Genomic DNA, 55,350 nt, shown 5'->3' with positions numbered 1-55,350 from the left:
TGCTGGCCGCGTTTGCCGCGGGCACCGTGTTCGGCGTGCTGGCGATGACCCCCAGCTGGTGGAAGCACCGCCGCCTGGCCCGCAAGCATGCGCCGGACGCCGGCCTGACCCAACCGCCCCCGACGCCCGCCGAGGCCACGCGCGAACCGCAGCAACCCGTGATCCCCGATGGAGTTTGACCTGCTGTATTGGTGGCTGCTGGCCTTGCCGGCGGCCTTTGCGGTGGGTTGGCTGGCATCGCGGCTGGACCTGCGCCAGCTCAAGCGCGAGAACCGCGAATCGCCCAAGGCCTACTTCAAGGGCCTGAACCTGCTGCTCAACGAACAGCAGGACAAGGCGATCGACGCCTTCATCGAGGCCGTGCAGCACGACCCCGACACCAGCGAGCTGCACTTCGCGCTCGGCAACCTGTTTCGCCGCCGCGGCGAATTCGAGCGCGCGGTGCGCGTGCACCAGCACCTGCTGGGCCGCTCCGACCTCGCCGTGAGCGAACGCGACCGTGCGCAGCATGCGCTGGCGCAAGACTTCATGAAAGCCGGCCTGTTCGACCGCGCCGAGCAGGCCTACCGCGCACTCAAGGGCACCGCCTTCGACACCGAGGCTCAGTTGGCGCTGCTGAACCTGTACGAGCGGTCGCGCGACTGGTCGGCCGCCGCCGAGACCGCCGCCGCGCTGGAGCGCAGCGGCACCGGCTCGTTCGGCATCCGCATCGCCCACCACTGGTGCGAGCTGGCGCTTGAGGCCGATGCCAAGGGCCTGCACGAAGCGGCCGACGCCGCCCTCGCCAAGGCCCGCGCCGCAGCCCCGCACGCACCGCGCCCCTTGCTGCTGGCCGGCCAGCGCCTGGCCAAGGCCGGCCGCCATGCCGAGGCCATCACCGCCTGGGACGACCTGCGCCTGCGCGACCTCGCCAGCTTCGTGCTGGTGGCCGGCGACTACGCCGACAGCGCATTGGCTTGCGGCCAGGCCGCCGCGGCCCGCCAGCGCCTGCAGGCGGCCTATGAACTGGCGCCGGGGCTCGACCTGCTGCGCGCCCGCGCCCGCGTCGAAGGCCACACGCTGAACGACGACGCCACGCTGCTGCCGCATCTGCGCCAGCAGCCCACCCTCAGCGCTGCCCAGGCCGTCCTGGCCCGCCCGGTCGAGCAGTGGAACGCCGAAGCCGCCCAGGCCGTCGGCGAGGCGGTGGCACGCGCCGCCAAACCCCAGCAGCGCTACCGTTGCGCCGCCTGCGGCTTCGAGGCCCAGCGCTATTTCTGGCAATGCCCCGGCTGCCTGACCTGGGACAGCTTCCCGCCGCGCCGGGTGGAGGAACTCTGACCATGACGTCGCTCTACCTGGCCAACCTGGCCGAGCACCAACGCACGTTCGAGAAGCTGGCCGCGCTCGACGCCGATGTGGCCCGCGCCGGCTCGTTGATCGCGCAGTGCCTGGCCAAGGGCGGCAAGCTGCTGTCGTGCGGCAACGGCGGCTCGGCCGCCGATTCGCAGCACATCGCGTCAGAGCTGACCGGCCGCTTCATCAAGGAGCGCAAGCCGCTGGCCGCCATCTCGCTGACGACCGACAGCTCGGCGCTCACCTGCATCGGCAACGACTACTCGTTCGACGAGGTCTTCGCCCGCCAGGTGCGTGCGCTGGGCCGCGCGGGTGACGTGCTGATCGCGATCTCGACCTCGGGCAACTCGGCCAACGTGCGCCGCGCCGTCGACGACGCGCGCGCGCTGGGCATGCCCGTCATCGGGCTGCTCGGCCGCGACGGTGGCGCGATCAAGCCGCTGTCGGACGTGGCCATCGTCGTGCCCAGCGATGCCACCGCGCGCATCCAGGAAGCGCACATCCTGATCATCCACACGCTGTGCGGGCTGATCGAGCAGGAACTGAAGCTGGTATGAACGCCTGGGCTGCGCTGCCCTCGCGCCATCAGCTGGCCACCAGCCGCGTGCTGGTGGTCGGCGACGTGATGCTGGACCGTTACTGGTTCGGCGCGGTCGACCGCATCTCGCCCGAAGCGCCAGTGCCGGTCGTGCGCGTCACCAGGGAAGAAGATCGCCTCGGCGGCGCTGCCAACGTCGCCGTCAACGTGCAGTCGCTCGGCGCGCAAGCCACTTTGCTCACCGTCGTTGGTGAGGACGAGGCCGCGAGCCGGTTGGAGAAATTGCTCGCCGAGCGCGGCATCCGCACTGCACTCGGCCGTGACCCGCAGCTGAAGACCATCGTCAAGCTGCGCGTGATCGGCCGCTCGCAGCAGCTGATCCGTGTCGATTTCGAGAACACGCCGGACCACGAGGTGCTGGCGCAGATGCTGGCGGCCTTCGACACCGAACTCGCACAGCACGAGGCGGTGATCTTCTCCGACTACGGCAAGGGCGGCCTCGCCCACATCCCGCAGATGATCGAGCGCGCCCGCGCCGCCGGCAAGCCGGTGCTGATCGACCCCAAGGGCCACGACTATGCACGTTATGCCGGCGCCACGCTGCTGACGCCCAACCGCGGCGAGCTGGCCCAGATCACCGGCCCCTGGCGCGACGAGGCCCACCTGGCCGAGCTGGCCCAGGCGATGCGCACGCAGCTGCAGCTGCAGGCCCTGCTGCTGACACGCTCGGAAGACGGCATGACGCTGTTCGACGCCGCCGGCGCACGCCACGTGCCAGCGGAGGCCCGCGAGGTGTTTGACGTCACCGGCGCCGGCGACACCGTGATCGCCGCGCTGGCCGCGCTGGCCGGCGCCGGCATGCCGCTGCGCGACGCGGTGCCCTGGGCCAACCATGCCGCGAGCATCGTGGTCGGCAAGTTCGGCACCGCGAGCGTCAGCTACGACGAGTGGGCCCAGTGACAGCACCGCGCCCGGCCGCCTTCCTGGACCGCGATGGCGTGATCAACGTCGAGCGCGACTACGTCTACCGTGTCGAAGATTTCGAACTGCAGCCTGGCGTGGTCGAAGCCCTTGCAGCCTTGCAGCGCGCCGGCTACGCGCTGGTGGTGGTGACGAACCAGGGCGGCATCGCGCTGGGCCTGTACGGCGAAGCCGAGATGCAGCACCTTCACACGCACTTGCGTGGGCTGCTCGCTGAAGCGGGTGTGCAGCTGGACGGCATCTACCACTGCCCTCACCACCCGCGCAGCCCAAACCCCGCGATGCGGGGGCCCTGCGCCTGCCGCAAGCCGGCGCCCGGCATGCTGCTTCAGGCCGCCCGCGAGCTGCAGTTGGACCTGACGCGCTCGCTGCTGGTGGGCGACAAGGCCGGCGACGTCGCCGCGGGACGCGCCGCCGGTGTCGGCCAGAACTTTCTGGTGCGCAGCGGGCATGTCTTGAGCGATACCGACGTGGCCCAGGCCGACGCGGTCTACGACGACTTGCTCGAGCTGGTTCAACGCCGGCTGGGGCCTGCGTTGCGGGCCTGAGAAGCCGCCCCTTTCCCGCCCCTCAACCGACACTGACGACGACGATGCAAGTCGATGCCTCTCACTACCAGTTCGAGCGTTATGTCGACATCCGGCGTTGGTGCAGCTATTGGCACCAGCTGCGCGAGGTGCTGGCGCTGAACCCGAAGTCAGTGCTCGAAGTCGGTGTTGGCACCGGCATCAACAGCTTGCTGCTGCGCCAGCTCGGCTGTGAAACCTCGACGATGGACATCGACCCGGCGCTGAAGCCGACGCACGTGGGCAGCGTCACCGCGATGCCTTTGGCAGACGCCAGCTACGACGTGGTCGCGGCCTTCCAGGTGCTCGAGCACCTGCCGTATGAAGACTTCCGCACCGCAGTGTCCGAGCTGCGCCGCGTGGCCACCAGCCACGTCGTGCTGTCGTTGCCGGACGCGCACAAGATGCTGACCTTCGTGCTGCCGCTGCCATTCGGCGGCGAGCGCCGCTTCCAGATCCCGAAACCGCGCTGGCGCGCCCGCGTGCACCGCATCACCGGCGAGCACCAGTGGGAGATCAACAAGCGCGGCTACCCGGTATCGCGCATCGTCGGGGATCTCGAAGCCTCAGGGCTGACCGTGTTGCGCACCTTCCGCGCGCCCGAGAACCCGTATCACCGCTTCTTCATCTGCCGCAAATAGACGGCCAGGTTGCCCTCGACCATCGCGTCGATCGAAAACTGCTTTTCCACCCACTGGCGCCCGGCCACCCCCATGCGCTTGCGGCGCTCGCCCGAATCGAGCAGCTCGTTCAGCGCGTGGGCCAACCCGGCCACGTCGCCGGGCTCGATCAACTCGCCATTGAGGCCCGGCTGCACGATCTCGGGGATGCCGCCGGCGCGACCGGCGACGATGGGCACGCCGCAGGCCGAAGCCTGCAACAAGGCCACGCCCAGGCCCTCCATGTAGGCCGGGTGCGCCAGCACGTCCAGGCAGGGCAGCACACGGTCGAGGTCGCCCCGGAAACCCGGCAGCTGCACGCGGGGCGTCAACAGGGGGTCAGCGGCCACGCGTTGCTGTATCGCCTCGACCAAAGGCCCCTGGCCCAGCAGCAGCACGCGCGCCTCGGGGTGGCGGGCCAACACGGCCGGCAACGCGTCAAGCAGCGTCGCATGGCCCTTGCGTTCGATGAACTGGGCCACCATGCCGATCACCAGCGCGTCTTCGGGCAGCTTGAATTCTTCGCGGAACCAGCGCAGCTCTCCGCGCCCCGGCCGGTACTGCGCGGTGTCGACCGCGCTCGGCACGCAGGTGATGCGCTGCTCGGGCACGCCTTCGCGCAGCAGCACCTCGCGAATGCCCTGCGAAATGGTCACCACATGGTGCGGCAGGCGGTATTTCAACGCCGCCCACAGCTTGGACTCGGGGTTGTCGACGCGGCGGCTCAACACCGTCGACACGCCATGCAGACGGCCAGCCAAGGCCCCCCAGGTGTCGCAGCCGCGGCGGCTGTGCAGGTGCAGCACATCGGGCTCCATCTCGCGCATCAGTTGCCGCAAGCGCCCGACCAGTCCGATGTCGGCGTCGCCACCCATGGGGATCTCGTGCACCGGCAGCCCCAAGCCGCGCACCGCCGTGGCGATGGCACTGCCCTGCGGACAAGCGAGCGCTACGTCGACGCCGCGTTGGGCCAGCCCGCGCATCAGGAACACGACCTGCAAGGCGCCGCCGTACAAGTGCCTGCCGGCCTCGACGTGCAAGACCTTCATGCGGTGGCCCCCTGCAGTTGCCGCCGCACCTGGGCCATCACCAACTCGACCGTCCAATGCCGCATGCAGTGGAACGCGCCGCCACAGGTCGGGTGTCGGCGGCAAGGCGAGCAGTCCATCGGTTCATAAAGAATCGCCGTGCGGGGCGAGCCAGTGTCGAGGTACGGCCGGGTCGAGCCGAACAGCCCCACCGTCGGCACGTCTAGCGCAGTGCCCATGTGCGTCAGCCCGGTGTCCACACCGACCAGCAGTGCGCTGTCGGCAATCGCAGCGACGGTCTCGTCCAGTTTCAGCTGGCCAACCAGGTTGACGAGCGTGGGGCAGGCAGCGGCGATGCGCACGGCCGCTTCGCGGTCGGACGGCCCGCCCATCAGCACCGGCACCAGCCCGTCGGCATGCAGCGCGCCGGCCAATGCGGCCCAGCGGTCCTCGAACCAGTGCTTTTGCGGCCGGGTCGTGAACGGGGCCAACACGGCAAATCGGCTGGCCGGCCCCACCGCGACGCCGGCGGCTGCCAAAGTGGCGCGGGCCACATCGCGCGGCCCACTCCCCACCGCCAGGTCGAGCTGGAAACTGCCCGGCGGCGCGCCCAGGTAGTCGGCCAGGTCGCGGTACTCGTGGCTCATGCGCGGGTCATCGCCTTCGCGCGGGCCGACCCGCTCGGTCATCAGCCATTGGCTGCCTTCGCGCGACAGCAGCCCCACACGCCTGGGCGCTCCCGCCAACCAACCCAGGAGGCCGCTTTTCAACAGCCCCTGCGCATCGAGCATCAGGTCGAACTGGCGGGCCCGCAGCTCGGCCCGAAAGCGACGCACGGTGCGCCACAGTTCGCCATAGCGGCGCTCCTTCCACAGCTGTTGCCAGGTGGCCCGCGGCCAGGGGATCACCTCGTGCAGCTGCGGGTTGTGGCGCAGCAAGGGCACGGTCGTCGGTTCGGTCAGCCAGCTGATCTGCGCATCGGGCCAACGCGAGCGCAGCGCCGGGATCAGCCCCGAGGCCATCACCACGTCGCCGATGGCACTCAGGCGCACGATCAGGATGCGCTGGCTCACGCGAAGCGGCAGCGCTCGGGGCAGCGCAGCAAGAACGGGCAAGGCGGCATGCGAAACGACAGAAACATCGGGGGTGTTTGGCGCATCAATCGCCGGGCGAGCGGCATTATCACGGGGGCGAGACTTCCACCGCAGGAATGGCGGTATGGCCCGTGGCAAGGTCTTGTCCAATAGGCGATAATGGTGCGTTGGCGGAGCCAACGCTGTCCGCCACGATGCACTGCCAACGTGGCGCCCTGCCCATACAGCAGGTGCGGCGTGACCTTCGCCGTTTCAAGTTCTGTCAGTCAAAGGAGCTTACCCTGGCCAAGGACGATCCCAAGACCTCCATCGATGCAGGGGGTTTGCGTTACCGCTCGAAAGTGGCGGGTTCTCCGTTTTCCGCGACAGGCGCATTTGGCGCCGCCACGATGTCGTGTTTTCTGTGCGGCAAGCACCGCCCCCGGGCACAGCTGAAGTCGCGCAAGTTGCTGGGCAAAGCCCAAGCGGTCTGTTCACCGTCCTGCCGTGAGCTGGACGCAGCCCAAACCTGACAGGTCCCCGCGGCCGCCTTTTGGCGGCCGCGCTCGTTTTGAGCACGACTTTTGATGTCGATGCCTGACACTGACCCACCCAACGCCTCCGAGGCGATCGATCCCTGGGCCGATTCGGCCGCCCCCGTCGCGCTGAGCCGCCGCGAGCGCGCCGTCGTGCTCGCCCGCATCGAAGCGCTGATGGAGTTCTGGGGCATCACGGTCGACGACCTCCTCGCACCGACGCCGGAGCCAGAGACCCCACCGCCGCCCGCCGGCCCGCTGCCGGTCAAGTACCGCCACCCGGTCACCGGCGACACCTGGGACGGCCAGGGCCCTCACCCCGACTGGCTGCGCCGCGCGCTGCTGCAAGAGGGCTTGCGCGTGGACGAGCTGAAGCCCGTCGAAGCGCTGCCCCCCACCTCGGAAGCCGGCTGATCCCACGCGCTGCAACCCGCAGCGTGCGTTGCACCCACCGATGTGTGGGGCGCCAGGGCCCTAAACCAGAGATTGCACGCACCGGCCTTCGGCGCCCACAATCCGCGGTCTTCACAGCACTTCGCGGAGATCGCCATGGCCATCGACAAAGCCGTGCTCGCGCTGCATTCGGCGCTGCTCGCCAAATACGGCGACGCCGGCTTGGCGCGCATCGGCAAGGCCTTGCGGGGCCTGGTGGCCGCTGACAAGCGCCGTGGCCTGGCAACGGTGGTGATCCACCTCGACGACGGCGCCGAGATGGCGCCCTACGGCGGCCCGATCGCCGCGGTGGCCGACGCGAAAGCCGTGAAAGACGCCATCGACCGCATCGCTGCCGCCGCGCAGCCCCACTACCTGCTGCTGCTCGGTGGGCCGGACGTGATGCCGATGATGCCGCTCACCAACCCCGCATACAGCGGGCCGGAGGGCGACTCCGACCGTCACGTGCCCAGTGACCTGCCCTATGCCTGCGACGCGCCCTACAGCACCAACCCCAACCGATTCCTCGGCCCGACCCGGGTGGTGGGCCGACTGCCGGATCTCATCGGCGCGATCAAGCCGACGCTGCTGACCCAGCTGATCAACGCCGCGGCCCGCGCCAAACCACGCCCGCGGTCGGACTATCAGGCGAGCTTCGGCCTCAGCGCCGAGGCCTGGGCCCAGTCGACCGCGCTGAGCCTGACCAACACCTTCGGCCACGCCGACAACCTGCTGACCAGCCCCCCCAGGGGCCCGCGCTGGACGGCCAACCAGTTGGCCCCGCGGGTGCACTTCATCAACTGCCACGGCGGCGACAGCGTGCCCGAGTACTACGGCCAGCCGCCCGACAAGGACGAGTTCCCGCTGGCCCACCACGCCAAGTACCTGCACGGCAAGGTCAGCGCCGGCACCATCGTGGCCGCCGAGTGCTGCTACGGCGCCCAGCTCTACGACCCCGCCGACGCCGCCGGCGTGAAAGGGATCGCGCTGAGCTACCTCGAAGACGGCGCCTCGGGGGTGTTCGGCAGCACGACGATCGCCTACGGCCCCTGCGAGGGCAACGGCTCGGCCGATCTGATCTGCCAGTTCTTCGTGCAGCAGGTGCTGGGCGGGTCGTCGCTGGGCCGCGCGGCGCTGGAGGCGCGGCAGAAATTCGCCGGCGCGCGCACGCACCTGGACCCCTACGACCTGAAGACCCTGATGCAGTTCTACCTGCTGGGTGATCCATCGGCCCAACCGGTGGCCGTGACTGCCCACTCGTTGACGCGCGGCAAAGCCTTCCGCAAGGCTTTCGCCAGCACCCAGGACCGCACCGTGCGCAACTTGCGCCGCGAGCGGCTGGAACGCGAAGGCAAGCACCTCGGCCAGGTCCTGCCGGCCCTGCGGCCGATCGATCAGGGGCCGGGCGAGAAGGTGGCAGCGGCGTTGAAGGCCATGACGCGCGAGACGGGCCTGGAAGGCGAATTGACGCACCTGAGCTTCGAGATCACGCCGCCCAGGCGTGGCCGCCAGGCCGGCCCACAGCGCCGCGTGCACATCGTGAAAGGCCGGCGGACGGTGCACGAAGCCGGCGCCAGCATCGTGCGGGTCGTGGCGCTGATCGCGACCGAAGAAGACGGACAATTGCTCCATGTGCGCCGCCTCCACTCCCGCTGACGACGGCTCTGCGCCTAACGGCGGCGAGCATCTCGTGCTCGAAGGCCGCGTCGAGCGCCGGCCGCTCGGCCAAGGCACGAAAAGCGCGCACCAGGGTTTCGTGCTGGTCCTTGCCGACGGCAGCTGGCATGCGCTGCGGCGCGCCGGCGGCAACGCCTATGTCGACCCGGCCTTCGAGGCGATGGAGGGCCGGCGCGTGCAACTGCGCGGCAAGCTGCGGCCCAACTTCTTCCTGGTCGACGGCATCGACGAGCCCAACGACTGACGCCCCGCGGCGCCGCCGGCCATCGCCCAGCGGCGATCAGGCGATGCCCACCACCTTGTGGGTCTGGATGCCCAAGCGCCACTGCGGGTGCTGCATGCAATAGGCGATCGCCTCTTGCGTGTTGCGCGCGCGATCGAGGCCGTCCATCGGCTGCAGGATGAAGTGGTCGAAAGCCAGGGCAGCGAAGCGCTCGGGCATCGCCAGCGCCTGCGGAAACACCAGCTTCAACTCGTCGCCCGCGGTCAAGGCCAGCGGCGCATCGGCCTTCGGGCTGACGCAGACCCAGTCCAGGCCCGGCGGCGCCGGCTGGGTACCGTTGGTTTCGACCGCCACGTCGAAGCCGCGTGCGTGCAGGGCATCGACCAACGCCTCGTCCAGTTGCAGCAGCGGCTCGCCGCCGGTGCACACGACCATCGGCTTGCCCCCCGCGCCGCCCATCCACTTGGCGGCCACGGCAGCGGCCAGCGCCTGGGCGGTGTCGAACTTGCCGCCGCCCGAACCGTCGGTGCCAACAAAGTCGGTATCGCAGAAGCGGCAGGTGGCACTGGCCCGGTCGGCCTCGCGGCCCGACCACAGGTTGCAGCCCGCAAAGCGGCAGAAGACCGCGGCGCGCCCGGCCTGGGCCCCCTCGCCTTGCAGCGTGTAGAAGATTTCCTTGACCGAGTACGTCATGCGCACGCACCCAGCGCCGATGCGACGTCGCCCGCGCAGACGATGGCGCCGCAGCCTTCGGTCTCGAACAGATCGACCCGCGACACCTGCGGCAGGCGGGTGCAGGCCTGCGCCAGCACCCAGCGCGCGAGGCTGGCCGTGTCACAGTCCGGCAGGTCGGGGATGTCGTGCAGCGGGTGATGGTCCAAGGCCTTGAACACCGGCTTGAATAGCTCCTTCACGTCGCCGAAATCCACCGCCCATCCGCGCAACTCGTCCAGCTCGGCACTCAGGTGCAGGCGCAGCGTGTAGGTGTGGCCGTGCAGGCCCGCCAGCGGGCTGCCCGCAGGCGCGCGGCGCAGGCGCAGTGCACTGTCCAGGTGAAAGTCTTTCCAGATGCGGTGCGTGGCACCGTCGTACTGCGCACCGCACGAGGCCGTCTCATAGACCCTCACCGACGCGAGCCCCTCGGTGCCAGCGACCAGGCGTTGCCAGATCCAGCGGCTGAGCATTTCGCTGGTCGGGTTCTCGAGGCCGGGCAGTTCGTTGAGGCAGGTGTAGTTCAGCTGGTGGTGCAGCGGCGCCCACAGGCCATCCAGCCGATCGGCGGCGACGTGCGAGGCCTCGCCTTCGGCAAGGCGCACATGCACGACGGCTTCGAAGCCGTGGCCATGCATGCGGCCACACTTGTGGCCCAGCGGCACGTTCGGCAGGCGGTGGGCAGATTGAAAGCGGTAGCGGCGCCATGCGTGGGCCACACCGTGGTCATCGATGTCCACGCCACTGTGGGCCGCGCTTTGCACGCCGACGGCGGGCGCTTGTGGCAGAGCCAATCGCGCTGACACCCAACGGGCGAGCCGGTCGTCGCTCGGCTCGTCGACCTGCTCGTTGAGCAGCCCGTGGTCGAGCGGCGCGGCCACCGCGGCCAGCGTGTCTTGCAGGCGGCTCAGCTCGCCACCCGGAAACGCGGCCCAGCCCTCGTCCAACGCCGCACGCACACGCACCAGAAAGCTGTGCCCATGCAGGCGCGAGGCACGGTGGCCCGCGGGCAGCTTGTGCAGTTGCCGCGCGGCATCGAAGCCGGCTTGGGCGGTGAAGAAATGGCGGCTCGGCATGACGCAAAGACAAACGGGTTAGCAGCGTGTGCTGCTAACCCGTTGTTATTGGTTGGTCGGGGTGGCGGGATTCGAACTCGCGACCCCTTGCACCCCATGCAAGTGCGCTACCAGGCTGCGCTACACCCCGACGAAGCTCGCATTATAGCCTGGCAATTCGAAGCTTCCAGGCCGATATGAAAATGATCGCTGAGCGGCGACGTTTTGTGGCGTCACACCGAGGGCGGACAGACACCCTCCGCCCTCTCGGCAGCCGCTCAGAAGACGAGCAGTTCGCGGATCGCCAGCAGCTCGTCTCGAACCTGCTCGACGCTGGGGTTGGCCGGCAGCACCGGCAGGCGCAATTCGGCGGTCGAGCCATGGCTCAGCGCGGCCATGGCCGGTGCCCCCGCGGCAGCAACCGGCAAGGTGTGCGGCTCTGGCAAGTGGTCGGGCAGGTTGTCGTCGGCGCCTTCCAGCGAAGCAGCTTCGGACAGGCGATTGCGCGCACCACTGATGGTGAAGCCCTGGTCGTACAGCAGGTCGCGGATGCGCCGGATCAGCAGCACCTCGTGGTGCTGGTAGTAGCGCCGGTTGCCCCGGCGCTTCATCGGTTTGAGCTGGGTGAACTCTTGCTCCCAATAGCGAAGCACATACGGCTTCACACCGCACAACTCACTCACCTCACCAATGGTGAAGTAGCGTTTTGCGGGGATGGGTGGCAGGCGAGTGGGCCCAGAATCCATGAATTTCGGCGTGCGAAATCAAAGCGCTTCGGCGAAGTGCTGAGACTTTACTCGAACTCCTCCGCAGGGGGCATGTCACCCTGAACAATCGCCTTCAACTTGTGACTCGCGTGAAAAGTCACCACGTTGCGCGCCTTGATCGGGATCGGCTCGCCGGTGCGGGGGTTGCGGCCGGGCCGCGGCGCCTTGCGACGGATCGCGAAGTTGCCGAAGCCCGAAAGTTTGACGTCGGTACCTTGCACCAGCGCCTCGTTGACGATCTCGAAGAAGGCCTCGACCATGTCCTTCGATTCGCGCTTGTTCAGCCCCAGCCGTTCGAACAACAGCTCGGCCAGCTCGGCCTTGGTCAGCGTGGGCGTTTCGAGCGACGGCAGGATGACGCGGTCCATCGGCGTTGGCGTGTCGGTGGGGTCTGAATTCGAATCGGGCAGCATGCGCGAGAAGCCTTTTTCGGTGCGTGTGGTGTCCAAACTCAACCGCGCTCAGCCGCGCAGATGCGCGCCGTGTGCCGCCTGGGCGCGTGCCACCGCCTGGGCCACCGCCGCGTCGATGCGATCGTCGGTCAAGGTCGCTTCGTCATCCAGCAATTCCAGCCGAACGGCAAGGCTGCGGTGACCAGCGGGAATGTCGGCGCTCGGCGCGGCCGGCTTGTAGATGTCGAACAGCGTTGCGCCGCGCACCAACCCGGCCGGGTCGGCCCGCAGCGTGCCGGTCAACGCCTCGTGGGTCACCTGCTCGGACACCACCAGCGCCAAGTCGCGCACCGCCGCCTGCTGGCGCGGCACCGGCTTGGGCTGAGGCACATCGCGGCGCTGCACCGCCGCCAGGTCCAGCTCGAACAGGACCGGCGCCTGCGGCAGCTCGTAGGCCTGGCGCCAGCGGGGATGCAGTTCGCCGACATGGCCGATGACCGCGCCGTCCAGCTCGACCGCGGCGCAGCGGCCGGGATGAAAGGCCGGGTGCTCGGCGGCGACGAAACGCGCCACGCGCGGCGCCAGCAGCGCCTCGACATCACCCTTCACGTCGAAGAAGTCGACGCCCTTGTCGGGCTGCCCCCATTGCAGCGACGCCGCCGGGCCATAGGCCAGGCCCGCCACGCGCTGCGGCTGGGCGATGCCCTGCACCGTGCTGTCGCCGGCCTGCACGCTGGCATCGCGGCGGAACACGCGGCCCAGCTCGAACACACGCACGCGCGACGCCTTGCGCGAGAGGTTGTAGCGCAGCACGTTGACCAGGCTGCCGACGAGGCTGGAGCGCATCACCGCCAGCGGCGCCGCGATCGGGTTCAACACCTTGATCGGGTCGGCGTTGCCGGCCAGCTCTTGCTCCCAGCGCTCTTCGACGAAGCTGAAGTTGATCGTCTCTTGATAACCGAGCGAGGCCAGCGCGTGGCGCACGTCGTGCGTGCTGCGTTGCGACTCCACCCGCACACGCGCCATCACCGGCGCCAGCGGCGGCGTGGCCGGCAGGCGCTGGTAGCCGATCACGCGGGCGACTTCCTCGATCAGGTCTTCCTCGATCGCGATGTCGAAGCGCCAGCTCGGTGGTGTCACGGTCAGCGTGCCTTCGCCTTCGCTGAACTGAAGGCCCAGGCGGCGCAGCACACCGGCGCACTCATCTTGCGTGACCGGCATGCCGATCACCTTGGCAGCGCGGGCCACGCGCAAGGTCACAGGCTTGGCCTCGGGCAGCTTGCCTTGCCAGTCGGTCATCGGGCCGGCGTCGCCGCCGCAAATGTCTTGCACCAGACGCGTGATGTGCTCGATGTGCTCGACCGTCAGCGCCGGGTCGACACCGCGTTCGAAACGATGGCCAGCATCGGTCGAGAAGGCGTAGCGGCGCGAGCGGCCGGAGACCGCGTTCGGCCACCAGAACGCCGCCTCGATGTAGATGTTCTTCGTGTCGTCGGACACCGCCGTCGAATCACCGCCCATGATGCCGGCGAGCGACTCGACCTGGTGCTCGTCGGCGATCACACCGACCTGCTCATCGAGCTCGATCGTGTTGCCGTTCAGCAGCTTGAGCGTTTCGCCCTTCTTGCCCCAGCGCACGGTCATGCCGCCGTGGATCTTGTCGAGGTCGAAGATGTGCGACGGGCGGCCGAACTCGAACATCACGTAGTTCGAGATGTCGACCAGCGGCGACACGCTGCGCTGGCCGCAACGCGCCAGGCGCTCGACCATCCAGGCGGGCGTCGCGGCCTTCGGGTTCACCCCGCGCACGACACGGCCCGAGAAGCGGCCACACAGGTCGCTCGCCTCCACCTTCACGGGCACACGCTGGTCATTCGCCGGCGCCACCGGCGGGAAGCTCGGCATCTTCAGCGGCGCCCCGGTCAAGGCTGCCACCTCGCGGGCAATGCCGTAGACGCTCAGGCCGTGGGCCAGGTTCGGCGTCAGTTTCAGCGTGAACAGCGTGTCGTCGAGCGACAGGTGCTGGCGGATGTCCTGGCCCAGCGGTGCATCGGCGGCCAGCTCGAGCAGGCCGCCGTGGTCTTCCGACAGCTTCAGCTCGCGCGCCGAGCACAGCATGCCGAAGCTCTCGACACCGCGCAGCTTGCCGACCTTGATCTCGAACGGCTGGCCATCGTCGCCCGGCGGCAGCTTGGCGCCAACCAGCGCCAGCGGCACACGGATGCCCACGCGCGCGTTCGGCGCACCGCAGACGATCTGCAGCGGGCCGTCCTTGCTGTGCGGGCCGGCATCGACACTGCAGACGCGCAGGCGGTCGGCGTTCGGGTGCTGTTCGGCTTCGACGATCTCGGCCACCACGATGCCGGCAAACGGCGGCGCCACCGGCTTCAGCTCTTCGACCTCCATGCCGGACATCGTCAGCAGATCGGCCAATTCGGCGGTGGTCAGGGGCGGGTTGCAGAACTCGCGCAGCCAGGATTCTGGGAATTGCATGGGATCGGTTCAGTCTTCGGTGTTCGGGGTCAACGGCGGTCGTGACAGGTGCGTCACGGGTACTGCGGTCACTGAAACTGGGACAAGAAGCGCAGGTCGCCGTCGAAGAACAGGCGCAGGTCGTTCACACCGTAGCGCAGCATCGTCAGCCGGTCCGGGCCCATGCCGAAGGCGAAGCCGATGTAGCGCTCGGGATCGAGACCGTAGTTGCGCACGACGTTCGGGTGCACCTGACCAGAGCCAGCCACCTCGAGCCAGCGGCCTTTCAGCGGGCCGTGCGCAAAGGCGATGTCGACCTCGGCCGAGGGCTCGGTGAACGGGAAGAACGACGGGCGGAAACGGATCGTCAGGTCGTCCGTCTCGAAGAAGTTGCGGAAGAAGTCGGCGAACACCGCCTTCAGGTCCTTGAAGCTGACGTTCTCGCCGATCCACAGGCCTTCGCACTGGTGGAACATCGGCGAGTGGGTCGCATCGCTGTCGACACGGTAGGTGCGGCCGGGCGCGATCACGCGGATCTCGGGGATCGTGTCGCCGTGTGCCAGCGCTTCGGCGTGGCGCGCCGCGTGGGCGCGCGCGTAGCGCACCTGCATCGGGCTGGTGTGCGGGCGCAGGTTCAGCCAGCGGCCACCGTCGTCTTTCATGTCGACGTAGAAGGTGTCCTGCATCGAACGCGCCGGGTGGTTCTCGGGGTTGTTCAGCGCGGTGAAGCTCATCCAGTCGGTCTCGATCTCGGGGCCGTCGGCGACATCGAAGCCCATCGAGCCGAAGATGGCCTCGATGCGCTCCATCGTGCGCGACACCGGGTGCAGGCCACCGAGGCCACGCTGGCGGCCGGGCAGCGTCACATCGAGCGCCTCGGCCTTGAGTTGTGCCTCCAGCTCGGCATCGGCCAGCGCCTGGCGGCGCGCGTTCAGCGCGGCTTCGATGCGCTGCTTGGTCTGGTTGATCTCGGCGCCGCGGGTCTTCTTTTCGTCCGCGCTCAGCGTGGCCAGGCCCTTCAGCAGCTCGGTGACACGGCCGGCCTTGCCCAAGAAGCGGGCCTTGGCGTTTTCCAGTTCGGCCGGCGTGCCGGCGGCTGCGAAATCGGCCTGTGCGGCGCCCACCAGTTGATCGAGGTCGTTCATGCTTACCAAGCGAAGATCAAAAACAAAATAAAAAAGGCCGCACCAACAGGTGACGGCCTTCGAGTGCCTGTGCGGCCTCCGGTGCCCTGGTTGCCGAGGGCGCCGGAAGAGCCTGCAGCGGTATCAGCTCAGCTGGGCCTTCACCTTGTCGACGATGGCAGCAAAAGCGGCCGGATCGTGGATGGCCATGTCCGACAGCACCTTGCGGTCGAGTTCGATCTGGGCCTTCTTCAGGCCGGCGATGAACTTGCTGTAGGTCAGGCCCAGGCCGCGGGTTGCCGCGTTGATACGGGCAATCCACAGCTGGCGGAACACGCGCTTCTTGGTGCGGCGGTCGCGGTAGGCGTATTGGCCCGCCTTCATCACCGCCTGCTTGGCGATGCGGAAGACGTTCTTGCGACGACCACGGAAGCCCTTGGCCAGGGCCAGGATCTTCTTGTGACGGGCGCGGGCGGTTACACCACGTTTAACGCGAGGCATGTATGGTTCCTTTCAGTCCGTCAGAAGATCAGAGGCCAGCGAAGGGCAGCATCTGCGCCATGTGACCCATGTTGGTCTCATGCACGGTTGCCGTGCCACGCAGGTGGCGCTTGTTCTTCGTGGTCTTCTTGGTCAGGATGTGGCGCTTGAACGCTTGACCGCGCTTGACGGTGCCACCCGGACGGACGCGGAAACGCTTCTTGGCCCCGCTCTTGGTCTTCATTTTGGGCATGACTGCTCCTTGTGAATTGCCTCTGCTGGGCGGCCAGCGCGGATGCGCTGGCACTTGATGGCCTGCAGTGGCTTCTGCATCAACCCGGCAGTGACCAAACCGCCGGGTGAATTCTTCAAAATCTTCTCGCGCCGTTCAGCGCTTCTTCGGTGCCAGCACCATGATCATCTGGCGCCCTTCGAGCTTGGGCATGTGCTCGACAACCGCCACATCCGACAGCTCGTCGCGAATGCGTTCGAGCAGGCGCATGCCGATGTCCTGGTGGGTGATTTCGCGGCCACGGAACCGCAAGGTCACCTTGCCCTTGTCACCGTCTTCGGCGATGAAGCGGCGCAAATTGCGCATCTTGATCGCGTAGTCGCCTTCGTCGGTGCCAGGGCGGAACTTGACTTCCTTGACTTCGATGACCTTCTGCTTGGACTTCGCTTCGGCGGCGCGCTTTTGTTCCTGGTACTTGAACTTGCCGTAGTCCATCAGCCGGCAAACCGGCGGATCTGCAGTAGCGGCAATCTCGACCAGATCCACGTCGGCTTCGGCTGACATCCGCAAGGCGTCCTGAATGCTGACGATGCCCAGGGGCTCGTTGTCGACGCCGTTCAGGCGCACGTTCAGGGCGGTGATCTCACGGTTCAGTCGATGCTTGCGCTCGACGTTAGGCATCCGACGGTCGGCAAAAGTAGCGATGGTTCAAACCCCTCAAACAGGTCCGGAGGCAAGGGCAGGACCCGACGAAAACATTCGGCGAACGAAAACCGAGGCGTACCTCAGACCTTGGCCGCGATGTCGCCTGCGAGCTTCGACTGGAAGTCTGCGAGGGACATCACGCCCAGATCTTGGTTGCCTCGGGCGCGCACCGCGACGGCCCCGCTTGCCTTTTCCTTGTCGCCAACGACCAGGATGTACGGAACCTTTTGCAACGAATGCTCCCGTATTTTAAACGTGATCTTTTGGTTGCGCAAATCGCCCTCTGCCCTAACTCCTTGTTTTTTCAGCGTTTTGACCACGGATTCGACGTAATCCGCCTGGGCTTCGGTGATCGACGAGACCACCACCTGCACCGGCGCCAGCCAGGCCGGCAACGCGCCGGCATGCTGCTCGATCAGGATGCCGATGAAACGCTCCAGGCTGCCGACGATCGCGCGGTGCAGCATCACGGGCGTCAAGCGGTCGCCCGACTCGGCCACGTACTCGGCCCCCAGGCGCTCGGCCATGAAGAAGTCGACCTGCATCGTGCCGCACTGCCACTCGCGGCCCAGCGCGTCTTTCAGCGTGTATTCGATCTTCGGGCCGTAAAAGGCGCCATCTCCGGGTGAAATGACGAAATCACAACCCGACCGGCGCAGGCTTTCCATCAGCGCGTGCTCGGCCTTGTCCCAGCTCTCGTCTGAGCCGATGCGTGCCTCGGGCCGCGTGGCGACCTTGTAGAGAATGTTCGTGAAGCCGAAGTCGGCGTAGACCTTCTGCAGCAGCGCCGTGTAGTCGACGCACTCCTGCAGGATCATTTCTTCGGTGCAGAAGATGTGGCCATCGTCCTGCGTGAAGCCGCGCACCCGCATGATGCCGTGCAGCCCGCCCGTCGGCTCGTTGCGGTGGCACTGGCCGAACTCGCCGTAGCGCAGCGGCAGGTCGCGGTAGCTCTTGATGCCCTGCTTGTAGATCAGGATGTGGCCGGGGCAGTTCATCGGCTTCAGCGCGTAATCGCGCTTCTCCGACTCCGTCGTGAACATGTTCTCGCGGTACTTCTGCCAGTGCCCCGTCTTCTCCCACAGCGACTTGTCCAGGATCTGCGGCCCCTTGACCTCAAGGTAGCCGTTGTCTCGGTAGACCTGCCGCATGTACTGCTCGACACACTGCCACACCGCCCAGCCCTTCGGGTGCCAGAACACCGTGCCAGGGGAATGCTCGTCGAGGTGGAACAGGTCCAGCTCGCGGCCCAGGCGCCGGTGGTCGCGCTTCTCGGCCTCTTCCAGCATCGTCAGGTACTTCTGCAGGTCGTCCTTGCTGGCCCAGGCCGTGCCGTAGATGCGTTGCAGCATCTCGTTGCGGTGGTCGCCACGCCAGTAGGCGCCCGCCACCTTCATCAGCTTGAAGTGCTTGAGCTTGCCCGTGGACGGCACGTGCGGGCCGCGGCACAGGTCTTCGAACTGGCCTTCGCGGTACAGCGACACGTCTTCGCCGGCCGGGATCGAGCCGATGATCTCGGCCTTGTAGTGCTCGCCGAGCGACTTGAAGTAGGCCACCGCCTCGTCGCGCGGCAGCACGCGCCGCTCGACCTTTTCGTCCTTCTTGGCCAGCTCCGTCATCTTGGCCTCGATCGCCGAGAGATCTTCGGGCGTAAACGGGCGCTTGTACGAGAAGTCGTAATAGAAGCCGTTGTCGATGACCGGGCCGATCGTCACCTGCGCCTCGGGGAAGAGCTCCTTCACCGCATAGGCCAGCAGGTGCGCCGTCGAGTGGCGGATCAGCTCCAAGCCGTCGGCGTCCTTGTCCGTCACGATCGCCAGCGCCGTGTCCGCGTCGATCAAGTGGCTTGTGTCGACCAGCTTGGCTTCCGGGCCTTGGCCGATGCGGCCACCGAGCGCCGCCTTGGCCAGGCCGGCACCGATCGACGCGGCCACATCGGCCACCGTCAGCGGGCCCGGGAATTCACGTTGCGAACCATCGGGCAAAGAGATCTTGATCATCTTGAGTTCCTGACAACCCGCGACAGCGGGTTGCGGTGGAGGCTCATGCCGCCAAGCGGCGTGATGCCGAAACCAAACGAAAAAACGCGGCTGAAGGGCCGCGTTTCGTGAGGGAAAGTTAGGACGAGTCCGAACGTGCCGCGGCCGACTAGGAAAATTCTCCGAAGGTCGTAGTTCGCGGTGTCATAACCCGTGCTGCCTTTCCTGCTCTTGCTGGTGTGATGGCGGATTGTAGAACGAGAGCCCCGCCGCCAACAATCACAAGGCCTCGGCCTCGATCGGCGCGCCGGACTCGGTCAAGGCGGCGAATTCGTCGGCCAGGCGCTGCCCTTCGCCCACCGCGCGCCGCCAGGCGGCCTGACGGCCGGCCAGGTCGGTGCCAAAGCGCTGAAAGTCACCTCGATCGGGCAGCCGCCCGCCCGGCAAGGTGGCCAGCCATTCGCGCCGAGGGGCGAGCACCACCAGCCGGTCCAGCGCCGCGGTGGCGCGGTGGCGATGGCGCAAGCCCTTGTCGAGCCAGCCGGGCACGACACTGGGTTGAAAGTGCGGGTACAGCGCGAGGCCGTCTCCCAGGGCGTCGTAGCGCCAATGCAGGTGGTAGTCGGTGATGCCGCCGTCCCAATAGGCGCCCGGCGGGGCGCCCGGCACATCGTGCACGGCCCGCATCCAGAACGGGATCGAGCAGCTGGCCACCACGGCGGGCAGCAGGTTGCCGATCGTCAACGGCACGCGGTGGGAGCGAAAGTCGGTCAATTCGAACGGCAGATCGTCGCGCTGATCGGAGAAGACGACGCGCTCCAGCCAGGCCCCCAGCGCACGGCGCGCCATCACGTTGCTCGCGAACGCGCCCAGAAAGCCCGCGGGCGTGCGCCAGCGGCCTTCGCGCCGCAACAGGTGGCGGCCGCGACTGGCGACCACGTGCAGGCGAAACCTCGGATGCGACAGCAACGTGGCTTCGCGCCCGCCGAAATGCGCCTGCACGGTGGCAGTGAAATCGTCGCTGACAGACTGTGCCGACGGGCGCCGGCCATCGGCACGCGAATAGTCGGCGCGGATGTAGTCGTCGGCCAGCCGCTCGAGGGCCCGGTCGGCATCGGGCAAGCACGCCGCAGCCATGCGCCAGGCGCCCACCGACGCGCCGACCAGGTGAACCACCTGGGTCGACCGCGCCAGCCAGTGCCCGAACAGATAACGGTCCAGCCGGTTCAAGGCCAGCCCCTTGGGCCCGCCCGCGGCACCGGGCACGACACGGACGTCTTGCGGCCGCAGCCCCTGCTGCTGCAGATGGGCGCGCGCCACCGGGCCGGCCAGAACCCGCAAGGCAACGAGAGGAGATTTCACAGGCGACAGGTCTGAGCGATGGGCGGGACGCGAAGGTTGGCCGCGCCCTTGGATGAGGCCGGCCGGCATGTTCGTGCGCGATGCCACCATCCTTGGGGGGCCCCTCCGGGAGGCCGCAACACGACAGCGATAATTGTGGGATGAACGCAAGCACCAATCCGACGACGCATCCTGCGGAGACCCTGAGGCCCCACGCCCCACTGACGGAGTACTACGAAAACCAGGACAAGCACCGCGCATTCGTGCAGCAGATTTTCGACAGCACCGCGGTCGACTACGACCGGATCGAGAGCATTCTCGCTTTCGGCACCGGCCCGTGGTACCGCCGTCAAGCGCTGATGCGCGCCAACCTGCGCGCCGGCGCCCAAGTGCTGGACGTGGGCACCGGCACCGGACTGGTCGCGCGCGAGGCACTCGGCATCGTCGGCCCGACCGGCAGTGTCGTCGGGGTCGACCCCAGCCCCGGCATGATGAGCCAGGCCCACCTGACCGGTGTCGAGCTGCTGACCGGCTTTGCCGAGGCCCTGCCCCGGCCGGACAACAGCACCGACTTCCTCAGCATGGGCTATGCGCTGCGCCACATCAGCGACGTGCGGCCCGCGTTCAGCGAGTTCTACCGCGCACTAAAGCCGGGTGGCCGCCTGCTGATCCTCGAGATCACCCGGCCCAAGACACGCTGGGGCATGCTGCTGCTGAAGACCTACATGCGCTTGTTCGTGCCGACGATCGCCCGCTTCGTCAGCCGTGGCGCCTCGACCTCGCTGCTGTGGCGCTACTACTGGGACACGATCGAGGCCTGCATGGCACCCGAGGCCGTGATGGCCGCGCTGCGCGAGGCCGGCTTCACCGACGTCAAGCGTTACGTCGAGCTGGGCATCTTCTCGGAATTCACCGCGACCAAGCCGCAGGCATGATCTGGCAGCGCCTTTCGCCCTGCAGGAGCCGGGGCGACGAATGAACGCGCCCATGCCATCGCCAGGCGCACCCGAGATCGACGATTGCGACGTGCTCGTGATCGGCGGCGGCCCGGCCGGGTCGACCGCAGCGATGCTGCTCGCCCGCCAGGGCCGGCGCGTCGTGATGGTCGAGAAGGCTCATCACCCGCGTTTTCACATCGGCGAATCGCTGCTGCCGGCCAACGTGGCGCTGTTCGACCGCCTGGGCCTGCGCAGCGAGGTCGAGAAGATCGGCATGCCCAAGTGGGGCATCGAGTTCGTCTCGCCCGACCATGCCCACCAGAGCTATCTCGAGTTCGGTGACGCGTGGGACAAGACCATGCCCTACGCCTGGCAGGTGCGCCGCTCCGAGCTCGACGAGCTGATGTTCCGCCACGCGCGCCTGGCCGGGGCCGAGACGGTTGAAGGCTGCCGCATCCACGGTGTCGACTTCGACCCTGACGGTGCCAGCGTCAGCGGCCGCTGCAGCGACGGCCGTGAGCGCCGCTGGCGCGCCCGTTTCGTGATCGACGCTTCGGGCCGCGACACCCTGCTGGCGAGCCAGATGCGCGCCAAGCAGAAGATGCCCGAGCACAACAGCGCGGCGCTGTTCGGCCACTTCACCGGCGTGCAGCGCCTGCCGGGCAAGAAGGAAGGCAACATCAGCATCTTCTGGTTCCGCCACGGCTGGTTCTGGCTGATTCCATTGGCCGACGGCGTGACGAGCGTCGGCGCCGTTTGCTGGCCGCACTACCTGAAGACGCGTGACAAGCCGCTGCAGGATTTCTTCGCCGACACGATTGCGCTGTGCCCGCAGCTGCAGCAGCGCCTGGCGCAGGCCAGGCTGGTGGACGACGCCGTGCACGCCACCGGCAACTACTCGTACCGCAGCACGCTGTGCACCGGCGACCGGTTCCTGCTGGTCGGCGATGCCTACACCTTCGTCGACCCGGTGTTCTCGTCGGGCGTGTACCTGGCGATGCAGGGCGCGTTCGAAGCCACCGATGTCGTGGCCGCCCGCCTCGATCGGCCCGCCGAGGCCGCCCAGGCTCGCCGCCGCTACGAAGCGACCATGCGCAAGGGCCCGCGCGAGTTCTGCTGGTTCATCTTCCGGGTCACGAACCCGACGATCCGCAACCTCTTCATGTACCCGTCCAACCCGTGGCGGGTCAAGGAAGCCGTGCTGTCGCTCCTGGCGGGCGACATCTTCGGCAAGACCCCCATCTGGGCCTCTTTGCGCATGTTCCAGGCGATCTACTACGGCAACCAGTTGTTGCACCTGCCGCGCACCCTCAAGGCTTGGCGCCAGCGCCGGGCCAACATTCGCGATGTCGGCACCGTGCCGGGCGAAAACGTGCCGGAGGCCCGATGAGCGCGCTGCTGCACGGGTCTTCGCCAGGTGCTCTGCGATCACGCCGCCTGGCGGATGTCGAAACGGGCTGGTCGCTGGCCCGCGAGGCCAAGCTGCTGGGTGGCGTGGCCTATCGGCGCCTGAACGGCTCGGCACCGCCAATGATGGCCGAGGCCGACCTGCCCTCGCTGTCGGCCAACACCGGTGAGATCGACGGCTGGCTGGTCGACGCCGACGTGCGCCACGGCACTTCGGGCGCGGTACGCTGGGCGACAGACGGCCAATGGCTGTTCGGTGCCTTCGACAGCACCGAGGCCGAGGCGGCGGGGCAGCTCGACGAACTGGTCCAGGGCGCCTACGCCAACATCTTCCAGGCGCTCGAGAGCGCTGGCGTGCCGCACCTGCTGCGGCTGTGGAACTACCTGCCCAACATCAACCGCGAGCAGCTGGGGCTCGAGCGTTACCGGCAGTTCAACCTCGGGCGGCAGCAGGCCTTCCTGAACGCCCAGCGCGACGCGTTCGCCGGCGCCCCGGCAGCCTGCGCACTGGGCACCTTCGGCGGGCCGATGCGCATCCGCTTCCTGGCGGGCCGCGTGGCCCCGGTGCCGCTGGAGAACCCGCGCCAGGTGCCGGCCTGGCGCTACCCGACGGAGTTCGGCCCGCGCAGCCCGACCTTTTCGCGCGCCGTGCTGGTGCCGATCTCGCCGCAAGAGGTGACGCTGTTGATCTCGGGCACGGCCAGCATCGTCGGCAGCGCCAGCGTGCATCCGGGCGATGTGCCCCGGCAGATGGAAGAAACGCTGCGCAACCTCGAAGCGGTGATGGGTGCCGCCCACGCGCGCTGCAGCGCCCGCTTTGCACTGGCCGACCTGGTGTGCACGGTCTACGTGCGCCATGCGGCCGATGTGGACGACGTGCGGCGCTGTTTCGAGCGCGGCGTCGGCGCCGGTTCGCTGGCCGCGCAGCGGGCGATCTACGTGCAGGCCGACATCTGCCGCAGCGACCTGTTGCTCGAAGTCGAAGCCCACGCCACCGCCGCCGGGGCATTGACCTGATGTGCCCGACGAGACGACCGCGGCCGCGGCACGTGGCCGTCGTGGCAACGGCCTGCGCGGCCCTGGCCGCCCCGGCGCACGCCGAAGACAAGCCGCTGTGGGAGCTGGGCATCGGTGCCGGTGCGCTGGTGTTGCCGCACTACCGCGGCGCCGATCAGTCGCACGTCTGGCTGCTGCCGGTGCCGTATGCCGTCTACCGCGGCGAGCTGTTCAAGGCCGACCGCGACGGCGCGCGCGCCACGCTGTTCGATGGTGAGCGCAGTGAGCTGAACCTGAGCCTGGCCGCCAGCGCCCCGACACGCAGCGAAGACAACCACGCCCGCCAAGGCATGGCCGATCTGTCGCCCACGCTCGAAGCCGGCCCGGTGTGGAACTACACGCTGCTGCGCGGTGACGACCACCGCCTCGACCTGCGGTTGCCGCTGCGCGCGGCCTTCACGGTCGAATCGTCGCCACGCCACATCGGCTGGATCAGCAACCCGCACATCAACCTCGACCAGCGCTGGAACGACTGGGCCCTCGGCCTGCAGACCGGGCCGCTGTTCGCCGACCGGCGCTACCACGCCTACTTCTACGACGTGCGCGAAGCCGATGTCGCCCCCGGGCGGCCCGCCTACCGGGCCGGTGCCGGTTACGCCGGCTGGCAGGCCACCGCCGCACTGTCGCGCTCGTTCGGCGACTACTGGTTGGGCCTGTTCGTCAAAGCCGACCAGATCGCCGGCCACGCGATCACCGACAGCCCGCTGGTGCGCGAGCGGCAGCAGTTCTCGGCCGGTGTGGCGCTGACGTGGGTGTTCGCCCGCTCGTCGCGCCTGGTGCCATCGCCGGATTGATCGGGCGCCGCGTGAACCACTGGCTGCTGCAACCCGTGATGCTGTTGCTGCTGTATGCGCAGCTGCTGTTGCTCGGCCTGATCTCGCTCGGCTGGAACCTGATCGCCGCGGTGCTGTACCCGCTGTTGCCGCGGCAGCGCGGCCTGGTCGTCGGGCGTGCCGGCATCTCGCGCGGTTATGGCCTGTTCTGGGCGGTGGCCAACGCCTCGGGCCTGCTGAAGATGAACGCCACGGCGCTGGACCCACTGCGCGACGAACCGGGCCTGATCTTCGTTGCCAACCACCCCAGCATGCTGGACGCGTTGATGCTGGTCGCGCGGCTGCCGCGCAGCGTCTGCGTGATGAAGGCCAGCCTGATGCACAACCCGTTCCTCGGCCCGGGCGCCCGGCTCGCGCGCTACATCCAGAACGATTCGGCGCGGGGCATGGTGCGCCGCGCCGTCAACGACCTGAAGGACGGCGGTCAGCTGGTGCTGTTCCCCGAAGGCACGCGCACGGTGCGCCCGCCGGTCAACGACTTTCGCCCCGGCTTCACGCTGATCGCCAAGCTGGCGAACGCGCCGATCCAGACGGTGTTCATCGACACCGATTCGCCCTACCTCGGCAAAGGCTGGCCGCTGTGGCGCCTGCCGCCGCTGCCGATCGAGTTCTCGGTGCGCCTGGGCCGGCGCTTCGCCCCGTCGCCGGACCCGGCGGCGCAGTTGGCCGAGATCCAGCAGTACTTCAACGAGAGCCTGGCCGCCCCGGCCCGCCAGACCTGACCATGTTGATCCCGATGCCGTCGGCCGCCTCGCGGACCCACCTGGTGCTGATCCCCAGCTACAACACCGGCGCGACCTTGGTCGGCACCGTGCGGGCCGCGCGTGCGCAATGGACACCGGTGTGGGTGGTGATCGACGGCAGCACCGACGACAGCGCCAAGCCCTTGCGCGCGCTGGCCGCCGCCGACCCGGGGTTGCGCCTGATCGAGCTGCCGGTCAACCGGGGCAAGGGCGCCGCGGTGCTGCACGGCCTCGAACAAGCGCGGGCCGCGGGCTTCACCCATGCGCTGACGATGGACTCGGACGGGCAGCACCCGGCCGCGCTGATCCCGTCGTTCATGGCGCAGTCGCAGCAGCGGCCCGAGGTGATGATCCTCGGCAAGCCGGTCTTCGACGCCAGCGCGCCGCTGCTGCGCGTGCGTGGGCGCCGGGTGTCGAACTGGTGGACCAACCTCGAGACGCTCGGCGCCGGCATCGGCGACTCGCTCTACGGCTTTCGCGTCTACCCGATCGCGCCGTTGATCGACGTGATGCAGCACCAGCCGTGGATGCGCCGCTTCGACTTCGACACCGAAGCCGTCGTGCGCCTGGCCTGGCGCGGCGTCAAGCCGATCAACCAGGACGCGCCGGTCAAGTACCTCCGCGCCGATGAGGGCGGGGTCTCGCACTTTCGCTACGGCCGCGACAACGTGCTGCTGACCTGGATGCACACCCGGCTGGTGCTGGAGTTCGTGTTGCGCCTGCCGCTGCTGGTGTTCAAGCGCCTGGCCGGGCGACCGCCCTTCCAGCGCTGACCGGCGCTGGCCCTCAGGCCATCCCGCCGTTGATCGAGATCACCTGCCCGGTGATGTAGCCCGCTTCGGGGCCGGCGAGAAAACCGACCAGCGCCGCCACCTCGTCCGGCGTGCCGGCGCGGCGCACCGGCACCATCTCGGCCACCACCTTCGGGTCGAACACCGCATCGGCCATCGGCGACTGGATCACGCCCGGCGCCACCGCGTTCACCGTCACGCCGCGCGCAGCCACCTCGAGCGACAGGGCCTTGGTGGCACTGTTCAGCGCCCCTTTGGCCGCCGCGTAGTTGACCTGGCCCCGGTTGCCCATGATCGCGGCAACCGACGAGATGTTGATGACCCGGCCCCAGCGGGTGCGCAGCATCGGCAACAGCAGCGGGCGGGTGACGTGGAAGAAGCCATGCAGCGAAACGTCGATCACGCGGTGCCACTGGTCGGCCCGCATGCCCGGGAACACCGCGTCGTCGTGCACGCCGGCGTTGTTGACGATCACCTGCACCGGGCCATCGGCCAGCATGCGGTCGCAGGCAGCCTGGCTGGCCTGCGCATCGGTGAGGTCGAACAGCACGGTCTGCGCCGTGCCGCCGGCTTGGCCAATCTCTTCGGCCAGCGCCTGCACGGCATCGGGCCGGCTGTTGGCGTGCAGCAGCAGCGAAGCGCCGTCACGCGCGAGCCGGCGCGCCATCGCCGCGCCCAGCGCGCCGCTGGCACCAGTGATCAGCGCACGCTTGCCACTCAAGGGCTGGGTCATGTCGAAGGCACCAAGGGGGTGTTGAGAACGACGGTCGCGCGCCCTTGCGCCAGGCTGCGGCCGGCCGCATCGTTCACGTTGAATTGGTAGAGCAGTTGCCGGGTGTCGCCGGCCTGGCGTTGCGCCTCGATGCGCAGCGGGCCGTCGGCCTCGTCCAGGCGCCAGCAGCCCAGCTGCACGCTGCGCGCGCTGGCCAGAAAACCCGGCACCGGCCCCACCGCCTGGCCGGTGGCCTCGGCGCACAACGCCCCGTGCAGCGCCATGGCCTGGGCGGCGTATTCGATCGCGCAGCTGGCCAGCAGGCCATGCGGCGTGCGCAGCGGGTGATCGGAGTCGTGGTGGTTGCTGGCGCGGCAGACGATGTGCGCCTGCGACCATTCGAGCAGCCCGTCCAGCCAGGCCATGCGGCCGTGGTGCGGCACACGCTCGGCGATGCCGGCGGCGGTCATCAGCAAGGTGGTCACCAGCAGCCCTTGGGCGCCACCGACAGCTGCAGCGCCGCACCGGCAAAGTCATTCAAGCGCAGCGACACCGGCAGGCCCAACGCCAGGGCCTGCAACAGCGGCAGCCCGTGCGCCGCGGGCACGACCGCACTCAATGCCTGCAGCGCCGGGTCGGCCATGCCAGAGGTCTCGGTGGGGCCTTCGGCCCACTGCACGCTGAGCGTGGCGCCAGCGTCACTGGCCTGCGCCGGTGCCAGCAGCAGCGCGATGCCCAAGGCGTCGGGCATCGGCCGCAAGGCATGCAGCGGCTGCGGGTACGGGATGTCGGACGCGACCAGCAGCACCGGCGCCTGCGTGGTGGCGCACTGGGCAAAGGCCTCGAGCAGGCCGGCGGCCCAGCTGGCGTCGAAGGCGCACAGGCTGGTCGACGGCGCACGCGACTGGGTCGCGATGTGCCAGTAGCCGGCGGTGGCGTTGTGGACCGAGTTGGTGAAGCGCGTCGGCGACACCGCGCGCTCGGGCTGCGCGAGCGCCTCGCACAGCGCGTGGCAGTTCGACGGATCGCCGCTGGACGAGGTGAACACCGTCGCCAGCCGAGCGGCCTCGAGCGCCAGCCCGGAGCGCGCCTGGGCCATCGCCAGCGCTTCGTCGGCCACGGCCAGCGACAGCTTGACGATCGCGCCACTGCGGCGGCGCTCGGCCGGCGGCAGGCGGGCCGGTGGCGGCAACACAGTGGGCGAGGATTGCCAGGTGCCCGGCTCGCGCAACAGCGGCGCCGAAGCGGCCCAGCCGGCCAGGCCCGGCCCCAGCAGGCCCACGCCGAGGATCTGGACGGGCGGCAGCGCCGCGCCGATCGGCTGGCCGCTCATGGCGCCACCCCGAAGATCAGGCAGGTGTTGGTGCCGCCGAAACCGAATGAATTGCTGGCCGCGAGCCCGATCTCGGCCTGCCGCCCGGCGGGCAGGTAGTTGGCCTGCAGGGCCGGGTCGCGCTGGCGCAGCGTGGTGCCGCCCGGCAGGTAACCGGTCTGCAGCGCCAACATGGCCAGCGCAGCCTCAAGCGCACCGGCGGCGCCCAGCGTGTGGCCGGTGGCGCCCTTGGTCGAGCTGCAAGGCACATCCGGGAAGACCACGCGCATCGCCTGGTCCTCGGCGGCGTCGTTGTTCGGCGTGGCGGTGCCGTGCAGATTGACATAGCCGATGTCACCGGCCTGCACGCCCGCGCGTTCAAGCGCATGGCGCATCGCCAGCACGGCGCCGGCACCATCGGGCAGCGGCGAGCTCATGTGGTGGCCGTCGCTGCTTTCGCCCACGCCCCACAGCCACGCGGCCGGCTCGGCGGCGTCGCGCTCCAGCAGCGCAAAAGCCGCCGCTTCACCCAGCGACAGGCCGTGGCGCTGGGCGTCCCAGGGCCGGCAGATCTCGGGCGACAGCAATTCCAGCGAATTGAAACCGTACAGCGTGGTCAGGCAGAGCGAATCGACACCGCCGACCACCGCGGCGTCGATCAAGCCCAGTGCCAGCAGGCGCTCGGCGCTGCCGAAGACCTTGGCACCCGATGAGCAGGCGGTCGAGACCGACCAGACCGGCCCGCTCAAACCCAGCGCCGCCTGCACGAAACGCGACAGCGAGCCGGTGTTGTGGGTCTCGCCGTAATGCAAGGTGGCGGGCAACGCGCCGGTCTGCGGGTCGCGGTGGTGGTAGGCCTGCTCGGTCTGCAGGATGCCCGAGGTGCTGGTGCCCATGAAGACGCCGACGCGGTGGGCGCCGTGGCGCTGCACCGCCTGCTGCACGCGAGCGGCAAAGCCATCGGCCTGCAGGCCCAACCACGCCAGCCGGTTGTTGCGGCAATCGAACGCCTGCAGCGCCGGCGGCAGGGCCACCGCATCGACCCCGTCGACCAGGCCCAGCCAGGCCTCCAGCGGCGCAGCGTCGAAAGACTGCAATGCCAACCCGCTGCGGCCGTCGCGCAGGCCCTGCGCATGGGCCGCCACGCCGCGCCCCAGCGCGCTCGTCATCGTGTAGGCGGAAACCGGCCAATGCTGCGCAGGGCGGGGGCTCAGGGCCTCGTCGTTCATCGGGGGCGTTCGGGTTCAGTGCAGCGCGTCGACCAGGCGCACCGGGCGAAGGCCGGCCGCGCGGCAGCGCTCGATCAGCGCCGGCAGCACCGACAGGATCAGCGGCTCACCCGACGGCGACAGGCCGGCATTGCCGTCGTGCAGCAGCAGGATGTCGCCGGCCGCCAGGCGCTGGGTGAGCCGGCGCAGCACCTGGCGCGGCAATGCACGGCGGGTGTCGAAGCCACGCCGCGTCCAGCTGACCAGCGTCAGGCCGAACTGGCGCATCACCGGGTCGAGAAAGCAGTTGCGCACGCCGGCCGGCGCGCGGAAGAACCGCGGGCGGTGGCCGGTGATGGTCTCGATCGTCTGCTGCGCCTGCGCCAGCTCGGCGGCGTAGCCGTTCGGGCCCAGGAAGGCGAAGGTGTGCCGGTGGGCCGACGAATGGTTCTGCAGGTCGTGGCCGCGGGCGACGATCTCGCGCGCCAGCAACGGGTGGCGGGCCACCTTCTCGGCGATGCAGAAGAACGTGGCCTTGACGCCGGCCTGGTCCAACAGGTCCAGCACCCGGGGCGTGACCTCGGGGTCGGGGCCGTCGTCGATGGTGATCGCCACCTCGCCGCGCCGCACGGCCGCCGGCGGCAGGGCCACGACGTTGCGCCCCAGCCATTGGCTGCGCGGGGTCACGGTCGCGACGGTGATCGCCAGGTGGTTCAGCAGCACCGCCGCGCCGGCCCACAAGGCGGCATCCGGCCGGGCCAGGGCCACCACACCCGCCAAGCCGTGGCAGGCCAAGGTGGCCTGGATCAACGGCGGCACGCGCCAGCGCCGGGCCGGCAAGGGTGAAAGGTGATCGAGCGAAATCGACATGGTCAGCAGAGCGTTTCTTCAGCGCCGATTTTCCTGGCAAGGCGGTGCGTGCAGGGTTGGCCGAAACGCAGGCACGGAATTTTCACACACGCCCCTCGTCGGGGCGCCGTGCCAGGGCGGCCGACAGCACCAGGGCCAGCAAGGCGCCGGGCGCCACCACCTGGCCGATAGCCGCCAGCGCCGGGATCTTCGACAAGGCGATCAGGCCGAACGAGAGCACCGTCGTCAGGTTGGCCAGGCACAGCGAGGCCAGCGCATCGTCGCTGAGCGCCGCGCCGCCGGGCGAGTCGAAGAACAGCGCGTAGTTCGAGCCGACCGCCACCACCAGCAGCAGGCCGACCAGGTGCAGCACCCCCAGCGCCGCGCCCAGCGCGTGCAGCCCGGCCAGGCACAGCAGCACCGCCAGCGCCAGCGGCAGCGCCACCCGGGCCACGCGTTTCAGGCTGCGCAGCCACAGGGCCAGCAGCAACAGCACGGCCAATGCGCCCAGCGACGCCTGCCACATCGCCTCGGTCAGGTAGCCGCGGTACAGGCCGTCCAGCTCTTGCTTCAGCGCCAGCACCTGCACACCGGGAACGTCGGCCAGCGCCTGCTGCAGGGCCGCGGCGTCCAGCGGCCGGCCGGGCGCCTCGTGCAGGGTCAGCAAGGCGGTCGACGAGCCGTCGGCCCGGCCGAGCAGCATCGCGTTGACCATCGGCGCAAAGGCCGTGCCCCGCAGGTCTGCGCGTGTCACCGGGTGCCCGCGGCGCGCGACCGCCACCTCGTCGATGAACGGGGCCACGGTCGACGCACTCAAGGGGCTGTCGCGGGTGGCCTGCTCGACCGCGGCGCGCAAGGCGGCCGGCTCGGGCAGGCTCGCCAGCCGCGCGGCTTGCGTGGCCTGGCTCGGCAACACCCGCGACGGGCTGTCGTAGCCCAGCAGCCGGCCCTGGTCGACCCAGGTGTCGAGCTGCCGGCCGGCAGATTCGGCCCCGCGCAGCGCCGCCTCTTCGTCGGCCCCGTGCGCGAGCACCAGCAGGCCACCGTCGCCGGCCGACAGGTCGGCGCGCAGCGCGGCGTCGAGCGCCAGAGCCTCGCGCGGCACCGGGCTCAGGGCCGTCAGGTCGCCGCGCCACAACGGCTGCGGTGTCAGGGCCAGCGTCACCAGCGCGGTCAGCGCCAGGCCGGCCCAGAGCCAGCGCCCACGCTGCAAACGGGGCCATGCCACGGCACACGCCCGGCCCAGCACCCGACGCCAGGCTTTTCCGGCCGCGCCGTCCGGCATCAGGACCGGCAGCACCCAGCGGGCGGTCAGCGTGGCGGCCACCAGGCCGGCCATCGAGAACACCCCCAGCTGGGCCAGCCCCGGAAAGCCCGAGAAGGTCAGCGCCGCAAAGCCGCACAGCGAGGTCCACAGGCCCAGCCGCACCGTGGGCCAGCTGCCGCGCAGCCATTGGCGCCAGCCCTGCCCCGGCGGCGCCCCGCCGGCCACGCCGGCGTGGGCCTGGATCAGGTAGTAGATCGCATAGTCGACCGCTTCACCGATCAGGGTGCTGCCGAAGCCCAGCGTCATGCCGTGCACGGTGCCGAAGCCCAGGCTGACGGCGACGATGCCGGCCACCACACCTGCCATCACCGGCAGGGCCGCCACCAGCAAGGCGCGCAACGAGGCAAATGCCAGCCACAGCAGGCCACCGATCAACACCGCGCCCCCGGCGGACAGCCAATGCACTTCGTGCTGGATCTGCGCTCGGCTGCCCACGGCGAACACCGGGGCGCCGCTGAGCTGCAGGCTGAGGCCGTTGCGCGCCATCGGCTCGAAGTCGGCGCGGATGCGGTCCAGCGCGTGGGCCTGCGCGTCCAGGTCGCTGCCGGGGGCCTGCGTGCTGGCCAGCAGCAGCACTCGCTCGGCCTGGCGCGAGGCCCAGACCCCGTCGACCATGCGCGGCGCCTGGGCCGGGATCATGGCCTCGACGATGCGCTGCGTCTCGCCGGTGGGGTCGCGGCCCAGCAGCGGCTTGACCAGCGCGCCGGCCGGCGTGCCCAGCAGCGACAGCGTGTCGTCGAAGGCATCGCGCAGGCCTGGCGCGGTGAAGCGCTCCGGCGTCACGGCCGGGCTGAGCTGGTAGCGGTGCGCGACCAGCCACTGCGCACTAGCCTGCCAGTCACCGCGCTCGCCGTTCTGCACCTGCTCGAACAGCCCGCTGGCCCGCATCGACCGGGCCATGGCCATCGAGGCCTGTGCGCGTTGGGCTGAATCGCCGCCGGTGATGCCGATCAGCACCGTGCGCGCCGGCGCACCATGGCGGATCTGCTCGATCAGCACCTGCTGGCCGGCGTTCGGGCTGGCGGGCAGAAAGGCCGACATGTCGGCCGAGAACTGGCTGCGGGCGATGACCCAGGCCCCCAGCAGCATCGCCGCCAGCCAGACCCCCAGCACGGCGGCGCGGCGGCCGCCGGTGGCCGGCGACGGCGGGCTCATCAGCGGGGCACCGCGCCGCGGTCCACCGGCTCGATCGTCATCACGGTGCGGTCGCCATCGGCCATCTGCACTTCGACGCTGCGCAGCTCGCCGCGGCGGCCGGCCAGGCTGATGTAGCTCAGCTGCGCCGCCAGCCGCACATCCTGCGGCTCGAGCTGCACCGACCACTGCGCCACATTGCCGTTCACGGTGGGCTTGAACGAGCGCCGCAAGGCGGCCGCGTCACCGTTGAGCGTGCCGCGGATGGCCTCGACCATCAGCGCCATCTCGGGCACGGCATCGAGCGCCATCTGGCGGCTGCGGCCGTTGCGCGTCAGGGTGACCTGGTTGCCATCGACCAGCATCGCCTCGGGCTTGGGCTCGAGTGTGCGGCGCTCGAAACGGTTCGGCGCGACGAAGCTCAACGTGCCGCTGGCCTGCAGCGGGCGCGCCAGGCCCTGCACGTGCCGCTGCTCGACGAACCGGGCTTCGCCGGCTGTCGTGCGGGCCAGTTGCTCCATCACCTCAGCCAGTTCGATCGCCTGGGCGGCCGGCGCCAGCGCCAGCATCGCGAGCAGCGGCAACGCCGCCGTCTTCAAGCCAGAAATCATGGAAGTTGAACCAGTTGTAGGGCGCCTCGCGGCACAACGATTCCAGCCGGGCGGCATAGGCGTGCACCGCGGCACGCAGCTGTTCGTCGCGGCCATGGGCATCGGCCGGCACGGTGCTGAAGTCGGCCAGCGGCTCGAAGCGGACGCGGTAAGCGCGCCCGCCATTGTAGAGACCGGCCATGAAGATCACCGGCCGCCGCAGCAGCTGCGCCAGGCGGAAAGGCCCCTCGGCAAACGGCGCCTCGTGGCCGAGAAACGGCAGCCGATGCACCGTCTCGCGCTGGGCGGCGCCGGGCAGGCTGCGGTCGGCCAGCAGGCCCACCAGCCCCCCGCCGTCGAGCCAGTCGCGAATGGCCAGCGTGGCGCCGCGCTGGCCGAGCGCGATGATGCGCATCTGGAAACCCGGCGCGATCGCCGCCAGGGCCGCGTTGATCATGCGCGCGTTGTCCGGGTACATCACCATCGCGATGTTCGAGCAACCCTGCGCGCGCCCGGCCGCCGCCAGCGCCTCGAAGCTGCCGATGTGCGCGCCGACCAGGAAAGCGCCCTGCCCGGCGTCGAGCACCTGGCGCAGCGGCTCGGCGCCCTCGACCTGCAGGTCGAAGCACTGCGGCATGTCGCGCAGAAAGTAGACGCGGTCGAGCACGGTCGACGCGAAGTGGTGAAAGTGCCGCCACTGGTCACGCCAGGTCGGCGTGCGCCCCAAGGCCCGCGCCAGGTAGCGCCGCGAGTGGCGCCGCGCCGGCGCCGCGAACAGCAGGAAATACGCGGTGATCGGCCACAGCAACACCCGCGCCGCACGGCGCCCGCCATGCACCGCCACCCAGCTGATGAAGCGCAGCGCGAAACGGTTGCTGCGCTCCCGGGTCTGGCTCCAGTCGGCGCCGGCCGCGTTGGCGGTGTTCACCGGGGGCCCCGCAACTGCCCACGCACGGCCACCCGCTCGCCGCAGCGCAACTCGAAGTCGACGCCATGGGCGGCTTCGGTCAGCTGCAGCGCCAGGCACAGGTCACCGGCCGCAGCGGGCTGTAGCGGGGACAGGAACTTGACGCTGTCGATCCGCGGCGCCGGGCCCAGGCTTGGCGACAGCTCGGGATGGCCGAGCACCGCCTCCAGCACCTCGGCCAGCAGCACGACACCGGGGTACACCGGCATGCCCGGGAAATGCCCGGCCAGCGAAGGGTGCTCACGCGACAGCCTGCGCTCGATCTGCCAGCTGCGCGGCGAGGCCGTCATGGCGCGGCCTCGGGCACAACACTGCCCAGATGCTGCTGGGCGAATGCACGCAAGGCTTGCGCGGTGATCTTGCCGGTCGCTTCGCGCGGCAGGGCCGGCACCTGCACCACCTTGCGCGGCACGAAAGCCGGCTCCAGCAGGGCGCGCAGCCCGGCGACGATCTGGCCGGCGTTCAGGTCGGGTGCGACGACGAAGGCCACCGGCCGCACCACCCCTTCGACCACGTCGTCGGGCATCCAGAAGCAGCCGTCTTGCACACCGGCGATGCGGTTGAGTTGGAAGTTCAGGAAGGCCAGCGAACTGCGCTTGCCCGCCACGTGGATCAAATCGTTCGAGCGGCCCAACAGCCGGAAGTGCTGTGCATCCTGCAGCACCAGCACGTCGGCCAGCACGGTCGGCGCCAGCACGTGGCCGCCCTGCACGACGAACTGCTCGCCCTCGGTGCCCGGCTCGCTGTGCAGGCGCAACTCGCCCAGCGTGCGCCAGGTGTCACCCTCGCTGGTGCGCCGGCTGGCCACCTGGCCGGCTTCGGTGCAGCCATAGATCTCGACCAGCACGCCCTGGAACACCGCCTCGGCCTGCGCCGCCAATTGCGGCGACAAAGGCGCCGTGGCGCTCAGCACCAGGTCGACCGGCGGCAAGGCAACGCCCGACAACAACAGCGTCTTCAGGTGGAACGGCGTGGTCACCAGCGCGCGTGGCCGGGGCACGCGGGCCAGCGCGTCGGCAATGTCGGCCGGGTAGAACGGCCGGCCGCTGTCGAGCGCGGCACCACCCATCAGCGCGAGCAGCACGGTCGATTCGAAGCCATAGCTGTGCTGCGGCGGCACCGAGGCCACGATCGTCACGCCGCGCAGATCGGGGCGCTGCAGCATCTCGGCCAGGCGGTCGGCCTCGGCGCCGATGTTGCGCAGCAGCGCGCCCCAGCGCTTGGCGTGCGGCTGCGGCTGGCCGGTGGAGCCCGAGGTCAGCAGGCAGGCGACTTCGGCGTCGGCCAACAGGCGCGGCACTTGCACGACCTGGTCCGCCTCGCCAGCCGGCTGCGGTGCGTCGACCTGCAGCGCCGGCATCGACACGATCGACGCCGGTTCATCGTCGGTCAGCGCGCACAGCGGCCAGCCCCCGCCATCGAGGTTCGCCAAGGTCTCGGGCAAGGCATTCGGCGGCAGCAGGCACATCAGGCCGCGCGACCAGCTGGCGGCCAAGGCCACGGCGAAGCGATAGCGGTCGGTGCACAGGTTGACGATGCGCGCCTGGGCCGGCAGGCGCGCCGCGAGCGAGGCCACGTCGGCCAGGAATTGGCGCGCACTGATCGGCGCCCCCGCGCGCCACGCCAGCGGCGCGTCGAGATCGCGCTCGGCCCACAGCGGCAGCCAGGCACTCATGGCGACACCACCGTGCCCGTGGGCTGGCGGAAAGCCCGGATCGCGGTGCTGATCGGCACGCGCTTGAATTTCGGGTGCAGCCAGTAGCGCACATGCCACTCGCCGGCCATCAGCGCCACGGCCAGCAGCGGGCTGACGATGTTGCCGAACAGCGACCACGTCTGCCAACTGCCGAACGCATAGAGCCACAGCGACACGGCGACCACGCCAAAGAAGTAAACGACCCAGGCTTCGGTGACGTGCCGCGAGTAGGGATACTGCGCCGGCTCCATCGTGCCGCCGTGCACGCGCAGCGCGACCGCGGTGATGAGCGGCACACGACCCGGCCGCAGCGTCGAGGCGAACACGCCCCCCAGCACCAGGTTCACGGCCGCATGCTGCAGCACGTACAGGCGGTTGACCTCACCGATGCCGCCGTGGGTGGCGACCCAGGCCACACCCGCCAGGCCGGCGATCGTCAGCGCGAGCAGCCCACGCTTGCCGCGCGCCAGCGCAAAGATGGCCAGCGTCACGAGCAAGGGGCACAGCAGCACGGCCAGCGCCCAGGGCTGACCGGCCGCACGCATCATCAGCCAATGCGAGGCCAGCGCATAAACGACCAGCGCCAACGCCGACAGCATGGGGCGCCACATCGGAAGCCCCGGCGCGTCAGCGGGTGCGGTGGGCGGCCACGTGGGCCGCCAGCGTGCGCAGCGACTGGAAGATCTGGTGGTTGCGCTCGTCGTCGGAGCGCAGCTCGAAGCCGTACTTGCGCGAGACTTCCAGCGCCACTTCGAGGATGTCGATCGAGTCGAGCCCCAGGCCGTCACCGTAGAGCGGGGCTTCGGGGTCGATGGCCTCGGCGGCCTGCTCGAGGTTGAGCGCACTGACGCACAACTCGGCCAACTCGCGCTCAAGGCCGGCCAGATCGGAGGCGGATGGCACCTGGTTCATTGCATTTGCTGCTGTCATCATCATGATCCCCCTCGATCCCTCGGCGGGCCTGGATGGCTCGAACCGCCGGCGTGGCCTTGCGCCACACCTGCTCGCCGGGCCTCGGCCATTCGACTTTGTGAACCGCGCATTTTACGTCGCGCTATGGCGCCGACCGCCCCTGCGCTCGTGTCCTGTCCCGCAAATAGCTGTCATTGCGACGGGCCGCAATGGGGATGATCGCGAGGCGCCGAGCCGGGTAGATACCTCGTGGTATCTGCCCGGCTTGGCAACGCTGCGAGCGCCCCATTTCGGCCCGCCCCGAAGGGGTTCGACCAGATGGCGCGCTCGCGCGCCCGGCCATCAGGGCAGATACGCTAGGTATCTGCCCAGCTGCCCGGCCGCGCCATCATCACCATCTGGTCGAATCTCAATGCCAGCTATTTACGGGACAGGACACCAGGGGCCGAACGGCCCCCCGTGCAGATTCAACGACGCTGCAGCTTGGCAAATGCGGCGGCCATCGCGCCCTGCCCGCCGGCATCGGCGCCGCCGCGTGACGGGCCGGCACGCTCGCCGCGCGCCGCCGGGCGGTAGCTGTTGTCGCCCTTGGCGCCCTGGCCTTTTTGCGATGGCGCTGCATCGAGCTTCATCGTCAACGAGATGCGCTTGCGCGCCAGGTCGACTTCGAGCACCTTGACCTTGACGATGTCGCCGGTCTTGACGACCTCGCGCGCATCGTTGACGAACTTGTTCGACAGCTGGCTCACGTGCACCAGCCCGTCCTGGTGCACGCCCAGGTCGACGAAGGCGCCGAACTGCGCCACGTTGCTGACCGTGCCTTCGAGCACCATGCCTTCGGTCAGGTCCTTGATGTCTTCGACGCCGTCGTTGAAGCGCGCGACCTTGAAATCGGGCCGAGGGTCACGGCCGGGCTTCTCCAGCTCGGCCAGGATGTCCTTGACGGTGATGGCGCCGAACTTCTCGTCGGCAAAGGCCTCGGGTTTCAGCGCGCGGATCACGTCGCTCTTGCCCATCACCTCGGCCACCGGGCGCTGCAGCTTGTCGAGCATGCGCTGCACGACCGGGTATGTTTCGGGGTGCACACCCGTCAGGTCCAGCGGGTTGTCGCCGTCGCGGATGCGCAGGAAGCCTGCAGCCTGCTCGAAGGTCTTGGCGCCCAGGCCGGCCACGTCCATCAACTGCTGACGGCTGCGGAAGGCGCCGTTGGCATCGCGCCAGCGCACGATGCTGTTGGCCACCGCGTTCGACAGGCCCGACACGCGCGCCAGCAGCGGCGCAGACGCCGTGTTCAGGTCCACGCCGACCGAGTTCACGCAGTCTTCGACCACCGCGTCCAGCGTGCGCGCCAGCTCGCTCTGGTTCACGTCGTGCTGGTACTGGCCCACGCCGATGCTCTTGGGGTCGATCTTCACCAGCTCGGCCAGCGGGTCTTGCAGGCGGCGGGCGATCGACACCGCGCCGCGCAGGCTCACGTCCAGGTCGGGCAACTCTTTCGAGGCGAACTCGGAGGCCGAGTAGACCGACGCGCCGGCCTCGCTGACCACTACCTTCTCGATGTGCGTGCCCGGCGCCAGCTGCTGGATGCGCTTGATCAGGTCGGCCGCCAGCTTGTCGGTTTCGCGGCTGGCGGTGCCGTTGCCGATCGCGATCAGGTTCACGCCGTGAGTCGCGCACAAGCGGCCCAGCGTGTGGATCGAGCCTTCCCAGTCCTTGCGCGGCTCGTGCGGGTAGACGGTGTTGGTGTCCAGCACCTTGCCGGTGTCGCTGACCACAGCCACCTTCACGCCGGTGCGGATGCCCGGGTCCAGCCCCATCACGACGCGTTTGCCGGCCGGTGCGGCCAGCAGGAGGTCGCGCAGGTTCTCGCTGAACACCTTGATCGCCACCTTCTCTGCCTCTTCGCGCAGGCGACCGAAAAGGTCGCGCTCCAGGCTCATCGAGAGCTTGACCTTCCAGGTCCAGGCGATCGTCTTGCGGATCAGCTCGTCGCCCGGGCGCTTGCCATGGGCCCAGCCCAGGTGGTGGGCGATGCGGCCTTCGGCCATCGTCGGCTGGCCCGGCACGACCTCTTCGTCGAGCACCAGCTTGGCGTCGAGGATCTCTTGCGTGCGACCGCGGAACACCGCCAGCGCGCGGTGCGACGGCACGGTGCGGATCGGCTCGTCGTACTCGAAGTAGTCGCGGAACTTGGCGATGTCGGCGTTGTTGACGTCCTTGCCGTCCATCAGCTTGGACTGGAACAGGCCCTCGGCCCACAGCCATTCGCGCAGCTTGCCGACCAGGCCAGCATCTTCGGCCCAGCGCTCCGAGAGGATGTCGCGCACGCCGTCGAGCACCGCGTAGGCATCGGCGAATCCACCGTCGGCGTTGATGAACGCGGCGGCTTCGGCCTGCGGGTCCAGCGTCGGGTCGGCAAACAGCTTGTCGGCCAGCGGCTCCAGCCCCGCCTCGCGGGCGATCATGCCCTTGGTGCGGCGCTTGGGCTTGTAAGGCAGGTAGAGGTCTTCCAGCTCCTGCTTGGTCGGCACCGCCTCGATCGCGGCGCGCAGATCGGGCGTCAGCTTGCCCTGCTCGTCGATGCTCTTCAGCACCGCGGCGCGCCGCTCTTCCAGCTCGCGCAGGTAGCCCAGGCGGGCCTCCAGCTCGCGCAGCTGCGTGTCGTCCAGCCCATCGGTGGCCTCCTTGCGGTAGCGGGCGATGAAGGGCACCGTGGCGCCGCCGTCCAGCAATTCGACGGCGGTGTTCACTTGGGCCGGCCGAACCTTCAGTTCGGCGGCAATTTGCAACAGGATCTTGTCCAAGGCGAAAACCGGTTCAGGCAGAGCGACAAAGCGCGCGAGTGTGCCAGAACCGGCACAGCGCGAACGAATGCAGTGCGGAAGCAAATCGTGCTAAGGCGGCCCTCTGAAGACCCAGTCTTCATAGCTGTCGTGCTCGCCCTCCAGCCCCGCCAGGGGAGCAACGAATCCGGTCACTTTCAACGGCTTACGCGTTGATGCACTGTGCAACCCGACAATCAGATTCTGCGGATTTCTGATAGGCACCCAATCGCGTTGACCGGTCAACGGATCCAAGGGGATCTGCCGCAGGTGGCGCTGCACACCTGGCTGACGAGGGTCTCTGAGCAGCGACGCCAGTTCAGCCGGCGCGCGCGGCGTGCCGGCCGGCGAGGCACTGGCGTAGCGCTGCAAGGCGCGCTGGAAGTCCAGGCCGATCTCCAGCAGTTGCTCTTCGGCGTCGTGCTGGGCCAGCGATGCGCCCGCACTGACGGTGAATGCAGCCGTGGCGCCAACGATGGCCACCGCCATCATGACGGCCAAGTACGCCACGCCGCGCCCAGAGGCGCGCCGAGTCCGCAGAACGCGCATCGGCCTCATCACCACTCCCGAAAGGCAATACCGTCACGGCCACTGCCAAGCGCCCCGCTGCGCAGATCGGCCACGTTGCCTTTCGCGGCGTCGCCGGGCGCAATCAGCTCCCAACTGGCGTTGGAGTTGGTGATCGGATCCGCCGGCAGCATTGACAAGTACTTGTGTGTCACCAAGTCGTCGAGCGAGTCGGGATAACGGCCCAGATCGCCGCGGAAATGGGCAATCGCCTCTCTTGTCACGCGAAGGTTCTCGCGCAACACGGCCTCTTTGGCCGCATCGACGCTGTGAAAGTAGCGTGGCACAGCCAGGGTCAGCAGCATGGCCAGGATGGCCAGAACGACCAGCAACTCGATCAGCGTGAAACCGGTGGCCTCACGTCGGCGCGGCATATGGATCACCATAGTGAGTAGGCCACGCCGTTGAGACCCTGCAGCGTCGATCTGGAATGAACGTCGTAGACGTCCTCCCCCTCGCGCGGATCGGCGGCCTCGCTGTCATACGACCGCAGCCCCCAACTCGACGCGGCATCGCGTATGGTGTCGTCGCTCATCGGATCACGCGGGATCCGACGCAGGAAAAACATCTTGCGCTTCTTGGGATCACTCTGATCTTCCTCACCCTCCACCAGTCGGTCGAGGGTGGCGGGGTAGCCCGAAGCCCCGGCGTCCTTTCGGATGCGGCCCTGGTCGCTGGCTGTCTTGTAGGCATCGATGGCGCCGCGGATCTCTCGCAGTGCCAGGCGGAGCTCGCGCTCCTTGCTGCGCTGGTAAGTCACTTGTGCCAATGGGGCCGCCACCGTCGCCAACAACGCCAGAACGGCCAAAGTGATGAGCAACTCGACCAGCGTGAATCCCACCTGGGCACCGCGAACTGCTCTACGCTGCCGGATCATGGCGCCACGGTCAGTTGAAGCGGCGAAGGAATCGAATAGGTGACGGCGCGGCCACTCTCACCTTCCGGGGCGATCGTGAGCACCCTGACCGTCGCACTCGGGATGACCTTGAGTGCCCTCAGGCTCACCGACATCACCGTGCCGGCGCCGCTGGCGCCGGTGGTGCCGCTGCGCTTGAGGGTTGCGAGCACCTGCCCCGACGGATCGATGCGCTTCTCGAAGGTCGTCGTGGCGCCGCCCTGCGCAAGAAACTCGCCTTCTTCCACCTCGACCACCTCGAGCGCGGCGGCGTCAAAACCCAATGCCAGCGGCAGCGCCCGCACCGGCTTGCTGGCCTCGACCTGCAGCGGCACCTTCACGACCTGACCAGGCTTCAACGGCGACACATTGCCCCAGAGGAACCTCACGTCGGCCGGCGGCGGCAACGCCCCGTTCGGGAGCGTGCCGGGATCTTGCCCAGTGGACGCTGCTTGCGGCGATGCCGAGGTGCGCTCGGGCACGGCGGCCGGCGACGCCGGCGCGACCGTCGAGCTCGACACGCCCGCGCTGGAAGTGACCGACGCTGCAGCGCCGCTGCGCATACCCGAATCCGTGCCAGATTCGAAGTCGAGCAGGCTTGCATCGGGCCGCTGGATATTTCTCAGCACACGCGGCGTGATCGACAGCACGATCTCGGATTTCGCCGTTTCGTCGGTGCTGCCGCCAAAGAGCTTGCCGACGATTGGTGTCGCGCCCAGCGCTGGGATCTGGTTGGCAGAGTGGCGCTCCTCGTCGTTGATCAGGCCTGCCAAGATCTGGTTTTCGCCATCACGCAGCCGCAGGACCGTTGCGGCACTGCGGGTGCCGATCTGGTAGGCCAAGGTACCGGACTTTGTCTGAACCTGGCTGACCAGGCTGCTGACTTCAAGCGAGACTTTGATCGCGACATCGCCTTCCGGATACACGGTGGGCTCGACTTCAAGCTTCAGCCCCACGTCGATGTAGTTGACCGAGTCCGACACGAATCCCGTGGAGGTCGCCGTTGACGTGATGTTGGGCACGCGGTCACCGATGAGCACACGTGCCTTCTCGCGGCTCTTCGCGCGGATCTTCGGATTGGCCAGGATGTTTGCCGCGGTTCGATCCTGGCGTGCCGAGATGGTCAGCGGGTTGACGGCGATGCCCACGGTCCCGCTGTTCAGGCGGCGCAGGTCGCTTAACGTAAGCTGGGTGCCTGAGCCCGACGACAGCGCCGTCAAGCTCGCCTGGTCGGGCCAGCGCACACCAAGATTCAACAGATCAGTTCGTTTGACCTCGACCACTTCGACCTCGAGCATGACCTCGGGTTCAGGCAAATCGAGCAGTGCGACCATGCGCTCGACCATCTTGACCGCCTCGGCCGAGTCACGCACCACCATCGCGTTCAGGCGTTCGTCGACGACCACGTCCTTGATTTTGAGAATCGACTTGACTGAGTTCGCCACGGACTTCGCATCGCCATTCGACAGATAGAACGTCCGCACCGACAGCAGTTGATAGTCCTTCTGCTTGGCCGGCGTATCGGGATAGATCAGAACCGAGTTCGCGTCCAGCACCCGCTGGGCCAGTTGGTTGCCGAGCAGCAGGCGCCCCACCGCCGCCTCGACCGTGCCGTTTCGCAGGTAAAGCGATGTCTTCTGATCGGTGCGCACATCCCGGTCAAACACGAAGTTCAGGCCAGAGGTCTTGGCGATCACCTCGAACACCGACTTCAGCGGCGCATCTTTGAACTCGAGGCTGAGCACCTTGCGATAAGCCGGCCCAAGCGCCATCTCGGCGCTGGGCTTGCTGTCGAGCGCCTCCAGACGTTGCTGCAACTGCAGGGCACGCACATGCCGTGGGCTTTCGGCCAGCACCGTGCGCAGCTGATTGCGTGCCTGGTCGAGGTTCTTCTGCTCCAGGCTCGCATTGGCCAGGTCGAGTTGCCGTTCCCAGACCCGCTCCCGCTCGCCAGCCTTGAGCCCCAGCACCGCCGCCTCGTTCGTCGGGTCAGATTTCAGCACCTTGCGGTAAAGATCGTCGGCGCGATCAAACTCGCCGGCTTCGCGCTCGCGCCGAGCGTCTTCCAGCCAGCTTGCCGTCAGCCGAGCCCTCAGCTTCAGCCAGGCCGCGCGAACCTGCGCAGATTCAGGCTCCGCTCTGGAGGCCTGCTCAAACCGCTCCAGTGCTTCTACGGGACGGTCCTGTGCCAACAGCTCCTGACCATCGCGGTACGCGGGGTTGCTCGCACAGCCCACCATGGTCATCAGCGAAACCGCGATCACCCATGCATAGCCCTGGCGCAGTTGCGCCATCCATTGCCGCCTCACTCAGCCTCCCCGATCGAGATCTTGTAGGTGTGATTCATGGGCAGGTAGACCACTGTCATCTCCGGTGGAGCGATGCTGACCACTTGGTAGGACTGCTCTGCCACCTGGCCCTCTTTCAGAACAAAGGTCGATTCGTCTTTCGCCAGGAAGACTTCCCACGCGCCGGCCTCTCGCTTCTTGCCGATGTACTCGAACGGAAACGCCGGCGCCTCGGGGCCGGCGTCCACCGTGGCGGCAGCCGGGGCGGGCGGGGTCCAGTCGTGCCCGGCGAACAGGTCGCTTCTGGCACCAGCCGCCCTCGACGCCGCAAACAATGCCTTGCGGTCCAGCAGCCGCCCGAGAACGACCGGCGCGCTGGCCGCAGGCGCCGCGGGCAGCGCGTGTGACGAACGTGCCGGCACGGCCGCCACCACCTCCGGTTCGGCACCCGGCTTGTCGCCAAAGACCGCCAACGCCAATGCGCCCAGAAAGGCGGGAGCCAAAAGGTGCCAGCGATTCATCGGGCGCCGCTCCCGGCTGAAGCGTCACGGCGAGGCATCGAGAACCATGCGCTGAAGGTGAGCTGGACCTCGGCCTCGGCCTTCTCCGAGGCCTCTTTCTGGATGCTGAGCTGGTCCAGGGACATGTTGGGATGGTCGCGAAGCACCGCCTCAACGAGGTTGCGGACCGCCGGGTACGACCCACTCACCGGCACCGAGATCGACACCCGCGTCCATGGCAAACCGGTGTTGGCCTCGTACTGGTAGCTGGATCGCTCGAAGCGCAGGCCCTGCCGCCCGGCAGCGTCGAACACGCTCGCCATCTCTGCGTTCATCTCAGACGGCGATGCGAGGACTGCACTCAGTTCGTCAAGCACACCTTCCGACGACAGCGGCATCGGTGCCGGCGCTGGCCGCGGCAGCGGTTGCCCGCTTGCCAGCTGTTGCGCCAGCATGTCGCGCTGGCCCTGCAAGGGACGCAGATAGGCCCACTGGAACGCCGCGCTCGCGGCCAAGGTGACGAACAGCACCAGCGGCAACCAGCCGTAGCGATGGAGCGCCACCTCGCAGCGCAGCCGCCACGACATCGAAGTCCGACTCAAGGCTGCCCTCCGATCGACGCGGACAGGCTGAACCGCACTGGCCGATTTTTGTCGCGCTCGTTGGTATCGTGCTTGAGCGCGCGCACGTGATGCAGGTAGGAAGACTGGTTGAGCGCGTCGACATAGAGCCAGGCGTCCTGCGCCGTCCGCGTCTCGATGGTCAACGTCAGCGCGGCTTGGCTCGGGCGAGGCTCGATCTCGAGCACCGCGACCTCTCGCGGCGTCAGCCGCTCGAGTTCATTCAGCAAGGTGGGCCAATCGGTGTTCAGGCGCGCGATGACGTCGGCGGCCACACGCAGTTGATTCGGGCTCCATGTCTGGCGCGGCACGGTCGGCGTGGTTACCGTCACCGGAGCGCGACGCGTGATCCGCTCCTGCAGCGCGGCATTGTCTTGCTGGACGCGCTGCACGGCCTGCCCCATCCAAGCCACCCAGACCACGGTGGTCACCGCCACCAACAGGTACGCCGCGCGCGCGCCGGTGGACGTCTCCTGCCCCATGGCCAGGATCGAACCGCCCCCCCGCGGCAGGAAATCAATGCGCGGCCACGAGCTCATGTGCCCCCTCCAGATGAACGGCTCCGAGCGCCGCAGCCATGGCCGCTGCAGACGCCGCCGGCACGCTCGCCAGTGCCGCAAGCTCGTAGCGATCGATCTGCGGCCCGCCCAATGCCTGCGAGGGCGAACCCGCCCGGGAGACGAGGTCCAGAACCACGGCCCTGCCAGGCGCTTCGCTTCGCCTCGACGACACCCGCGCGAGTTCGCGGTCCAGCACAGCCGACGGATCGGATGCGGGCAGCCGAATCGTGCGCAGCTCGAACGGCGCCCCGTCGACCAGCCACCACGCGACCGCTCGGTCGCTGGCGGACCGACACACCATCGCCTCGGCACTTTGTTTCGTGCTCCGCCAGATGTCCATCAAGCGCTGCGTGGCCGGACAGATCTCGGAAAGACGCAAATCCAGCTGATGGCCCAACTCTTGAGCGCAGGCCGCGGCGGTGCCCGAGAGTGCGCAGCACACGCTCGGCCTGCCCAGACGCCAGCGACACGCCAGGCGCCAGTCACCCAGCTCGTGTCCGAAAAGCTCCTCGTGGCGCAGCGTCGCAAAGACTTCCAGCTCGGCCAGCGAGCGTGCGCCAGCCGGTGCCGACACCAGCCACCAGCGAACAAGGTCTTCAGCCAGGGTCACCGACACCGGCCAGCCTCGCAGCAGAGCGGCCAGTTCCGGCAAGTCCTTCATCCAGCTGGCAACGGTGTCCGGCACGTCCGCGTGCGCCGCGCTGCCGATCCGGTGCTGTAGCACGCCATTGGCATCGCGCCAGCTCATTGCGACACCGGTGGCGCTCAGGCCCAGCGACACACGAGGCCGTCGAAGGCGGCTACGAAGCCAGCGTGACACGGCGCACCTCCTCCAGCGTCGTCTGCCCCGCGGCGACCAGATCGAGCGCCGCTTCAAACAACGTGCGCGTGCCATTGGCACGGGCAGCCTCCTTGATTTGCCGCACCGGCTGCTTGGCAATCACCAGCTCGCGAATGTCATCGCTCATCGTCAACAGTTCGGCGATGGCCCGCCTTCCGCGGAAGCCCGTGCCGCGGCAGGTACCACAGCCAGAGCCGTGGCGGAAATCGAAACCGATGACCGACTGCGGACTCAGCCCGCAACGCGCGAGAGCTTCTTCGTCCGGCCGGGCCGACCGGGTGCACTCGGGACAATTGATGCGCACCAGACGCTGGGCCCAGATGCCGTTCAATGCCGACGACAGTGAGTACGGATCGAGCCCCATGTGCGCGAAACGGCCGAAGACGTCGAACACGCTGTTGGCGTGCACCGTCGAGAGCACCAGGTGACCGGTCAACGCCGACTGCACGGCGATCTCGGCCGTTTCCTGGTCGCGGATCTCGCCGACCATGATCTTGTCCGGATCGTGGCGCAGGATCGATCGCAGGCCGCGAGCAAAGGTCAGGCCCTTCTTGTCGTTGACGGGAATCTGCAGGATGCCCGCGATCTGGTACTCGACCGGATCTTCGATGGTGATGATCTTGTCGCGGCCCGTGTGCATTTCGGTGAGCGCGGCATAGAGCGTGGTCGTCTTGCCGGAACCCGTTGGCCCGGTCACCAGGACCATGCCGTAGGCCGCCTCGACCAGCATGCGAAGCGCCCGAACGGAAGCGGGGTCAAAGCCGAGCGCATCGATGCTGAGCCGCCCGTGCTGCTCGACCATCGCTTGCTTGTCGAGCACCCGGATCACCGCGTCTTCGCCGTGCACGCTGGGCATGATCGACACGCGCAGGTCGATGTCACGTCGCTGGACCGAAACGCGGAAGCTCCCGTCCTGCGGCACCCGACGTTCTGCGATGTCCAGCTCGGCCAACACCTTCAGCCGCGAGATGACCTGTTCGGCGAGCGCGACGCCCGCGACCTGCATCACCGAATCGAGCACCCCGTCGATGCGGTATTTGACGGCCAGACCCTCGGCGGTCGATTCGATGTGGACATCACTGGCGCCCAGCCGCAGCGCATCGTAGAGCGATGAATTGACCAGTTGCACCGCTGGGCTGGCCGACTCGCTGATACGCGCCAGCGACAGCGTTTCGCTGACAGGCGCCAGATGGTCGGCATCGTTGGCCTGGGCCGCAATGCCGTCGGTGGCGCGCGCCGACGACTCATGGCGACTGAGCAGCGCATGCAAGTCTGATGGCGTGCATACGTGCCACTGCACCGGGCCATCGGCCAGCGCCTCCGCCCAAGCCAGAAGGTCGTCATCGTAGGGATCGACCAGTGCACCGAACATGGTGTGGCCCGAGGTGTCGCGCATCAGCGCGCACTGGCGAAGCTGGGCCCTGACCAATGGCAGCACATCAAAGGCAGGCTGTCGACTCAGCAGGTCATCCATCGTTGCCAGCGGCATGCGGACCGCCGCGGCCAGGCAGGAGGCGACATGCACTTCGGCGCAGCTCAGCTCCTCGGCCAACAGCGTCACCCAGCCGCGGCCTCTCTGCCGTGCAGCGAGGATCTGCCGGATGGGAATGTCGGGCTCGCCGCTGATCATTGGAAGGACCCCGCCAGATCGAAGATCGGCATGTACAGCAACAGGACGATCCCACCGATGACCAGGCCGATCATGGCCATCAATGCCGGTTCGAAGGCACGGGTGAACCGCTCGATCCAGCGGGTCGTCTCGCTCTCGTGGAAGAGCGCAGCCCGCCGCAGCATGGTGCCGAGCTGACCCGTCTCTTCACCCACTTTCAGCAGCCGTGCCGCCACAGGCATCGTGAGCGCCTCTTTTTCGAGGGCGGTCGACAGCGGCTGCCCCTCGGAGACGATCGTGCGGACACGTTCCAACCGCGCCCGGTCAGCGGGCGCACCCACCGACCGCAGCAGCTGAAGCGCCTGGCCGATGGACATGCCTCCTTCGAGCAGCAGGCCGAGCGTCAGGTACAGACGGGCGACCTCCATTTGGCGCAACCGGTCTCCGACCCAAGGTAGCCGCTTGATCCAGGCACCCAAGGCCCCGCTGCGGCGCGCTCTGATCGCACCGAATGTCAGCGCAGTCAGCACCAGTGCGGCGCCCGCAGCCAGCGGTGCGGCATGGTCCGCCGCATACCGGCCCCATTGAATGAGCAGCGCCGACGCCCACGGCAAAGAGCGGCCCGTCCCCTGGTAGACCAACGCGAATTTGGGCACCACGTAGCTCAACAAGAACACGGTGACCGCTGCGCCCACCAGCAACAGAATGGCCGGATAGACCGATGCACTGATCACCTTGGCGCGCACCGAGTCCACCCGTGTCTGATATTCGATGAAGCGCGTCAAGGCCTCAGTCAGGTTGCTCGTTCGCTCCGCAGCGCCCACCAGGCCGACGAAAAGCGGTGCAAAGGTGGACGACTGCCGCTGGAGCGCAACCGACAGCTTGTGGCCGGAACGCAGGTCTTGCGCCAGTTGCTGCAGGACCAATCGACTGGCTGGCGACGGTTCTTTTTCAAGCAGGGCGTCGACGGATTCGATGACGCTCAAGCCCGCCTGCAGCAGCGCCAGCAGCTCTTGCGCAAAGAGCACCAGCGAGAAGGCCTTGCCACGGTTCCCCCCCCAGGCAACAGACACCCGCTCGGCGTCGAGCGACATGACCTTCAGCCCCTGCTGCACAAGCTCCTTGCGTGCCTCGGCGGCGCCGATGGCCTCCAGACGCACCGTGTCGATACGCTGCTGAGCGTCCACGACGCGCGCTCTGAACTGCACAAGACCACCTGACCGTCAGAAGCTGGTGATGTCGGCGGCGTCGCCGTCTCCCCCGGCCTTGCCGTCCTTGCCATACGAAAACACTTCGACCTCGGCGCGCGCGCCCGGGCTGCGGTATTCGTAGGCATGACCCCAAGGATCGGCCGGGACGGCCTTCTGAAGGTAAGGGCCCGACCAGTTGGCCAGGCTGCCTGGGCGGTCCACCAGGGCGTTCAGCCCTTCTTCGGGGCTGGGGTAGCGCCCCACGTCGAGGCGAAACGCATCGAGGGCCTTGACCAGCGCTTCGACCTGAGCCTTGGCGACCCCGCGCTCGGACTTGCTGATCTGCGAAAAATAGCGCGGCCCCACATAGGCAGCCAGCAATCCGATGATCGCGACGACCACCAGCAGCTCAAGCAAGGTGAAGCCCCCCGCGCGGCGCCGCAAGGCGTTGGTGTTCAAGTACGGCATCAGGCTTCCTCTCCCTTGCTCTTCTGGTGTTCTGGCTGGCGCGTACCAGGACGACGCGTCGGCATGAATTCTAGGTTCCGTCAGTTGCCCGATCCGGCGGGCCGCCCCCCCAAGTTGTAGGTACTGGACGGCCAACCATTGAGCGACTCCAGAAAGGCCACCAGTTCAGCCCGCTCGGTCGGTGTCAAGATCAGCGGGTGCCCATCGTCCTTGCCACGGTAGTAGATCTCCCGGTCTACCGCCTCCTGGAGTGTGGCCATGCTGCCGTCATGCATGTAAGGAGCTGTGAGCGCCACATTGCGAAGGCCGGGCGTCTTGAATTTCCCGATGTCCTTCGGGTCCATCGTCACGACAAAGCGTCCAAGTGCTGCCATGCCCGGGTCGCGCAGGATCGAGTGGTCCTGTGCTCGCCCGTCATTGCGCCACTCGGTCAGCTGGCGCGCCAAAGCAGGCAACTGCCGTTCGACGTCCTTCAGCCCGACGCCCAACGAATGGAAGTCGTGATCGGTCATCAGCGGCTTCGGACCATCCGCCACATGGCAACGGGTGCAGGCAGCGACACCGCTGAAGAGCATCCATCCGCGCTGCGCATCGGGGCGCAGCGCGGCGACATCGCCCGCCCGGTAACGATCGAACGCCGACGTGCCGTCTACCAAGGTTTGCTGGAAGGCCGCCAGCGCGCGCGCGACGTTGGCCGCATTGACCGGGTCGACGCCGTCCTGCCGTTGACCGAAGCCTTGCTGGAACTGGGCGACGTACTCGCTGTCCGCCTTCAGCAGTGCCAGCAGCGCCGCCGAGTCGCTCAAGCCGTGTTCGATCGGGTTGAGCAAGGGGTCGAGCGCCTGATCTTCCAATGTGGCGCGCCGGCCGTCCCAGAAGAAGCTGCGTTGGCCTGCAACATCGACGAGGGTGGGCGTGTTGCGGCTGCCCAAACTCCCGCCGATGCCTTCGGCCACCGGCTTGCCGTCAGAGAACGCGCGTTCCGGCTGATGGCAGGACGCACACGACACCTTGCCGTCACCGCTCAGGCGAGCATCGAAGAAAAGGCGACGGCCCAGTTGCTGCTGCGCCCGGGCCGTGGCCATTTTGGTCGCGGGCTCTGACCCAGGCGGCGACGCCAACGCCAGGTTGCCTGCAGACAGCGCTGCGACGAGGGCGGCCAGCACGGCGGCGGCCTTTGTGCAGTGATTGACGAACCGCAGCAAAGGCCGGTGCATGGGAGATCTGAGAAGGCGCTTGATCGAAAGTCGGCTGCAACCGGCAGTCAGGGATTTTGCCGGAACGCAGCCCCGCCGCCCGTGTTGCCGGGATTGGTCGCACCGATCAGCTTGCCCGTCGCGTCATCGCGCAAAAGGTGGTTGCCGGGACGCGAGCCTTCGGCGGCCGTGATGGCATGCAAGGTTGTCAACGTGCCAGCGGCATTGATCTTGAACGTCGTCCCGTTGCCACCCGCCGCGCCGTATGAGGTGTTGCCGTAGAACAAGAAGTTGTTGGCCATGGTCACGCCGCCCTTGGGGGTGCCACCATCTGCGCCACCGGTGAACGAATACAGCACGGTCGCCACCCCTGCCTTGCTGACGCGGTACACCGTGCCGTAGGAGTTGGCGCCCCCGCCTTGGGTCGTGCCATAGAAGTTGTGGTCGGTACCCCATTCCAGCGGGCCATTCGGCCACGCTCCGCCTGCGCCACCAGGGAACGAATAGACCGCAGCCAGACCTCCGGTGGGCACCACTTTGAACACCACACCGGCGTTGTTGGCGCCGCCATTCGTCGCGACGCCGTAGAAAATTCCGTCGCCCGTGTGGACCAGACAATTGGACGGTGCGGTTCCGTTCGCGCCATTGAAGGACGCGACCGTGGTCGCCACCCCGGTGCGCGACAGCTTGAAGACAGTGCCCTTGTCGTTCGCCCCGTCAAACATGGCGACGCCGTAAAAATGGCCATCGTTGCCATTGGAGATGCACTGCGGCGCGGAGCCTTCGGCGGTACCACCCTTGAAGTGGTGGAGGACAGTGAACGCGCCCGTCGCCGAGATCTTGAATGCCGTGCCGCCGCTGTACTGCCCCCCCGTCGAGGCGATCCCGTAGTAGAAACCGTCATAGCCATCGACCAGCGTACCCCGCGGCTGACCGCCATCGGAGGTGCCGTTGAAGGAATGCAGCACCGTGACGGCTCCGGCGGGGGTCATGCGGAAGACGGTGCCATACCAGTTCAAGGCGCCGCCGGTGATCGCAGTGCCGTAGTAGTTGCCGTCAGAGCCCTTGATCAAGGGATTGGGATAGGAGCCTTCGGCGGTGGTGAACTGGTGCAGGACGCTGAATTCGCCGGCGGCCATGGCCACGGGGGCTACGAGGGTGAATGCTGCCGCACAAAGAATGCTCTTACGGTTCATTGTCTATCTTGGTTGAGATGAGAAGAGTCTAAACAGACTAGCCAGACGTTTTGCCGAACGTCATATCGAGCCGGCACTCGACGGCAATCGATTCAAGAACAGCAAGAGGTCTTTGACTGTCCGCACTGCTGGCTGACCGAACGTTTCCGTCGGGCTTGGCAACCGTAGCTTCGCACCTACGGCCACCTCGACCACCAGCAGGTCAAGCTCGTCGTCGACCATGCCGAAGGCCTTGTAGAGGTCAGACTGGACACTCGGATTCTTGACGCGAAATGAGCGCACCAGCGTTTCATGCACAAGCTGTGCGATGTCATCGCGTACGCCAAGGCCGCGAGCGTCATCGAGAAAGGTGCTATTCGACACGGACCAAGTCCCCGACAAAGGTCAATCTCCAAACGTACAGGCAGCAATGCTCACTGCATCGTAGACGAGGATGGCGGTTCCAATGACTGGAATCCATCTGGCGGCCACGATGCCGAGCGACGCTGACCTGGCGAACGGCCTTACGAACGTCGGTGCCCAAACGCGAGGAATGCGCTGAGGGAATGCCTTTGAAAGGTACTTGGAAGCGATCGAAGTACGCGGGCTCGAACCTGGTGTGACAAACGGCTTAGGGACGAGCGGAAGACCTGCGACGACGCCCGCCGCAGCCACCAAATCGGTGATTCCGTAGTGGTCTGCCGCGCACCCTGCAAGCGATCCCAGCCCTTCTGGGTCGATCAAGGAAATCGGGTCGCCGTCAACATAGGCATAGTTGTCGGTCTGCCCCGAAGCCCAGCCAATGGGATCTTCGGAGATGAAGCGCATGCAGCCGGGCATGTAGTAGCGGGCGCGGTAGTAGTACAGCCCGTTGGCGTTGCCCGGGTTGTCGTTCTCGCGGCCGGTGAACTGCTGCGTATTGCCGTCACTGTTGTCGGCGGTGGTCGAGCCATAGGGCTCGTAGGTGTAATCCACCAGCTTGGCTTGGTTGGCATCGGTCACGCGCACCGTGTTGTTGTTGGCATCGGTCAACAAACTGGCCAACTCGCTGCCTTCCATGCGAAGGAAGGTCTCATCCAGGCCACCGGTGATCAACTGCGCACGGATGGAAGCCGTGTTGTTGCTGCCGTTAAGCTCCTGCACGAAGTTGTCGCCATCGTAGACGTAGCCCGTGGTCGTCGCACCGATGGTCTTGCTGGTACGCCGGCCTCCGATGTCGTACTGGAAGCTGGCTTGCTCGGAGCCCCCGTTGTTGATGCCTTTGAGCTGGTTGCGTTCGTCCCAGGTATAGGTGAGCGCGCCGTCGCTGAGAAGGTTGCCGTTGTTGTCGTACTGGAAGGCGGCCGCGCCCCATTGCTTGAGCCGGTTGTTCTCGTCGTACTGCGCCGTCACCTCGGCCGTGGGCAGGTTCATGCGTGCCATGCTGCCGCCGATGCTCGTGCGGCGACCCGCACCGTCATAGCCATAGGTCAGGTCGCCGATCAGCGTGTCGTCGGCCTTCTTGAACACGATCGCCTTGAGCTGGTTCGCGTCGTCCCAGGTGTAGTTCATGCTCGAACCGTTGGACAGCGTGGTCTTCAGACGGCGGCCCGCATCGTCCGGGTCCAGTTTGATCACCTGCTTGACGTTGCCATTGGCCGGCCCGGCCGCCTGCTCGATCTGGCGCAGCCGATCGGCGTCGTCCCAGGTGTAGGTGACGATGGGCTGGTCGACCTGGCTGCCTGGTGCGCCATTGCGCACAAACATCGTCTGGCGCCGGCCTCCGTCGTCATAGGTGTAGTTGACCTCCGCCTGCGGCGTGACCTCCTGGGTCATCTGGTCCAGATCGTTGTAGGTGCGCTTGATGATGCGCTTGCTGGCGATCTTCGAACAGTTCAGATTCGTCTGCGGCGTGCCGCAGATACGGTCTTCGATGACACGCAGGCGGTTGCCCTTGTCCCAGGTCAGTTCCACCTGGCTGCGGAAGGCCGTCGGCTTGGCCGCCGTTGCGCCGAAGCTCATCAGCTTGGCGCGGCCCAGGCCATCGTAGGTCACTGCCGACAGCTGGCCATTGCGGTCGATGAACTGGCGCAGCTTGCCTCCCGGCTCGTACAGCTGTGACTCGTCGCTGTTCAGCGCATCGGTCATCGTGTCGACCTCGCCGATGGCCGTGGGCTTGAACTTGCGCGGGTTCTTCTTCTGGTCGATCTGCTGGGTGGTGAAGCCGTTGTCGTCGTAGACGAACTCAGCCGTACTCTTGAGCGGATCGAGCACCGACTTCAGCTGATTCAGCGGTGTCCACTCGAGATAGGTGAAGTTTCCCAGTGGGTCGGCCACGGACCAGATTCGGCCAACGCTGTCGTGACCAATGCTGTACGTGCGCTTGAGCGGGTCCATCACGCTTGAGAGATCTGCTCCGTCGTAGCTGTAGGTGACGGCCTTGTTCAGCGCGTTGGTCAAGGTCTTCAACCGGCCCGTGTCCGGGTCGTAGGCGAACTTGGCCACCACGTGGTTCAACGCATCGGTCACACTCTTGAGCTTGCCGTTGTCGTAGTAGTCGAGCGTGGTCTTGTGCTTGTTGGCGTCGGTGTAGCTGCGCGGCTTGTTGAACACCGGGTCCCAGATCGTGGTCGTGCTCACCGGGTGCGGCGTGCCCGCCAGGCGCGTGACCGTCTCGACGTTGCCGTTGGCGTCGTGGGTGTACTCGGTGCGCCGGCTCAACGCATCAATCACTGCGCTGAGTTGCCCGTTCGTGTACTCATAGCGCGTGGTCTGCTCGTCCACGTCGCCCAGCGGGAAGATGCTCTGCGTGACGAAGCCTTCCGGACCGACCACGATGCGGCGCACCTTGCCGCGCCGGTCGGTGATGTCCACCTGCGTGGCCAGGCCGGTGGCCTGGTCGATCGTGGGCGTGAACAGGAAATAGCTGTTGTCCGCCAGCGTCTGCTTCTTCACCCAGCCCGTCACCGGGTCGTACTCGTTGGTCGTCTGCGCCACCTGGTACGCATCGAGCACCTTGGTGATCCGGTTGGCCACCGTGTCCCACACATAGCTGTGGGTCTTGTTGTTCGGATCGGTCACCGTCTGCAGGCGGATACCGTCGTAGCCGTACTGGAAGCTGCGGCCCGCGTTGTCCTCGATGCGGCTGATGAAGCTGTTGTCGTTGTAGCTGAAGCTGATGTAGCGACCGTTCGGCGAGACCACCCGGTCGATCGGCGCGTTGTCGTTGGCGCGCAGCACCGACACGCGGTTGCCGTCGGCGTCTTCCATCGCGATCAACTTGCCGTACAGGTTCGTGAAGGTCCACTTGCGACCATCGCGGAAGTACAGCACCCAGTCGGCCATCGCCGCCTCGATGCGCGCACCGCGGAACTCGCCCATCGCGTCGCTGTTGACGTAGGGCTGGAACAGCGTGTTGATCGCACCGTGGAACAGCACCGCCCGGCCATTGGGCAGCACCACGTACACGTTGGTTCGCGACGCCCCCGTGTCGGGGTTGATGTCGGTGGGTGCATCCACGATGCGCGTGTCGTAGCGGTTCGTCGCGCCCAGGCCGAAGCCATAGGTATTGGTGTCACGCGAGCGGTACGTCCGCGTCACGTCCAGCGGCTGCACATCGTCGATGAACAGATCGCGCTCGGTGTGACTGAATTCGCCCGACAGCATGCCCACCGGATCTGCGGAGAAGGGGCAGTACCCTCCGCCTGAATCGGAGTCGTTGGCGCCACCACCCCCGCCTCCGCCCCCTGGTGGCGGGTTGCCACCATCACAAGGCGGCGGCGGCGGCGGGGCATCCGGCCCCGTGGCCACGCCCGAAGCGGGATGCCAGCGATACAGCTGCAGCCCCTGCGGCGCCGAC

The 55,350-nt window shown here is 67.9% G+C and carries 57 protein-coding genes and 1 tRNA gene (1 of these 58 only partly in view); 16 read left to right on the top strand and 42 right to left on the bottom strand.

The annotated features are described in order from the left end of the window. The 6 genes in view from ACE3SG_RS13530 to ACE3SG_RS13505 are tightly spaced (at most 44 nt apart) and all read left to right on the top strand, a layout consistent with a single transcriptional unit that may run on beyond the window. A protein-coding gene (locus ACE3SG_RS13530) for a lipopolysaccharide assembly LapA domain-containing protein (RefSeq protein ID WP_374565687.1) crosses the window boundary here: on the top strand, positions 1 to 179 show its 3' portion. It extends 133 nt beyond the left edge of the window; the window shows 179 of its 312 coding nt (coding positions 134–312); its start codon lies off the left edge, out of view; its stop codon occupies positions 177 to 179. Continuing rightward, on the top strand, positions 169 to 1,320 hold the full coding sequence (gene lapB, locus ACE3SG_RS13525) for a lipopolysaccharide assembly protein LapB (RefSeq protein WP_374565685.1): 1,152 nt from the start codon (positions 169 to 171) through the stop codon (positions 1,318 to 1,320). The genes ACE3SG_RS13530 and lapB overlap by 11 nt, the downstream gene beginning before the upstream one ends. A gap of 2 nt (positions 1,321 to 1,322) precedes the next feature. Next, positions 1,323 to 1,892: a D-sedoheptulose 7-phosphate isomerase gene (gene gmhA, locus ACE3SG_RS13520; protein ID WP_374565683.1), complete on the top strand. Its 570-nt coding sequence runs from the start codon at positions 1,323 to 1,325 to the stop codon at positions 1,890 to 1,892. Continuing rightward, positions 1,889 to 2,833 carry a D-glycero-beta-D-manno-heptose-7-phosphate kinase gene (gene rfaE1, locus ACE3SG_RS13515; RefSeq protein ID WP_374565681.1) on the top strand — a complete coding sequence of 315 codons (945 nt, stop codon included), beginning with the start codon at positions 1,889 to 1,891 and terminating at the stop codon, positions 2,831 to 2,833. The genes gmhA and rfaE1 overlap by 4 nt, the downstream gene beginning before the upstream one ends. Continuing rightward, the gene (gmhB, locus tag ACE3SG_RS13510) at positions 2,830 to 3,402 is read left to right on the top strand and encodes a D-glycero-beta-D-manno-heptose 1,7-bisphosphate 7-phosphatase (protein WP_374565679.1); all 573 of its coding nucleotides are present in this window, start codon (positions 2,830 to 2,832) and stop codon (positions 3,400 to 3,402) included. The genes rfaE1 and gmhB overlap by 4 nt, the downstream gene beginning before the upstream one ends. A 44-nt stretch (positions 3,403 to 3,446) precedes the next feature. Beyond that, positions 3,447 to 4,061, top strand: a complete 615-nt coding sequence (locus ACE3SG_RS13505; RefSeq protein ID WP_374565677.1) for a class I SAM-dependent methyltransferase — start codon at positions 3,447 to 3,449, stop codon at positions 4,059 to 4,061. Here the strand turns inward: ACE3SG_RS13505 and ACE3SG_RS13500 are convergent. Further along, a complete protein-coding gene (locus ACE3SG_RS13500) occupies positions 4,034 to 5,128 on the bottom strand; it encodes a glycosyltransferase (protein WP_374565675.1) in 1,095 nt (364 codons plus the stop codon). The genes ACE3SG_RS13505 and ACE3SG_RS13500 overlap by 28 nt on opposite strands. Beyond that, complete coding sequence (locus ACE3SG_RS13495) at positions 5,125 to 6,180, bottom strand: glycosyltransferase family 9 protein (protein ID WP_374565673.1); 1,056 nt, start codon at positions 6,178 to 6,180, stop codon at positions 5,125 to 5,127. The genes ACE3SG_RS13500 and ACE3SG_RS13495 overlap by 4 nt, the downstream gene beginning before the upstream one ends. A 215-nt stretch (positions 6,181 to 6,395) precedes the next feature. On the opposite strand from ACE3SG_RS13495, the gene ACE3SG_RS13490 reads away from it, so the two are divergent. The 4 genes from ACE3SG_RS13490 (at position 6,396) to ACE3SG_RS13475 (ending at position 9,069) form a co-directional block, all read left to right on the top strand. After that, entirely contained in the window at positions 6,396 to 6,713 is a 318-nt protein-coding gene (locus ACE3SG_RS13490) for a hypothetical protein (protein WP_374565671.1), read from the top strand. Positions 6,714 to 6,773: 60 nt separating this feature from the next. Next, positions 6,774 to 7,130: an H-NS histone family protein gene (locus ACE3SG_RS13485; protein WP_374565669.1), complete on the top strand. Its 357-nt coding sequence runs from the start codon at positions 6,774 to 6,776 to the stop codon at positions 7,128 to 7,130. 135 nt (positions 7,131 to 7,265) lie between these two features. Beyond that, positions 7,266 to 8,804 (top strand): hypothetical protein, encoded by a 1,539-nt coding sequence (locus tag ACE3SG_RS13480; RefSeq protein ID WP_374565667.1) that lies wholly within the window; start codon positions 7,266 to 7,268, stop codon positions 8,802 to 8,804. Beyond that, positions 8,779 to 9,069, top strand: coding sequence for a hypothetical protein (locus ACE3SG_RS13475; protein ID WP_374565665.1), 291 nt, complete (start codon positions 8,779 to 8,781; stop codon positions 9,067 to 9,069). The genes ACE3SG_RS13480 and ACE3SG_RS13475 overlap by 26 nt, the downstream gene beginning before the upstream one ends. Positions 9,070 to 9,105: 36 nt before the next feature. Here the strand turns inward: ACE3SG_RS13475 and queE are convergent, their stop codons facing one another. The 12 genes from queE to ACE3SG_RS13415 form a co-directional block, all read right to left on the bottom strand. Continuing rightward, positions 9,106 to 9,741 carry a 7-carboxy-7-deazaguanine synthase gene (gene queE, locus ACE3SG_RS13470; RefSeq protein ID WP_374565663.1) on the bottom strand — a complete coding sequence of 212 codons (636 nt, stop codon included), beginning with the start codon at positions 9,739 to 9,741 and terminating at the stop codon, positions 9,106 to 9,108. Next, on the bottom strand, positions 9,738 to 10,835 hold the full coding sequence (locus tag ACE3SG_RS13465) for a 6-carboxytetrahydropterin synthase (RefSeq protein ID WP_374565661.1): 1,098 nt from the start codon (positions 10,833 to 10,835) through the stop codon (positions 9,738 to 9,740). The genes queE and ACE3SG_RS13465 overlap by 4 nt, the downstream gene beginning before the upstream one ends. Positions 10,836 to 10,888: 53 nt before the next feature. After that, positions 10,889 to 10,965: transfer RNA gene (locus ACE3SG_RS13460), tRNA-Pro, on the bottom strand. Positions 10,966 to 11,092: 127 nt separating this feature from the next. Continuing rightward, the gene (locus ACE3SG_RS13455) at positions 11,093 to 11,560 is read right to left on the bottom strand and encodes a MerR family transcriptional regulator (RefSeq protein WP_374565660.1); all 468 of its coding nucleotides are present in this window, start codon (positions 11,558 to 11,560) and stop codon (positions 11,093 to 11,095) included. A 47-nt stretch (positions 11,561 to 11,607) separates the two neighbouring features. Continuing rightward, a complete protein-coding gene (locus tag ACE3SG_RS13450; protein ID WP_324158353.1) occupies positions 11,608 to 11,949 on the bottom strand; it encodes an integration host factor subunit alpha in 342 nt (113 codons plus the stop codon). A gap of 93 nt (positions 11,950 to 12,042) precedes the next feature. Further along, on the bottom strand, positions 12,043 to 14,466 hold the full coding sequence (gene pheT / locus ACE3SG_RS13445) for a phenylalanine--tRNA ligase subunit beta (RefSeq protein ID WP_374565658.1): 2,424 nt from the start codon (positions 14,464 to 14,466) through the stop codon (positions 12,043 to 12,045). 68 nt (positions 14,467 to 14,534) lie between these two features. Next, the gene (gene pheS / locus ACE3SG_RS13440) at positions 14,535 to 15,590 is read right to left on the bottom strand and encodes a phenylalanine--tRNA ligase subunit alpha (protein WP_374565656.1); all 1,056 of its coding nucleotides are present in this window, start codon (positions 15,588 to 15,590) and stop codon (positions 14,535 to 14,537) included. 123 nt (positions 15,591 to 15,713) lie between these two features. Further along, on the bottom strand, positions 15,714 to 16,070 hold the full coding sequence (gene rplT / locus ACE3SG_RS13435; RefSeq protein ID WP_329717331.1) for a 50S ribosomal protein L20: 357 nt from the start codon (positions 16,068 to 16,070) through the stop codon (positions 15,714 to 15,716). A 28-nt stretch (positions 16,071 to 16,098) separates the two neighbouring features. Continuing rightward, a complete protein-coding gene (gene rpmI, locus ACE3SG_RS13430; RefSeq protein ID WP_374565654.1) occupies positions 16,099 to 16,302 on the bottom strand; it encodes a 50S ribosomal protein L35 in 204 nt (67 codons plus the stop codon). Positions 16,303 to 16,437: 135 nt separating this feature from the next. Next, positions 16,438 to 16,962 (bottom strand): translation initiation factor IF-3, encoded by a 525-nt coding sequence (infC, locus tag ACE3SG_RS13425; RefSeq protein ID WP_374565652.1) that lies wholly within the window; start codon positions 16,960 to 16,962, stop codon positions 16,438 to 16,440. A 104-nt stretch (positions 16,963 to 17,066) separates the two neighbouring features. Next, positions 17,067 to 18,986, bottom strand: coding sequence for a threonine--tRNA ligase (thrS, locus tag ACE3SG_RS13420; protein ID WP_374565650.1), 1,920 nt, complete (start codon positions 18,984 to 18,986; stop codon positions 17,067 to 17,069). 258 nt (positions 18,987 to 19,244) lie between these two features. Beyond that, positions 19,245 to 20,327: a patatin-like phospholipase family protein gene (locus ACE3SG_RS13415; RefSeq protein ID WP_374565648.1), complete on the bottom strand. Its 1,083-nt coding sequence runs from the start codon at positions 20,325 to 20,327 to the stop codon at positions 19,245 to 19,247. A 140-nt stretch (positions 20,328 to 20,467) separates the two neighbouring features. Between ACE3SG_RS13415 and ACE3SG_RS13410 the strand changes: the two genes are divergently transcribed. The 6 genes from ACE3SG_RS13410 to ACE3SG_RS13385 are packed head-to-tail and all read left to right on the top strand — an operon-like array spanning position 20,468 to position 26,056. Next, the gene (locus ACE3SG_RS13410; protein ID WP_374565647.1) at positions 20,468 to 21,241 is read left to right on the top strand and encodes a class I SAM-dependent methyltransferase; all 774 of its coding nucleotides are present in this window, start codon (positions 20,468 to 20,470) and stop codon (positions 21,239 to 21,241) included. A gap of 52 nt (positions 21,242 to 21,293) precedes the next feature. Next, on the top strand, positions 21,294 to 22,634 hold the full coding sequence (locus ACE3SG_RS13405; RefSeq protein WP_374565645.1) for an NAD(P)/FAD-dependent oxidoreductase: 1,341 nt from the start codon (positions 21,294 to 21,296) through the stop codon (positions 22,632 to 22,634). Then, positions 22,631 to 23,668, top strand: coding sequence for a hypothetical protein (locus ACE3SG_RS13400; RefSeq protein ID WP_374565643.1), 1,038 nt, complete (start codon positions 22,631 to 22,633; stop codon positions 23,666 to 23,668). Before ACE3SG_RS13405 ends, ACE3SG_RS13400 begins: the two co-directional genes overlap by 4 nt. Positions 23,669 to 23,709: 41 nt before the next feature. Then, positions 23,710 to 24,501 (top strand): MipA/OmpV family protein, encoded by a 792-nt coding sequence (locus tag ACE3SG_RS13395; RefSeq protein ID WP_374565641.1) that lies wholly within the window; start codon positions 23,710 to 23,712, stop codon positions 24,499 to 24,501. Between the two features lie 11 nt (positions 24,502 to 24,512). Then, positions 24,513 to 25,262 carry a lysophospholipid acyltransferase family protein gene (locus ACE3SG_RS13390; RefSeq protein ID WP_374565639.1) on the top strand — a complete coding sequence of 250 codons (750 nt, stop codon included), beginning with the start codon at positions 24,513 to 24,515 and terminating at the stop codon, positions 25,260 to 25,262. 14 nt (positions 25,263 to 25,276) lie between these two features. Continuing rightward, positions 25,277 to 26,056 carry a glycosyltransferase family 2 protein gene (locus ACE3SG_RS13385; RefSeq protein ID WP_374565983.1) on the top strand — a complete coding sequence of 260 codons (780 nt, stop codon included), beginning with the start codon at positions 25,277 to 25,279 and terminating at the stop codon, positions 26,054 to 26,056. Between the two features lie 13 nt (positions 26,057 to 26,069). On the opposite strand, the gene fabG is transcribed toward ACE3SG_RS13385, so the two are convergent. The 28 genes from fabG to ACE3SG_RS13245 all read right to left on the bottom strand — a co-directional run. Then, a complete protein-coding gene (gene fabG, locus ACE3SG_RS13380; protein WP_374565636.1) occupies positions 26,070 to 26,807 on the bottom strand; it encodes a 3-oxoacyl-ACP reductase FabG in 738 nt (245 codons plus the stop codon). Beyond that, on the bottom strand, positions 26,804 to 27,271 hold the full coding sequence (locus tag ACE3SG_RS13375; RefSeq protein WP_374565634.1) for a hydroxymyristoyl-ACP dehydratase: 468 nt from the start codon (positions 27,269 to 27,271) through the stop codon (positions 26,804 to 26,806). Before ACE3SG_RS13375 ends, fabG begins: the two co-directional genes overlap by 4 nt. Further along, complete coding sequence (locus tag ACE3SG_RS13370) at positions 27,268 to 28,119, bottom strand: beta-ketoacyl synthase chain length factor (protein ID WP_374565632.1); 852 nt, start codon at positions 28,117 to 28,119, stop codon at positions 27,268 to 27,270. The genes ACE3SG_RS13375 and ACE3SG_RS13370 overlap by 4 nt, the downstream gene beginning before the upstream one ends. Further along, on the bottom strand, positions 28,116 to 29,327 hold the full coding sequence (locus ACE3SG_RS13365) for a beta-ketoacyl-[acyl-carrier-protein] synthase family protein (RefSeq protein WP_374565629.1): 1,212 nt from the start codon (positions 29,325 to 29,327) through the stop codon (positions 28,116 to 28,118). The genes ACE3SG_RS13370 and ACE3SG_RS13365 overlap by 4 nt, the downstream gene beginning before the upstream one ends. A gap of 15 nt (positions 29,328 to 29,342) precedes the next feature. After that, positions 29,343 to 30,176: a polysaccharide deacetylase family protein gene (locus ACE3SG_RS13360; RefSeq protein ID WP_374565627.1), complete on the bottom strand. Its 834-nt coding sequence runs from the start codon at positions 30,174 to 30,176 to the stop codon at positions 29,343 to 29,345. Between the two features lie 82 nt (positions 30,177 to 30,258). Continuing rightward, positions 30,259 to 32,637, bottom strand: coding sequence for an MMPL family transporter (locus ACE3SG_RS13355; protein ID WP_374565625.1), 2,379 nt, complete (start codon positions 32,635 to 32,637; stop codon positions 30,259 to 30,261). Next, complete coding sequence (locus ACE3SG_RS13350; protein WP_374565623.1) at positions 32,637 to 33,227, bottom strand: LolA-related protein; 591 nt, start codon at positions 33,225 to 33,227, stop codon at positions 32,637 to 32,639. The genes ACE3SG_RS13355 and ACE3SG_RS13350 overlap by 1 nt, the downstream gene beginning before the upstream one ends. Beyond that, positions 33,142 to 34,134, bottom strand: a complete 993-nt coding sequence (locus tag ACE3SG_RS13345) for an acyl-CoA synthetase (RefSeq protein WP_374565621.1) — start codon at positions 34,132 to 34,134, stop codon at positions 33,142 to 33,144. The genes ACE3SG_RS13350 and ACE3SG_RS13345 overlap by 86 nt, the downstream gene beginning before the upstream one ends. Continuing rightward, entirely contained in the window at positions 34,131 to 34,463 is a 333-nt protein-coding gene (locus ACE3SG_RS13340) for a hypothetical protein (RefSeq protein ID WP_374565619.1), read from the bottom strand. The genes ACE3SG_RS13345 and ACE3SG_RS13340 overlap by 4 nt, the downstream gene beginning before the upstream one ends. Beyond that, entirely contained in the window at positions 34,460 to 35,848 is a 1,389-nt protein-coding gene (locus tag ACE3SG_RS13335) for an AMP-binding protein (RefSeq protein ID WP_374565617.1), read from the bottom strand. Before ACE3SG_RS13335 ends, ACE3SG_RS13340 begins: the two co-directional genes overlap by 4 nt. Continuing rightward, complete coding sequence (locus ACE3SG_RS13330) at positions 35,845 to 36,468, bottom strand: hypothetical protein (RefSeq protein WP_374565616.1); 624 nt, start codon at positions 36,466 to 36,468, stop codon at positions 35,845 to 35,847. Before ACE3SG_RS13330 ends, ACE3SG_RS13335 begins: the two co-directional genes overlap by 4 nt. Before the next feature lie 28 nt (positions 36,469 to 36,496). Next, on the bottom strand, positions 36,497 to 36,781 hold the full coding sequence (locus ACE3SG_RS13325; RefSeq protein WP_374565614.1) for a phosphopantetheine-binding protein: 285 nt from the start codon (positions 36,779 to 36,781) through the stop codon (positions 36,497 to 36,499). Positions 36,782 to 37,248: 467 nt separating this feature from the next. Beyond that, complete coding sequence (locus tag ACE3SG_RS13320) at positions 37,249 to 39,585, bottom strand: Tex family protein (RefSeq protein WP_374565613.1); 2,337 nt, start codon at positions 39,583 to 39,585, stop codon at positions 37,249 to 37,251. 90 nt (positions 39,586 to 39,675) lie between these two features. After that, positions 39,676 to 40,104: a type II secretion system protein gene (locus ACE3SG_RS13315; protein ID WP_374565611.1), complete on the bottom strand. Its 429-nt coding sequence runs from the start codon at positions 40,102 to 40,104 to the stop codon at positions 39,676 to 39,678. 56 nt (positions 40,105 to 40,160) lie between these two features. After that, positions 40,161 to 40,544, bottom strand: coding sequence for a type II secretion system protein (locus tag ACE3SG_RS13310; RefSeq protein WP_374565609.1), 384 nt, complete (start codon positions 40,542 to 40,544; stop codon positions 40,161 to 40,163). A 5-nt stretch (positions 40,545 to 40,549) separates the two neighbouring features. Further along, positions 40,550 to 41,047 (bottom strand): type II secretion system protein, encoded by a 498-nt coding sequence (locus ACE3SG_RS13305; RefSeq protein ID WP_374565608.1) that lies wholly within the window; start codon positions 41,045 to 41,047, stop codon positions 40,550 to 40,552. Further along, the gene (locus tag ACE3SG_RS13300) at positions 41,044 to 43,359 is read right to left on the bottom strand and encodes a secretin N-terminal domain-containing protein (protein ID WP_374565606.1); all 2,316 of its coding nucleotides are present in this window, start codon (positions 43,357 to 43,359) and stop codon (positions 41,044 to 41,046) included. The genes ACE3SG_RS13305 and ACE3SG_RS13300 overlap by 4 nt, the downstream gene beginning before the upstream one ends. Positions 43,360 to 43,370: 11 nt before the next feature. Next, positions 43,371 to 43,874, bottom strand: a complete 504-nt coding sequence (locus tag ACE3SG_RS13295; RefSeq protein ID WP_374565604.1) for a hypothetical protein — start codon at positions 43,872 to 43,874, stop codon at positions 43,371 to 43,373. Then, positions 43,871 to 44,455 carry a GspMb/PilO family protein gene (locus ACE3SG_RS13290; protein ID WP_374565602.1) on the bottom strand — a complete coding sequence of 195 codons (585 nt, stop codon included), beginning with the start codon at positions 44,453 to 44,455 and terminating at the stop codon, positions 43,871 to 43,873. Before ACE3SG_RS13290 ends, ACE3SG_RS13295 begins: the two co-directional genes overlap by 4 nt. Then, positions 44,452 to 45,012, bottom strand: coding sequence for a PilN domain-containing protein (locus ACE3SG_RS13285; protein ID WP_374565600.1), 561 nt, complete (start codon positions 45,010 to 45,012; stop codon positions 44,452 to 44,454). The genes ACE3SG_RS13290 and ACE3SG_RS13285 overlap by 4 nt, the downstream gene beginning before the upstream one ends. Next, entirely contained in the window at positions 44,990 to 45,781 is a 792-nt protein-coding gene (locus tag ACE3SG_RS13280; protein WP_374565598.1) for a hypothetical protein, read from the bottom strand. Before ACE3SG_RS13280 ends, ACE3SG_RS13285 begins: the two co-directional genes overlap by 23 nt. Before the next feature lie 52 nt (positions 45,782 to 45,833). Continuing rightward, positions 45,834 to 47,504, bottom strand: coding sequence for a GspE/PulE family protein (locus tag ACE3SG_RS13275; protein WP_374565596.1), 1,671 nt, complete (start codon positions 47,502 to 47,504; stop codon positions 45,834 to 45,836). After that, a complete protein-coding gene (locus ACE3SG_RS13270; RefSeq protein ID WP_374565594.1) occupies positions 47,501 to 48,670 on the bottom strand; it encodes a type II secretion system F family protein in 1,170 nt (389 codons plus the stop codon). Before ACE3SG_RS13270 ends, ACE3SG_RS13275 begins: the two co-directional genes overlap by 4 nt. Before the next feature lie 36 nt (positions 48,671 to 48,706). After that, a complete protein-coding gene (gspG, locus tag ACE3SG_RS13265) occupies positions 48,707 to 49,141 on the bottom strand; it encodes a type II secretion system major pseudopilin GspG (protein WP_374565592.1) in 435 nt (144 codons plus the stop codon). 80 nt (positions 49,142 to 49,221) lie between these two features. Next, the gene (locus ACE3SG_RS13260; protein ID WP_374565590.1) at positions 49,222 to 50,358 is read right to left on the bottom strand and encodes a cytochrome-c peroxidase; all 1,137 of its coding nucleotides are present in this window, start codon (positions 50,356 to 50,358) and stop codon (positions 49,222 to 49,224) included. Positions 50,359 to 50,405: 47 nt separating this feature from the next. Then, positions 50,406 to 51,533 carry a choice-of-anchor tandem repeat GloVer-containing protein gene (locus ACE3SG_RS13255; protein ID WP_374565588.1) on the bottom strand — a complete coding sequence of 376 codons (1,128 nt, stop codon included), beginning with the start codon at positions 51,531 to 51,533 and terminating at the stop codon, positions 50,406 to 50,408. A 60-nt stretch (positions 51,534 to 51,593) separates the two neighbouring features. Next, positions 51,594 to 51,896, bottom strand: a complete 303-nt coding sequence (locus tag ACE3SG_RS13250; RefSeq protein WP_374565587.1) for a hypothetical protein — start codon at positions 51,894 to 51,896, stop codon at positions 51,594 to 51,596. Between the two features lie 21 nt (positions 51,897 to 51,917). Beyond that, positions 51,918 to 55,350, bottom strand: a 3,433-nt coding sequence (locus ACE3SG_RS13245) for an RHS repeat domain-containing protein (RefSeq protein WP_374565585.1), incomplete at its 5' end; no start/stop codon positions are given.

This window comes from Ideonella sp., from assembly GCF_041914305.1.
Taxonomy (GTDB): Bacteria; Pseudomonadota; Gammaproteobacteria; order Burkholderiales; family Burkholderiaceae_C; genus Ideonella.
Note: the sequence above shows the minus strand (reverse complement) of the source record. Positions and strands in the feature narration are given on the sequence as shown.

Excerpts from the sequence above, each read along its gene's own strand:
- lapB (WP_374565685.1), top strand. The coding sequence starts at position 169 with ATGGAGTTTGACCTGCTGTATTGGTGGCTGCTGGCCTTGCCGGCGGCC.
- gmhA (WP_374565683.1), top strand. The coding sequence starts at position 1,323 with ATGACGTCGCTCTACCTGGCCAACCTGGCCGAGCACCAACGCACGTTC.
- rfaE1 (WP_374565681.1), top strand. The coding sequence starts at position 1,889 with ATGAACGCCTGGGCTGCGCTGCCCTCGCGCCATCAGCTGGCCACCAGC.
- ACE3SG_RS13505 (WP_374565677.1), top strand. The coding sequence starts at position 3,447 with ATGCAAGTCGATGCCTCTCACTACCAGTTCGAGCGTTATGTCGACATC.
- ACE3SG_RS13500 (WP_374565675.1), bottom strand. The coding sequence starts at position 5,128 with ATGAAGGTCTTGCACGTCGAGGCCGGCAGGCACTTGTACGGCGGCGCC.
- ACE3SG_RS13490 (WP_374565671.1), top strand. The coding sequence starts at position 6,396 with ATGCACTGCCAACGTGGCGCCCTGCCCATACAGCAGGTGCGGCGTGAC.
- ACE3SG_RS13485 (WP_374565669.1), top strand. The coding sequence starts at position 6,774 with ATGCCTGACACTGACCCACCCAACGCCTCCGAGGCGATCGATCCCTGG.
- ACE3SG_RS13480 (WP_374565667.1), top strand. The coding sequence starts at position 7,266 with ATGGCCATCGACAAAGCCGTGCTCGCGCTGCATTCGGCGCTGCTCGCC.
- ACE3SG_RS13475 (WP_374565665.1), top strand. The coding sequence starts at position 8,779 with ATGTGCGCCGCCTCCACTCCCGCTGACGACGGCTCTGCGCCTAACGGC.
- queE (WP_374565663.1), bottom strand. The coding sequence starts at position 9,741 with ATGACGTACTCGGTCAAGGAAATCTTCTACACGCTGCAAGGCGAGGGG.
- ACE3SG_RS13465 (WP_374565661.1), bottom strand. The coding sequence starts at position 10,835 with ATGCCGAGCCGCCATTTCTTCACCGCCCAAGCCGGCTTCGATGCCGCG.
- ACE3SG_RS13455 (WP_374565660.1), bottom strand. The coding sequence starts at position 11,560 with ATGGATTCTGGGCCCACTCGCCTGCCACCCATCCCCGCAAAACGCTAC.
- ACE3SG_RS13450 (WP_324158353.1), bottom strand. The coding sequence starts at position 11,949 with ATGGACCGCGTCATCCTGCCGTCGCTCGAAACGCCCACGCTGACCAAG.
- pheT (WP_374565658.1), bottom strand. The coding sequence starts at position 14,466 with ATGCAATTCCCAGAATCCTGGCTGCGCGAGTTCTGCAACCCGCCCCTG.
- pheS (WP_374565656.1), bottom strand. The coding sequence starts at position 15,590 with ATGAACGACCTCGATCAACTGGTGGGCGCCGCACAGGCCGATTTCGCA.
- rplT (WP_329717331.1), bottom strand. The coding sequence starts at position 16,070 with ATGCCTCGCGTTAAACGTGGTGTAACCGCCCGCGCCCGTCACAAGAAG.
- rpmI (WP_374565654.1), bottom strand. The coding sequence starts at position 16,302 with ATGCCCAAAATGAAGACCAAGAGCGGGGCCAAGAAGCGTTTCCGCGTC.
- infC (WP_374565652.1), bottom strand. The coding sequence starts at position 16,962 with ATGCCTAACGTCGAGCGCAAGCATCGACTGAACCGTGAGATCACCGCC.
- thrS (WP_374565650.1), bottom strand. The coding sequence starts at position 18,986 with ATGATCAAGATCTCTTTGCCCGATGGTTCGCAACGTGAATTCCCGGGC.
- ACE3SG_RS13410 (WP_374565647.1), top strand. The coding sequence starts at position 20,468 with ATGAACGCAAGCACCAATCCGACGACGCATCCTGCGGAGACCCTGAGG.
- ACE3SG_RS13405 (WP_374565645.1), top strand. The coding sequence starts at position 21,294 with ATGCCATCGCCAGGCGCACCCGAGATCGACGATTGCGACGTGCTCGTG.
- ACE3SG_RS13400 (WP_374565643.1), top strand. The coding sequence starts at position 22,631 with ATGAGCGCGCTGCTGCACGGGTCTTCGCCAGGTGCTCTGCGATCACGC.
- ACE3SG_RS13385 (WP_374565983.1), top strand. The coding sequence starts at position 25,277 with ATGCCGTCGGCCGCCTCGCGGACCCACCTGGTGCTGATCCCCAGCTAC.
- fabG (WP_374565636.1), bottom strand. The coding sequence starts at position 26,807 with ATGACCCAGCCCTTGAGTGGCAAGCGTGCGCTGATCACTGGTGCCAGC.
- ACE3SG_RS13370 (WP_374565632.1), bottom strand. The coding sequence starts at position 28,119 with ATGAGCGGCCAGCCGATCGGCGCGGCGCTGCCGCCCGTCCAGATCCTC.
- ACE3SG_RS13365 (WP_374565629.1), bottom strand. The coding sequence starts at position 29,327 with ATGAACGACGAGGCCCTGAGCCCCCGCCCTGCGCAGCATTGGCCGGTT.
- ACE3SG_RS13360 (WP_374565627.1), bottom strand. The coding sequence starts at position 30,176 with ATGTCGATTTCGCTCGATCACCTTTCACCCTTGCCGGCCCGGCGCTGG.
- ACE3SG_RS13355 (WP_374565625.1), bottom strand. The coding sequence starts at position 32,637 with ATGAGCCCGCCGTCGCCGGCCACCGGCGGCCGCCGCGCCGCCGTGCTG.
- ACE3SG_RS13350 (WP_374565623.1), bottom strand. The coding sequence starts at position 33,227 with ATGATTTCTGGCTTGAAGACGGCGGCGTTGCCGCTGCTCGCGATGCTG.
- ACE3SG_RS13340 (WP_374565619.1), bottom strand. The coding sequence starts at position 34,463 with ATGACGGCCTCGCCGCGCAGCTGGCAGATCGAGCGCAGGCTGTCGCGT.
- ACE3SG_RS13335 (WP_374565617.1), bottom strand. The coding sequence starts at position 35,848 with ATGAGTGCCTGGCTGCCGCTGTGGGCCGAGCGCGATCTCGACGCGCCG.
- ACE3SG_RS13330 (WP_374565616.1), bottom strand. The coding sequence starts at position 36,468 with ATGCTGTCGGCGTTGGCGCTGGTCGTTTATGCGCTGGCCTCGCATTGG.
- ACE3SG_RS13325 (WP_374565614.1), bottom strand. The coding sequence starts at position 36,781 with ATGAACCAGGTGCCATCCGCCTCCGATCTGGCCGGCCTTGAGCGCGAG.
- ACE3SG_RS13310 (WP_374565609.1), bottom strand. The coding sequence starts at position 40,544 with ATGCCGCGCCGACGTGAGGCCACCGGTTTCACGCTGATCGAGTTGCTG.
- ACE3SG_RS13305 (WP_374565608.1), bottom strand. The coding sequence starts at position 41,047 with ATGATCCGGCAGCGTAGAGCAGTTCGCGGTGCCCAGGTGGGATTCACG.
- ACE3SG_RS13300 (WP_374565606.1), bottom strand. The coding sequence starts at position 43,359 with ATGGCGCAACTGCGCCAGGGCTATGCATGGGTGATCGCGGTTTCGCTG.
- ACE3SG_RS13295 (WP_374565604.1), bottom strand. The coding sequence starts at position 43,874 with ATGAATCGCTGGCACCTTTTGGCTCCCGCCTTTCTGGGCGCATTGGCG.
- ACE3SG_RS13285 (WP_374565600.1), bottom strand. The coding sequence starts at position 45,012 with ATGAGCTCGTGGCCGCGCATTGATTTCCTGCCGCGGGGGGGCGGTTCG.
- ACE3SG_RS13280 (WP_374565598.1), bottom strand. The coding sequence starts at position 45,781 with ATGAGCTGGCGCGATGCCAATGGCGTGCTACAGCACCGGATCGGCAGC.
- ACE3SG_RS13275 (WP_374565596.1), bottom strand. The coding sequence starts at position 47,504 with ATGATCAGCGGCGAGCCCGACATTCCCATCCGGCAGATCCTCGCTGCA.
- gspG (WP_374565592.1), bottom strand. The coding sequence starts at position 49,141 with ATGCCGTACTTGAACACCAACGCCTTGCGGCGCCGCGCGGGGGGCTTC.
- ACE3SG_RS13260 (WP_374565590.1), bottom strand. The coding sequence starts at position 50,358 with ATGCACCGGCCTTTGCTGCGGTTCGTCAATCACTGCACAAAGGCCGCC.
- ACE3SG_RS13255 (WP_374565588.1), bottom strand. The coding sequence starts at position 51,533 with ATGAACCGTAAGAGCATTCTTTGTGCGGCAGCATTCACCCTCGTAGCC.